Raw genomic sequence first — 57,671 nt, forward strand, 5'->3', positions numbered from 1 at the left:
GGGGCTGACCATGCGACTCTGGCATCAATTCAAGCCCTGGTTGAAAAAGTGGCGGGCCTGGCGTGCATCAGCTGTTACTGCATCCCCTCCGACACCGGCTTGTATCGACAAAGGCCCTGCGCCCACCGAAAAAACAATGGAGGGCAAACATGCCTCGCCAAGTCATAATCAACGCTGACGATTTCGGCCTCAGCCCGAGCGACAACGCAGTGATCCTCGGCGCCTTCCAGGCCGGAGTCATCAGCTCCGCCACCGCCATGGCCAACATGCCGGCGTTCGAGGAGGCCTGCGCCCTGGCCCGGCAGCCGTTTCTCCAGGGGCGAATCGGGTTGCATTTCAACCTCACCTTTGGCCGGCCATTGAGCCCGTCGATTCTCATGCGTTCAACGTTCTGTAACAGCCAGGGCATGTTCGACCTCGATCTGCCCCGCCACAGTCTCTGGCTCAACCGCCTGGATCGCGAAGCGGTGCTGGAGGAACTCGAAGCCCAATGGCAACGCTGCCTGGACAACGACCTGCATCCCAGCCACATCGACTCCCATCAGCACGTGCACAACATCTGGCCCATCGGCGAAATCGTCGCGCGTTTTGCCGCTCGCCAAGGGGTGCCCGTGCGACTGGCGCGCCATTTGGGAAATAACCTGAGTGTGCCCAAGCGGGTGTTCAAGACACTGTTCAATCATCGATTGAACCGTCTGGCCGGGGCGACTGCCAAGTACGTATGCACCCCGGTCGACCTGCGCAATGTGGCAATGCCGATTGACGGCTTGCTGGAAATCGTCGTCCACCCGACCCATCTCGGCGCCGATTTTGGCGATGTCTATTTAAACCCCGGAGAGTCTCTGGCTCACATCCTGGAGCAACGTCTTGCGGGCATTCCGAGAGTGTCCTATGCCGATGTGCCAACGACATTCAAAGAAGATCCGCAGTACTCGATTGAGCTGGACCCGTTGCAACCTTGAATTATCGCCATTGAAAACGTTCCCCACCCAACCCTGGCTTCAGCCACGGAGGACTTCATGAGCGCCATCGCCAAGCTTCGCGAACGAATCAAACAAAAAGGCCTGCTTCACACGCTCCAGACGCTCTGGAACCGCTATGTGTACTTGCACCGAGAGCTGCTGTGGTTGGGACGCGATCTGGTCACCCCAATAGCGCCGCACAAACTACGGCCTTACACGGGCTTGCGTCTGGTGCTCATTACCCAGGAAAACGCCACGGCGTTCACCAAGTATTACGGTAACCGCGTCAAAGCCATGGCCCAAATCGCCTCCGAGGGTCACACCGGGCACATGTACGTGGACGAGGCAGGTGATGCGATCGGATTCATTTGGGGCAGCCTCAGTGACTACTTTGACCAGCACTATTACGGCTGCTGGTTCCGGGTCAAACCCGGTGAGTTTTTTCAGTTCGGCGGTGAAATGATCCCTCTCTACTTCGGCTCCAGTCTGTCGGTGGACGCCCAGTACAATATCTGGGGTGCGATGCGGGACCAAGGTTGCAACAAGGTCATGGACGTCTGCGACGCCCGCAACATCCAGGGCATGAAAATGCACCTGCGCATGGACTACCAGGAACAGGGGCGCATCACCCACGTCTACGACCTGTTCGGCCGCTGGCGCTTCTTCCGCGAAACCTACTACAGCGGCTCGCGGCTGACCGAGCTGCGCAAACCGGCGCAGCCGGCAGTGACTGCGGCGCAGGCGTGATTTTGGTTGGTGGGAGCGATTGTCGTTGTTTGATTGAGGACTGTGTCGTCGCTATCGCGAGCAAGCTCGCTCCCACGTTTGACCGCATCTCCCTGTGGGAGCGGGCTTGCCCGCGATAGCGTCAGTCAGTGCAACTCACTTCTCAGATCCGAAACTCAGCGCTTCACCGCCACCAACGTGTAACACAATGGCAACTGCGCCTTTTGCTGTTGATACCGATCGTAGAGTTCTTCGCGGTTGGAATGCGGGTATTCCTTGAAGTGGCTGATCTGCAACCCCGCCCCAACGGCACCGGTGAAGATGGCGCCCAGGGTGTGGACGAACCAGTAAGACGCTGAGGCCTGCTGTTCTACTTTGCCTTCGTAGACGATCGGCTGGTTCTGGACAAAAGGTTCGCTGCAAAAATACGAGCTGTCCGGGCGATAGGGATCGGCTGACTCGGGGTCGAACATTTCCAGGAACGGATGGGTTTCGTACACCACAAGCGCACCGCCGGGCTTGAGGGTTTGCGCAGCATGGCGCAAGAATTCGGCGATGTCCGGCATCCAGTTCAATACACCGATGGTGATCAGTGCCACGTCGAAGCGCTGGTGCAGTTCAGTCGGTAGATGATGGATGTCAGCCTCGATGAATTCGGGCTCATAGGGCGAACGGGATGCCAGTTCCCGGGCCTGATCGAGAAAGGCCTCCGACTGGTCGACGCCCACGACACGGCGGGCCCCCAACGCAAACAGCGAAAGACTTTCGCGACCGTTGTTACAGCCCAGTTGCACCACGTCCTTGCCGTCGACGCCGACCTGTTGAAGCAACCCGGTGAGGGTGTCATCCAGGCAGGAAAAATCGCCATGGCTCACGGTACTCAAACAGGCCTGCCACTCAGGGGTGTCTTTGTGGTGTGGGGCGGAGTCATTCCATGCATCGCGATTGCTGGCGATGGCTTTATCTTTTGTCGGCATTTCCATTGCACGCTCCAGAGTTCGCGCCTTTGATTAGCCGGCACGAGTCTAGATCAGCATCAGGAAAAACCACATCAGGCGTTTGTTGTGATCTTGTAATCACCGGTGGTGCGAACCCTCTTCGCGTTGATTCAACCGCTCACGCAAGAATTCGATCAGCGCCTGCACCGGTCGCGAACTCTGGCGATGCTGCGGGTAAACTGCCGACAAAATCAGCGGTTCGGGGCGCAAATCATCCAGCACCGGCACTAGTCGGCCATCCTCCAGGGCCGAACCGACAATGAAGATCGGCAGGTAGGTGATTCCCATGCCGGCGATGGCCGCGTCTTTGAGCAATTCACCATTGTTGACCCGCATCCGTCCGGTGACGTTGACCGTTAGCGGCTTGCCCTGCCCGTCGAAACGCCATTGCACCTGACGACCGTGGCCGTAAGGCAAGCAATCGTGGGTGTGCAGATCCTCCGGTTTAAGCGGCGTGCCACGCTCGGCCAGATACGCCGGGCTCGCGCAGTACACCCGCTCGATGGAGGCGAGGCGTCGGGCGATCAGTGTCGAGTCTTCCAGCACGCCGATGCGCAATGCCAAATCGTAGCCTTCGCCAAGCAAGTCCACTGGCCGATCACTCAGGTCGACTTCCACCGTGACATCGCGATAACGCTGCAAAAACGCCGGTAACAGACACCCCAGATGCGCCACGGCAAACGACAACGGTGCGCTCAGGCGAATAGCGCCGCGAGGCTCGGTGGTCTGGCCGGCGATGCCCTGCTCAACTTGCTCGACTTCACTGAGCAAGCGCAGGGCCGATTCGTAATAACTCTGCCCCAGCGGCGTGACGTCCAGCCGCCGGGTCGAACGGTTGAGCAGGCGCACACCGAGGCGCTCTTCCAGTTGCATCAAACGGCGACTGACAAACTGCTTGGACAGCCCTAATTGATCGGCTGCCGCCGTGAAACTGCCAGAGTCCATGACCTGGCAAAAAATACGCATGTCTTCGAACGGGTTCATTGTCGCGCTCTGATTGACAGTCAAACGCTTTATAGCCGTTTTTTTCCTCTTCTGGCACGCCAAATCCAAAAGAACAAAAGATCGCAGCCTTCGCCAGCGCCTACGGAGTACAGCCGCTCAGTTGTGGGTATACACGGTCATGTAAGCGCTGGCGAAGCCTGCGATCTTTTAAGCTGCCGACCGAGACCGGCAGCCGTACCCCTTACTTCGCGGTGAACGTCGTGTAGCTGTTGATCAGGTTGCGGTAGTTCGGAATGCGCTGCGATAACAGGTTGGCCAGGCCTTCCATGTCGTTGCGCCAGTCGCCCTGCAGCTCGCAAGCCACCGAGAACCAGTTCATCAGTTGTGCGCCGGCCGCCGCCATGCGCGCCCAGGAGGCTTGTTGCACGGTGGTGTTGAAAGTGCCGGAAGCGTCGGTCACCACGAACACTTCAAAACCTTCAGCCAGTGCCGACAGCGTCGGGAATGCCACGCACACGTCAGTCACTACACCGGCGATGATCAGTTGCTTGCGGCCAGTGGCCTTGACGGCTTTGACGAAGTCTTCGTTGTCCCAGGCGTTGATCTGGCCCGGGCGCGCAATGAACGGAGCGTCCGGGAACTGCTCTTTAAGCTCCGGCACGATCGGGCCGTTCGGACCGCTGTCGAAACTGGTGGTGAGGATGGTCGGCAGGTTGAAGAATTTGGCGATGTCGCCCAAGGCCAACACGTTGTTCTTGAATTCGTTGGGCGAGAAGTCCTGCACCAACGAGATCAGGCCGGTCTGGTGATCGACCAACAATACAACTGCATCATCTTTGTTCAGACGTTTGTAAGGAACGTTGCTCATGTGAAACTCCTTGCAGGATTGACGTTGCTAGGGCGCCGACACGCCAGGCCGGCGCTTTTTTGTAATGATTAGAAGGCGAAACATGAGCAGCCAAACGCGCCCCAGAACCCCTGGAAATCGCTGACCGGCGCGTTCGACAAACGCGCCCGCTCATGGCTGTGGGAATGCACCGCGCACGGTCCGCTGCACTGGTGAACCTGCGCCTGCATCGGCGAAGTCGGACGCCAGTGACCTGGGACTTTCACCACCGGCGACCAATCCGGCAGCACCGGCACGCTGGCGGGCCCAAGTTTTTCGAAGTCACCGGCGCCATACACCACTTTGCCGCCGACCACGGTCAACACCGACTCAATCCATTTGATGGCTTCTTCCTCGACGCTGAAGAAGTCCGCGCTCAAGGCCGCCAGATCCGCCAATTGCCCGACCTTGATCTGGCCCTTCTTGCCCTGCTCCGACGAGAACCAGGCGCTGCCATGGGTGAACAGTTCCAGCGCGGTCTGCCGGGGCAAGCCTTCCTCGTACAGCGCCAGGCCACCGACGGTGCGGCCACTGACCATCCAGTACAGCGAGGTCCACGGGTTGTAGCTGGACACCCGGGTGGCGTCAGTGCCGGCGCCAACCGGTACACCTTCTGCCAACATGCGCTTGATCGGCGGCGTGGCTTCGGCCGCTTTGGCGCCATAGCGGTCAACGAAATATTCACCTTGGAACGCCATGCGGTCCTGAATCGCAATGCCACCACCCAACGCCCTCACCCGCTCGATGTTCTGCGGGGTGATGGTTTCAGCGTGATCGAAGAACCACGGCAAACCATTGAAGGGAATGTCGCGGTTGACCTTCTCGAACACGTCGAGCATGCGGCTGATGGATTCGTTGTAGGTCGCATGCAAGCGGAACGGCCAGCGCTGTTCGACGAGATGGCGGACCACCGGTTCCAGCTCGTCTTCCATGGTTTGCGGCAAGTCCGGACGCGGCTCAAGGAAGTCCTCGAAATCCGCCGCCGAGAACACCAGCATTTCCCCGGCACCGTTGTGCCGCAAAAAGTCGTCGCCCTGATGCAGCTTGACGCTGCCGGTCCAGTTCTGGAAATCGGTCAGTTCTTCCTTGGGCTTCTGGGTGAACAGGTTGTAGGCGATGCGAATCGTCAGTTGCTGATCCTTGGCCAACTGCTCGATGACCTGGTAATCGTCCGGGTAATTCTGGAAACCACCGCCGGCATCGATCGCACTGGTCAGGCCGAGGCGATTGAGTTCGCGCATGAACTGACGTGTCGAGTTGACTTGATACTCCAGCGGCAACTTCGGCCCCTTGGCCAGGGTCGAGTACAGAATCATCGCGTTCGGCCGCGCCACCAGCATGCCGGTCGGTTCACCATTGGCATCGCGTACGATCTCGCCACCCGGCGGGTTCGGTGTGTTGCGGGTGTAACCGGCAACGCGCAACGCGGCGCGGTTGAGCAGCGCACGGTCATACAAGTGCAGTACGAACACCGGGGTGTCCGGTGCCGCCTGATTGAGTTCTTCGAGGGTCGGCATGCGTTTTTCGGCAAACTGGAACTCGTTCCAGCCACCCACCACCCGTACCCACTGCGGCGTCGGTGTACGGTCGGCTTGGTCCTTAAGCATGCGCAACGCATCGGCCAGCGACGGCACGCCTTCCCAGCGCAGTTCGAGGTTGTAGTTCAAACCGCCACGGATCAGGTGCAGGTGAGAATCGTTGAGGCCGGGAATGACGCAACGGCCTTTGAGGTCGATGACTTGGGTGCCCGAACCGCGCAGGGCCATGGCTTCGGCATCGGTGCCGACTGCGACGAAGCGGCCGTCGCTGATCGCCACGGCACTGGCGAGGGGCTTTTCGCGGTCTACGGTATGAAATTGGCCATTGAACAGAATCAGATCGGCGTTCATCGCGTTTCCTTAAGGCTGTGTGGAATGGGGCTGGCCGGCTTCCAGCCACGGCGCGAACAGGCGCGTGGTCAGCGGCATAAAGACGTACACCACCGACAGCACAATGGTCAGGGTGATCAAGAAAGTGGCGACCACGTAATTGGAAAGAAAGGCATTGAGCTGCAGCAGCGGCCCCCAGAGCAGCGGCACCAGCAAGGTGTGCGGCAGGATCACCAGCAACGTCACCACAGACTGCTTCCAGCGTGGCGGTGGCGAACCGGCGTCCGCCAGCGGTGAAAACCAGAATTCATTGACCGGATTGACCTCGGTCTGGTCGCCGTCGGCCAGCATCGGCGCGGCTTCGTCGACCAGTGCCTGGCGTTGCGGCGAATCGAGCCAGCGCTGCATCGTCTCGGTCGAGCAAAACCGCAGCACGCAGGTGAACATATCCAGGCCACCGTTCTTGCCGCGGATCACGTCCACGCCCAGATGCCCTTCCGTGCGCCCTGCGACGCTGACGATATTGCGCAACCAAGCTTCATACGCGGCTTCGAAACCGGCCTTGACCCGGTGCTTGACGATCAGCGTCACGATCTCATCGGACCCCGGCGCTTTTTGAGTTCGGGCTTCATGCATAACGGAGCACTCCGGGCAAACGGAAATTGAGCGCCAGCCGTCCCGGCCCGGCGATAAACACACTGGTGAAGAGGATCAACAGCAGCCAGCCGAACTGCCCTTCGGCCACACTCCATTGCGGATGCACGACCAGCAGCGCCACCAGCAGCACAAATAGAATAGGCAAGCACGCCAGGCGTACCAGCACACCGGCAACGATCAGCAACGGACACAGCACTTCGGCGAAAATCGCCAGGATCAACGTGAGATTGGCTCCGAGGTGAAACGGGTCTTCGATGCGTTGCAGTTCGGCGCTGAAATCGAGCAATTTCGGCAAGCCGTGCACCCACAACAGAAACAGCCCGCCGCTGACCCGCAGAAACAGCAGCCCGAAATCTTGAGCCTGTTCATTCCATCGCGAAGCGTTCATGGCCCTACCCTTGATCGATCATTGGCCTTAATAGTGCTGCTGCGGGGTAGGGAAAAATTGAATGCACGTGCTCTCTTTGTACTGCGACAACGCCGTACACACAGACAACACAATCCCTGTGGCGAGGGGCTTGCCCCCGTTGGGCTGCGAAGCGGCCCCAAAACCTGCAATCACGGTTTGTCTGGCAAACCGCATGCACAGGGATTACGACTGCTGCGCAGCCGAGCGGGAGCAAGCTCCCTCGCCACAAGTTTGTTTCGTTACCGGGATGAATCAGCCTTCAGCTCCAGACTATCCAGCGCCCGACTCACTGCCAGCTCACCGAACATGATGAGCTGCGCGACGCCCAGTATCGTATTGCGCTGCGCACCCTCCAGAAACCCGGCGCAGTCACTGGCGATCACCTTGGCCGAGGCGAAGGACTCGCAGGCATTGGCCAGCAACTCTTCAATGTCGATGTCCGGGGCGACGGTGTAAATCGTGCTCGGTTTGCGCGGGGTCTTGGGATCGGACGGTTTGAGGTAGTGATCGAGGGCGCGCTCGGCGGCTTCGTTGAGTTTTTTGGGATCGAGGGGATCGTAGGGGGAAACGTCGTCGGTTTCTGGCGGGTTAGGTGTGACTTTGAACATGGTGAATCTCCGTTATACCTGATGGAACCACCAGTACCTGTCGCTAAACAAGTAAGGGTGGCGGCTGTACGCAGGTTAGCGAACCGAGAGGTATAAGACCCGGCAGACCCGAGGGTCTCCCGCGCACAGCCACCATATCGAAACTGCAGACATGGAATGCCTGCAGTATGACGGAGCGTTGTTGCGCTTATACCTGTTCAAGTCGCTAAACCCGATCGCTGATTGGCAGCGATGCGGAAACGATAAAGACCAGGCCCAAAGCGCACAAGCCGGCGGATTCTGGCGCAGTCGTAGGCAACGGCGCAAGAATCTGTAGCTTTCAAGAAGTAACGCTAAACACCATTAAACACAGCCCTCGAATCAACACACACTCCCCTAGGGGATCGGGTATATCCGCAAAATCGGGTCGGCTGTCAGGATCAAAAGATCGCAGCCTGCGGCAGCTCCTACGGCGCCGGTATGTTCAGGGGTTCAGACATAAACTGACTGATCCGCGATCTTAACCAGCGCTCCGCAGGATCATTGTCATGCACCCCGCTCCACGCCATCGACAATTGCGCGGCATCAATGGGAAACGGCGGATCTTCAGCGCGCAATGCGCATCCCTCGACCAAGGCGCAGGCCGCGTAATCCGGCACCGTGGCGATCATCTCGGTGCCGGCGAGCAACGCGCGTAACCCACTGAATTGCGGCACCCCAAGCACCACGCGCCGCGTACGCCCGACCTTGGCCAGATCCACATCGATGTTGCCGCTCAGGTCACCGGAAAACGACACCATCGCATGGGGCCGGGCGCAGTAATCATCCAGGGTCAGCGGTTCTGGACGGTTGTCGCCGCGCAGTACTTTGCAAGGAATGTCGCGCAGCTTCTTGCGTTTGGCGTTGGCCGGCAGATCGGTGGTGTAGCTGACGCCCACGGAGATTTCCCCGGAGGCCAGCAAGGCCGGCATCAACAGATAATTGGCGCGGCGTACCACGACCACGATCCCCGGCGCCTCTTCTTGCAGTTGTCGTAGCAACGGAGGAAACAGACCGAACTCGGCATCGTCCGACAGCCCGATGCGAAACACATCGCAGCTGGTCGTCGGGTCGAATTCCTTGGCGCGGCTGACCGCCCCCGAGATGGTGTCCATCGCCGGTTGCAGTTCCTTGAGAATCGCCAGCGCCCGTGCTGTCGGCTCCATCCCGCGACCGTTGCGCAGCAACAACGGATCGTCGAACAAATCACGCAACCGCCCCAGCGCGGCACTCACCGCTGGTTGGCCCATGAAGAGTTTTTCGGCGACCCGGGTCAGGTTCTTTTCGAACATCAGTGCTTCGAAAATCACCAGCAGGTTCATGTCGACGCGGCGCAGATCGTTACGGTTCATAAGCACAATCCCATTGTGTTTTCGGCTGGCACGAGGGTTGACGAGTGTGGCTGACTGTACTCGAGACTGCCCGCGCCGATCGAAGAATTAACAACGTTTAACTCGCAAGCCTAAGCCCCCGCGACCAAGAATGAAGCCCTCTGCGCAGACCTTTTTTAGAGGGAACGTGCTGACTCACCGTGCAGTGCACCCGCGCGCGCCCTTCGACACGGACATTGGCCATGGCTCATTTTCAGCAAAGCGCGATCAGCGCGTCCTCCACTCAAACGCGAAAAAAACCCACTGGCGGGCTCAGCCCCTGGCGTGAAAGTCTGGCCAGGCAGCTGATTCTCGACCACCTCGGCGACACCCTGGAAGTGACTGAGCTGGCACGGGCGTGCGCCCTGTCACGCAGCCATTTTTCCCGTGCGTTCAAGTGCAGCACCGGTCTCTCGCCGCAAGACTGGATTCGCCAGCAACGCATCGCCCGGGCCAAGCAGCTGATCCAGAACACGGACCTGACCCTGACGCAAATCAGTCTGGAATGCGGATTCTGCGATCAGGCGCATTTCTCCCATATCTTCACCCGCAGCGAAGGCGTTTCACCGTTTGCCTGGCGCTGCCGGACCGTACGTTCCCTTCCCTCTCTCAATAGCAAAAGACCGCAAGCTGCGCCCACAGTGGCTCAAATAACCCTGTAGGTGCTGGCGCAGCCTGCGATCTTTAGATTTTGATCAGCCCTTGATGAACGCCAGCAGATCTTCGTTGAGTTGATCCTTGTGGGTATCGGTCAGGCCGTGGGGGGCCCCCGGATAGACTTTCAACGTAGAACCCCCGACCAGTTTCGCCGCGGCGATGCCGGCGGCTTCGATCGGCACGACCTGGTCATCGTCGCCATGCACCACCAGGGTCGGCACGTCGAACTTCTTCAGGTCTTCGGTAAAGTCGGTTTCGGAGAACGCCTTGATACAGTCATAGGCGTTCTTGTGACCAGACATCATGCCCTGCAACCAGAACCAGTCGATCATGCCTTGGGACGGCTTGGCACCCGGGCGATTGAAGCCAAAGAACGGACCGCTGGCCAAATCCTTGTACAGCTGCGAACGGTCGACCAGGGACGCCTGACGAATACCATCGAATACCTCCAGCGGCAGGCCGCCAGGGTTGGCTTCGGTCTTGAGCATTAACGGTGGCACCGAGGAAATCAGCCCGGCTTTGGCCACGCGACCAGTGCCGTGGCGACCGATGTAACGCGCCACTTCGCCACCACCGGTGGAGAAGCCGAACAGCACGGCATTTTGCAGATCCAGATGCTCGATCAGCTGCGCCAAGTCATCGGCGTAGGTGTCCATGTCGTTGCCGAACCATGGCTGGCTCGAACGACCGTGACCACGGCGGTCATGGGCGATGACCCGGTAGCCTTGGGAGGCCAGGAAGATCATCTGCGATTCCCAGCTGTCAGCATTCAACGGCCAACCGTGGCTGAAGACGATCGGCTGACCGGTGCCCCAGTCCTTGTAGTAAATCTCGGTGCCGTCTCGGGTGGTAAAGGTGCTCATCAGGATGATTCCTCATGCAAGGATTTTACGGTGGTTAAAAAGCTCTGTGGGCCATGCGTTCGGCCAAGCGTGCGACCCGCTCGCCCAACTGTGCGGCGGTCTTCGGGTGGTGTGAACTTGAAGGATTGGATTTTTGAGCGTAGACCGGACGCAGGACGAGTTAAACGTTGTTAATTTTTAAGGGTGTGGCAACGGACCTGGCATCCCTCTCGCAAATGTCACACCCAATCAATACGGGCCAATGAACAAGGAGGAAAATGCCGCAGCCGATGCACACACCGTCGAGGCGCTCGACGCCCCGAAAAAACCTGAGGAATATGCCCGGATGCCGCGTGATAGATGGATGCAAGCAGGAGTGACCCGTTGACCCTTCCCCCCGAACAGGCCATTCATTTCGGCCCCTACCGGATTTACCCCGGACAACGTCTGATCATGGAGGCCGGCCAACCCCTGCGCCTTGGTCGGCGGGCCATGGACATTCTGTTGATCCTGCTGGAACACGCCGGGCATGTGGTGAGCAAGCAACAACTGATCGCCCTGGTCTGGCCCAAAAGTGTGGTGGAAGACATCAACCTGCGGGTGCACATGGCGGCCCTGCGCAAAGCCCTCGGTGACGGTCAAGCGGGTCAGCGTTACATCGTCACCGTCGCCCAGCGCGGGTACAGTTTTGTCGCGCCGTTTTCCCTTGAGCCCATCCAACAACACCCGAAAAACGACGCCAATGCGCCGGGTAGCCATAACTTGCCGATTCGCCGGACCCGCATGATCGGTCGCCAGGCTCTGGTCGACAGTCTGGTGACGCAACTGGCGCGGCAGCGCTTCATCACGCTCGTGGGCCCCGGCGGGATCGGCAAGACGACCGTGGCGCTGCGCGTTGCCGAGCAACTGATCGGTCACTATCGCGACGGCATTCGCCTGCTGGACCTCGCACCGATCAACGACCCTTTGATGATCACCACGCACTTGGCAACACTGCTGAATTTGTCCTTGCACGATGCCGAACCCATGAGTGGTCTCGCCACGTTCCTGCGCGAACGGCAGATGCTGCTGGTCATCGACAACTGCGAACACTTGATCGACGCCATTGCGTTGCTCAGCGAAAGCATCCTGCGCGCAGCGCCCCACGTGCACATTCTGGCCACCAGCCGCGAGAGCCTGCGGGCCGAAGGCGAATGCGTACAGCGCCTGGAATCGCTGGACTGCCCGCCGCCCATCGCCGTGCTCGACCGCGCTCAGGCCCTGGCGTTTTCGGCACTGCAATTGTTTGTCGAGCGGGCGATGGCCAGCCACGACAGTTTCGAACTGACCGACGATGAATTGCCACTGGCCATTGAAATCTGCCGGCGTCTGGACGGCATACCGCTGGCCATCGAACTGGCGGCAGCACAAGTGGGCAGTCTGGGATTGAATGGGTTGCTGTCGCAACTGCAAGGCAGCTTTCGCCTGCTCACCCAAGGTTGCCAAACGAACTTGGGCCGCCATCAGACTCTGCGTGCGACGCTGGACTGGAGCTTCGAACTGCTCAATGCCTGCGAACAAACCTGCCTGCGCCGATTGGGGGTGTTCCGTGGCGGTTTTACCCTGGAGTCAGCGGCCGCCGTGATCGTCGGCGAGCACCTCGAACCCGGCGTGGTGTTCGCCTCGATCACCCAATTGGTCGCCAAGTCGTTACTGAACGTGGAAGTCGGCGACGAAGAAGTGTTCTACCGTCTACTCGATACCACACGTGGCTATGCACTGGAAAAACTCGCCGAGGCCCAAGAGCTGCCGGACACCCGTGAACGCCACGCCGAACGCTGCCTGGCCTTGATGCAGCAAGCCCAGGACGACTGGGAGCATATCTCGAGCGATCGCTGGACCGAGCGTTACGCCCGCGGCCTGGAAGACATTCGCGCTGCGCTCGATTGGGGCTTGAATGCTCAAGGACTGCAGGCCTTGGCGATCCGCCTCGCTGCAGCCTCGACGCCGCTCTGGCAGGAACTGTCGCTGCTCAAGGAACACGGCGTGTACGTGCGCAAAGCCCTGGCATTGCTCGAAGCGACGCACCAGCCCTGTCCGCGTTTGATCATGACCCTCAAGCTTGCCCTCGGCAGTGCCTGTTACCACACCCTGGGCAGTAGCGCCGAAGCCGTCGAAGCGTTTGTCAGTGCCAAACACCTGGCCGAGCAGTGCAACGATGTGGCCAGCCAGCTCAAAGCGATTTCCGGGCGCTTGGCAGTTGATCTTAGTGGCGGCCACTACCAACAGGCCCTGGAGCAGAGCCGACAATTCGAGCGGGTGGGGCTGCACGGTAACGCGGTGTTGGCCCTCAGCACCCAACGCTTGCGGGTTCTGGCCCTGCACTTTGCCGGGGATCAGGCTCTGGCGCGGGAGAATGTCGAACAGGTCATTCAATGCCTGGCCCAGAACGGTCACCTCAACCGCTTCAGCTACTGCTTTGGCGTGCATTACGATCAGAGCGTCGCGGCCCTGACAATTCTGGCGCGCATTCTTTGGTTACAAGGGCACCCGGAAAAAGCCTGGCGCACCGCGCGGCAGGCGCTCGACATCGCGATTCAGATCAATCATGGCACATCCATCTGCTACACCCTGGCGCTGGCCGGTTGCCTGATCGCTCACTACAACGGCGACACTCCGGTTGCCCGCGAACTCCTGGGTCTGCTGCTTGAGCAAGCGCAGAAACACTCGGTGTCGCTGTTCCACACCTGGGCCAAACATTACGCGCAGGTGATCGATACGGCCGAGGCGCCTTCGTCGCCGCGACCGAATACCGGGTTGATCAAGGAAATCATGGTCACGCTGGACAGCCGCTTCATCGATGACGCGTTGCTGGAACGGGCCGAGAAAGGCGCGGCCGGCTGGAGCACCGCGGAAATTCTGCGAGCCCGGGCCGACGCGTTGCTGGCAGAGGATTGCCCGACCGGGGCCTGCGCGGCCGAGGCGGTGCTGCTCAAAGCTTTAGCCGTGGCAAAAACCCAGGGAGCGCTGGCCTGGGAACTGCGCAGCGCCACCTCACTGGCTCAGCTGTGGCAGCGTCAGGGTCTGTTCCGGCAGGCCCATGAGTTGCTGGCGCCGATTTACCAGCGTTTCACCGAAGGCTTTGCCACACCGGACCTGACGAAAGTCCGTCGGTTACTCGATGAGCTGCAGCGACACTTGCCCGCCTGATATCCAGCGTGCCTGGCTGATGTAGCGCTCATAACGCCGTTCATAGGCGCGCAAGTAGCCACTGTGGTCGAGTTTCTTCAGGGCATAAGTGCGGGTGGTATTGAGGAAACGGTAACGGGTTACGCCGCTGCCCTGCTCCACCGACAGCAGCGATTTGCGCGCCAGGCTTTCCACCCCTTTAACCAGGCTGGCAGGCAACAGCACTGCGCAACTGATCACGCCAATTGCCACGTCCAGCGTGAACGCCACTTTAAACACTGCCAGCCGCTGCAACACGGTTTGCTCCAAAGGGCTCAGCTGTTCATAGCTCCAGTCCAGTGCAGCTTTCAGACTCTGATGCCGTGGCAGAGCGGTGCGCCGGCCTTGAGTCAACAACTGTAAACAATTGCCGAGTTGCGCTTGCAACCCCACCAACGCCAACGCATCGATCTGCTCCGCCGCCAGTTCAATGGCCAGGGGCAGGCCATCCAGGCGCCGACAGATTTCGCGCACCGCGTTGAGATCCTGTTGGCGCAGGGTAAACCCTTGCTGACGGGCTCGGGCGCAACTGACCAATAGCTGCACCGCCGAATACCCCATGGCCTCGGCCACGTCATATATAGCGCAGGCTGGCGGCACTGCCAGGGCCGGTACAGGCAGCAGCGTTTCCCCCGCCGCTTGCAGGGGTTCGCGACTGGTGGCGAGGATCGACAGCCGTGGCGCCGAGGCCAGCAGATTGTCCACCACTGTCCGACAACGTTCGAGCAGGTGATCGCAATTGTCGAGCAGCACCAAGGCATGCCGTTGCACCAGCGCCGCCCCATCGACGTCCAGTTCCAGCATGCGCGATAGATGCTCGACGAATTGCGCCGGGTCATCGATGGCCGCCAGATCAACCCTCCAGACACCGTCCTGATAGTGCTGCAACAGCAACTCGGCCACGCGCAATGCCACGGTGGTTTTGCCGATACCGGCGGGACCAATCAGAGTCATGAGACGTCGAACCGGCAACTGCCGGACCACACTGCCGACGATCGAGTCGCGACCGGTCACCGGAGTGAGCCGCGCCGGCAGGTTGTGCAGAGGCTTGTGCACCGTTTCGACCGGCACCGGCATGCCTGTCCCGTCGCGTTGTACCGGGGCGATGAAGCTGTAGCCGTGCTGGGGAATATTGACGATGTAACGCTGCCCGTTCTGGCCATCGCCAAGTGCCCGGCGCAGGGCGGCGATGTGCACGCGCAGGTTGATTTCTTCGACCACTGAGGTCGGCCAGACATGGGTAATCAGCGCTTCCTTGCTCACCACTGAACCTGCGCGTTCGACCAGCACCTGCAAAATATCCAGGGCTCGCCCACCCATACGCAGCGGGCGATCCCCCTGAAGGATCAGTCGCTGACGCAGGTGAAACGCGTAGGGTCCGAACCGCAGCACCGCATCGCTATTTATATCTCTGAGGCTGTTCATGCACGTTCATGCGCTGAAAACCTGGCCCGGCTCAAGGTACTGCAACATCCATCGCACCGGTCCATCCAGGTTCCCGCACCTCCATGGTAAAGAGTTCACGGGTATCTTGGCAGGCATGAGTTACGGAACAACGGCCATGGGAGGAGCATCACGGCCATCGCGGTGCGCGTGACGGACAACGCCACCTAACTGAACTGTTCGCGGTATTGAGTGGGGGTCAGGCCGAGCTTTTCACTGAACAGAAAACGCATATGCCGCACGCTGCCAAAACCACTTTTATAGGCCACGGTCTTGAGCGGCAGGTCACTGGTTTCCAGCAGATTCCTGGCGCAGTCGATGCGCGCACTTTGCAGAAACTCCATTGGCGTCATGTTCACTTCCCGGGCGAAAACCCGGGCGAAGTGCCGCGCACTCATGTTCACCAGACTGGCCATGCGTTCAATGCTGAACGCTTCATCGAGGTGTTCGAGCACATGGTTCTGCACCCGGGTGATCGGCGTTTCTTGAGGTGCCACTGCTGCCATCAACGGACTGAACTGTGCCTGCCCGCCCTGACGCTTCATCACCACCAGCAACACTTTGGCAACGTCCTGGGCGACTTTCTTGCCGTGGTCCTCGGCAACCACTGCCAGCGCCAGGTCGATGCCTGCAGTGACACCGCCGGAAGTGATGAGATTGCGGTCCTGCACGTAAATCTGATCGGTCTCGACAGTTGCCTTGGGAAAGCCTTTGATCAGGCGTTCGGTGTAATGCCAATGCGTGGTCACGCGATAGCCGTCCAGCAGCCCGGCATGCCCGAGGACGAACGCACCGGTGCAGATCGAGCCATAACGGTTGGCCCGGCTGACAGCGCCCTGAAGCCAGCCCAGCAACGGTGGATGTTTTTCGTTGTAGGCTCCCGGCCCGCCCGGCACCAGTAACAAGTCATAGCGTTCGTTCGCCTGATCGATATGCAAATCGGCCTGAACATTGACGCCATTTGAGGCTCGTAGCGCACCCGGCTCGGTGCCAATGGTCGACAGCTCATAACGGTCGCCCGGTGCCAGATAACGATTGGCGATGGAAAACACCTCCATGGGACCGGCCATGTCGAGCAGGAGAAAGTCGGGGAACAGCACCATTGCCACGGTTTTCATGGATTGGACATCACTGATATCAGGGGAATAGAGAACATAGGCTCAGCACCGAGCATTATGGCCAAATGTAACAGCAAGGATACGTGAACTCGCGCCTAAAACTGTCAACTTGAAAGAGACAGTATTTCAATTTTCATCTACTTATTGCATTCAACGGTAAACATTAACCTTCTCCTCACTCGGACGAATTCACGTCCTGACAGGAGATTTCATCATGCTGACCCTTCGTAAAGCTTCGGATCGCGGCGCAGCCAATCACGGTTGGTTGAAGTCCTTCCATACTTTTTCCTTCGCCAATTACCGCAACCCGCGAGAGCAGGGTTTTTCTGACCTGCTGGTGATCAACGACGATCGCGTGGCGGCCGGCAAAGGTTTTGGTCAGCACCCTCACCGCGACATGGAGATTTTTTCCTATGTGCTCGAAGGCGCCCTGGAACACAAGGACACCTTGGGCACCGGTTCGGTGATCCGTCCCGGCGACGTGCAGTTAATGAGCGCCGGCAGCGGCGTCGCGCACAGCGAATACAATCACTCGGCGACACGCCCGGTGCACTTCCTGCAAATCTGGATCGTGCCGGATGTCAGCGGCGCCAAACCGCGTTACCAGCAAGAGCATTTCAGCACGCAGAAAAAACGCGGGCGCTTGCAACTGATCATCTCCCCTGACGGGGCCAACGGTTCGCTGAAAGTCCGGCAGGATGCGCGAGTGTATGCCGGACTGATCGACGGCAAGGAAAGCGCTACGCTGGAACTGGCCGCCGATCGCTATGCCTATGTGCATGTGGCGCGTGGCAGCGTCGAGTTGAATGGCGTGCAGTTGCAGGAAGGTGATGGTGTGCGGGTTCGGGAAGAACAGGTGCTGACCTTGAGTAATGGCGTGGATGCCGAGGTGCTGGTGTTTGATTTGCGGCCGCAAGAGTTGCCGGAAATGCCTTGACCCCTGTGATCTGACCCCAAATTTTGGGGGGGCAGATCACTGTGTAGGAGCGAGCTTGCTCGCGAAGGCGTCGGGTTGCCAACATCAATGTTGAATGACATACCGCCTTCGCGAGCAAGCTCGCTCCTACAGGGGGGTGAGGTGTCTTTTGGAGGCGCTACCGATAACCACGGGCCTGCACGCTGAACAGCTGCGCATAGCGCCCGCCCGCCGTGACCAGACTGTCGTGATCGCCTCGCTCAAGGATCGAACCCTGGTCCAGCACGATGATGTGGTCAGCATTGCGCACGCTGGAGAACCGGTGAGAAATCAACAACGTCATACGGCCTTCAGTGTGTTGACTGAAATGCTCGAACACTGCCGCTTCCGCCGCTGGGTCCAGGGCCGAGGTCGGCTCATCCAGAATCAGGATATCGGCATCGCGGCGCATGTAGGCGCGAGACAAGGCGATCTTTTGCCATTGCCCACCGGACAACTCCTGCCCACCGGCAAACCACCGTCCCAGTTGCGTGGCATAACCGCGATCCAGACGCTCTATAAAGGACGCGGCCATGCCCTCATCGGCTGCTTTCTGCCAACGCACTTGATCGTTGAACGCCAACGTATCGCCCACACCGATGTTCTCGCCCACGGAGAACTGATAGCGGATGTAATCCTGGAAGATCACGCCGATGCGCCGTCTCAGCGCCTCTTCGTCCCAGGACTGCAAATCGCTGCCGTCCAGCAAAATACGTCCCTGATCGGGGCGATACAGCCGAGTCAGCAACTTGATCAGCGTGGTTTTGCCTGAACCGTTTTCCCCCACCAGCGCAACGCTGTGTCCGGGCATCAGGTGCAGATCGATGCCCTGCAAAGCGGCGCGGCTCGCCCCCGGATAACGGAAACCGACGTTCTCGAAACGCAAACCATCGCCGGGCACCGCGCCCACGGTAAGGCTTCCGCTATCGGCAATGACCGGCTCGGCCAAATACTCGTAGAGGCTCGACAGGTAAAGGCCATCCTCATAGAGACCGCTGATTGCGCTCAAGCTGCTGCTTACGGCAGCTTGCCCCTGCTTGAACAGCACCAGGTACATGGTCATTTGCCCGAGGCTGATACTGCCGTGAACGGTATCGACCACAACCCAGGCATAGGCCAGATAAAACGCAGCGGTGCCCAGCAGTCCCAGTACAAAACCCCAGCCATCGCGACGCAGCGTCAGGCGCCGGTCTTCGGCATAGAGACGAGCGAACGTGTCCCGATAACGCTGCAACAGCAGCGGCGCGAAGCCGAACAGCTTCACCTCTTTAATGTAGCCTTCATGGGAAAGCAGCGTCTCGATGTAGTTCTGCTGCCGACTCTCCGGCGCCCGGCGCGTGAACAGCCGAAAGGCATCCCCGGAAAAGTGCGCCTCGGCAAAGAACACCGGCAACGCCCCAACCACCAGCAGCACCAGCGCCCACGGCGAAAAATGCACCAACAACACACCGAAGCTGATCAACACGATCAGGTTCTGGATCAGCCCCAGCGACTTCATCACCAGCGCCAGCGGCCGGGTCGATGCCTCGCGCCGCACTCGAACCAGCTTGTCGTAGAACTCGGAATTCTCGAACTGCACCAACGATAACGTCTGGGCCTTCTCCAGAATCATCGTGTTGACCTTCTGCCCCAACTGCACCCGCAACAGCGACTGCTGAACCGACAGTGCGCGCTGTGTCCCGGACAACAACGCAAGCACGCCCGCTTCAAACAGCACATACCGCACAACCGGCCATAGCGGTGCACTGCCCTGCTGGGTGTGCAACTGCATGGCGGCGACTACGGCGTCGACAATCCGCTGCCCCAGCCAGGCCGCCAGCGCCGGCAGCACACCGGCAATCAGCGTCGCCAGTACCAATCCCAGAAACAACCCACGGGACGTTTCCCAGACCAGCAACAAGGCACGTCTCGCCTGGTCGAACAAAGAGACGAAACGGGTCAGGATGGGCATTGGACAATGGTCTCGGTTGGCGGATGTCGCGGCAGGCTTTACAGTACGCAGGAACAAGCCATCGACTTCAGGGAATATGACGCGATAAGGCTGGCCTCACCCCTCATAAAAACATCTAAAAAAACACCGTCACTCGCCACGTTTTAGCGCTTTGCTATGGAGAGTTAATGCCCATCGGAACTTCCAGCCGATGCGCCCCTCTCTATAGGCAGGAGCAAAACATGAAAATCAATCCTTACCTGATCTTCAACGGCGACTGCAAGGCCGCTTTCACGTTCTACGCCAAAAGCCTGCCAGGCCAGATAGAAGTCATGATGACCTTCGGCGAAACCCCGGCGTGCGACCATGTGCCGACGAACTGCCATAACCTGATCATTCATACGCGTCTGTTGGTCGGCGATCAGGCAATCATGGGCTCCGATACCACACCTGATCGCCCTACCGCTGGCATGAGCGGTTGTTCGGTTTCGTTGAATGTCGACAGTGTGACTGAGGCAGAGCGGGTGTTTGCTGCATTGGCGGAAGGCGGCAGTATTCAAATGCCATTGGAAGCGACGTTCTGGGCGGCACGTTTCGGGATGCTGGTCGATCAGTTTGGCGTGTCATGGATGGTTAATTGCGAAAAGGATCAATGAGCGGCTTACCACCGGTTACCACTTAAAAATTTGCTGGCACTTTAGTGTCAATTCTGGGTTTTTTTTCAATAACCCAACAAAACAACTACACGTTCACAAATTCAGCCCTTGACATAAATATTACGACTGTAATGCAAAATAACTCAATTAATATAGCGCTCCGTTCCGTTCGCCCTAGAAAGAGGCGATCGTTGCACCCGACGCCTCCTCAACGTGCACCTAGAACACCGTGGAATATCCTTATAAATCAACTGCAATTTTCAAAAATGCGGACTGGTGCACAGTTCATACGCAAGACTTCTCGGTTGTGCTTCGTTCTGCAGCCAGATGGGCGATTTGCCATACCACAAAAACAACCGGGCTTAAGCCTCGGCACTTGCCTATGTCATTGAATCAGCTAAAACTACTGATGATGTGGGACGCGCGTTCTCGATGGAAAATGTTAGAAAACGTCAGATAGCGTCAGTATTTTGTGTATTAAGATTGCAGCGCCAGCACATATGAGTAATTTACGGATGAATACTGAGAGCAAAATCGAAGATAGCCAGAGAGACACTCTCGCTATTGGGTACACTTGGCGCTCGGCAGAGAAACTTCAACAGTTATTTGCACCAAACCTCACACATGTTTATACACTGGCTCATTCAAACTCGCCAAGTCCGGATATCGAAACGCAAACACTCGATACCGTACTGATCGACATTGAAAGCCCCTCCCTGCTTAATGACTGCCTGGCACTGATCAAGAAGCTACGTGCGAACCCGGAAGAGCTGGCCATTATCGTTGCAATCAATTATCGCTCTCCGCAAACTAAAATTGAATGCTACATGGCCGGCGCCGATCACTGCATCAATGTACCTAACGATCAGGATGAAAAAGCCAGGCTACTATCAGAGTTGCTCGAAACTCCTGAATGGCAATCCAGCGTCAAGTTGACCCTGGACCCAACATGCCTGCACTTATACAACAACGAATACAAACTGGATCTGGCCTATCAGGAAATGAAAGCCCTGGATGCGCTTATTAACGCAGAAGGCAATATCCTGCACCATGATTGCATGGCCGAATCAATGGGTTTGAATATAAAACTCTATGACTCACGTGTCCTGGAGAAATCCATTAGTCGGCTTCGAAATAAAATCAAAAAACACTTTGGCATTAACATCATCCACAGTGTTCGCGGTTATGGCTATCGATTGCTTCGAGGCGTCATATCAGCCAACTCGGTAAACTTTCACTCTTAAAGGGATTCAATGATGGAGCCAAGCAGGCAACCTATAGCGCACGAAAGCTTTGCATTGGCTTTCTTCAGGCAATCGATTCTGAAACGAAACGATGAACTGTTCGGCAGTGAAATCTATGCCAAGGCGACCCAACAAGAGACACCTCTGAACAAGGGGTATCAACTGTTGAACCTCGATCATCCGCTGGCGATTTATCGCGAAGTACTCATGCGGATCCAATTAAATGCCCTCTCACAGATCGAGACCCTACCCTCCCCATCGGCACATCTGCCCAACAAACTGTTCATGACCATGGACCAGTCCGCCTTGTTGGATAAAATGTTCATCAAGGAAATGAACGACGCTCAAGTGACACTCAGCAAGCATGAGCAACAGCTGATCCCCTGCATTAACAGCAGTTCGTTCCTGTCGTTCAACCTGAAAGAAAAACGAACCATTATCAACCACATCCATTTATTAAAAGACAATGGGATCGAGATCGCTTTTGACGGCTACGATTTAAGCGATGACAGCACTGCAAAACTGATCAGTCCAATGCTGTTCGATTACATAAAAGTGGACTTGACCAAATCCAATTTCGACATCATGGTCGACAACAATCAGGACTTTTTCAACAGGTCTTACGACCGCCTGAGCGGCATGATCCATGACAGCAAGATCAAATTCGTGGCGGACCGCGTGGAGCACAAAGCCCTACACACACTGGCTCGCAGCATGCCTTTCGACTTTTTCCAGGGGAGGTACTACTCGCCAACCGAGCTTATTTAAACCTTGAAAATTTCACCCCCACTAGGAAGGAACCTTATCGTGAGCACACCAAATAACAGCTTTCTGATTTTCACCCGAGACCAACTGGCACGACAAGCAATCGAATCGCTTCTCGCCCAACGCTTGTATAAATCGTTTGAAATCGAGTCAGGTAAACTCAGCAGCGAACGCATCCGAAAGAGTCGATTCACGCACATCCTGCTCGACCAGGCGGACATATCGCTGAGCGATGTCAGTTTCATCCGTAAAAATCAAAAAGATGCAGAAATCATCCTCATAACGCCCAACGCTGAACCTTCGGAACTTCATCACTTTTCGCACTTCGGTGTTGATGGCTTTCTCAAGAAGCCAGTGGCTGACGACGAATTCATCACGGCAGTTAGTCGGGTTAAAGAGTCCCAGGGCAATCCTGATATCTGGTGGTTTAACGCTGACGATCGAACATTGGTCAAAGAAGACATCACTATTCCATTGACCGGTACCGAATCGTTAATGCTCACCCAACTGGTCCTCAGCGACCGACGGGTAGTCAGCAAAAACGATCTTATTCAACGCATCGATAAAGACCCGGAAAACTATAGCGGCCTTGAGATGTGCCTGAGTCGGTTGCAGAAAAAGTTCAAGACGGCAGCCAATGGAGAACGGCTGATCCGCTCGGTCAGAAACCGCGGCTATTGCCTCGCACAAAGGATACGCATCGCTTACTGATCGAGTGATCGCAAAAAACAATAACAATAAATGCGACTCACTGCCCCACCTGATCCACCCACACCCATGATCTGCCTCCTTGCACTACACATCCTGATTATCGCCATCAACTCTTCCAGGTATGGCGCCCCGCTCCGCTTCATCCCTCGCCAACACGACAAGCGTTTATCGAATGCTGCAATTATATAGACGGCTGAGCGATATCCTCCAAACAAAAGAGCACGTCCTTTTATAACAAGGCCGCCAAAGGCATGGCCGTTATAATTCGTCTGAGACCCACAAAGATTTAGGTACTAGTATAAAAACTGGACACTGAGACAACCGTATCAGCTGACTTGAAAACAAAGCCTGGATGGCCAGCCATAAGCCCCGTTATTCCCTTCTAATAATAAAAACATTTCCTGACTGACGCGCTCGCTCAGCCTTTGTGCGTGGCTGCCATTTATTAACCGTCGACTGATACACAACGTGGCGCAGGCCCGAGGGACACCGCGATGGTACATAATCGTATTAATCGAAATAACATAACCAAAGGACTGACCTTCTGGGGGCAATGGATAATTGCCATCACTTCGGTCAATACATTGTTATTTGGTCTGGCGTTGTACCAGACAGGAGAAATCGACGCCCATTATCGTGTGCTTGCAGTACTCACGTTCCTCGGTTCGGTCCCTTCCTACTCCCTGCTGCTGGTCTATCACAAGCAGCATAGTTACCTCAGCGGCTTGGCGCGCCTGCTACTGGGATGGCTGCTGCTGCTGGCCGGACTGACCAGTATTGGTTTTTTCAGCAAGACCAGCGAATTGTTCTCCCGGGAAATCATCGTGGTCTGGGCCACGGCCGGTTATTGCATTCAGGCCTTGCTGTACCTGCCATTGCACAGTTTTTCCAAGCACTACCAGCGGCAATTGCACAGCCAGTACAACACCCTGATTATCGGCACCGATCAACTGGCGGTGAATCTGGCAGACAAACTGACCAAAACCGAGTATCCGCCGCTGGTGGGCCTGATCAGCTCAAATCCCAACGAGCTGTCGACCCAGGTCAATGCCCACCGGGTTCTGGGCCCATTGCAGGAACTGCGTGAGCTGATCCAGGTGCACGACGTTCGGCGGCTGTATATCGCGCTGCCCTTGAGCGAAGCCAAACAGGTCGAGGCGCTGTACATCGACCTGCTCGACGCCAATGTCGATGTGGTCTGGGTTCCTGACCTGGGCAGCATGACGTTGCTCAATCACTCCATCAGCGAACTGGACGGCCTGCCTGCCATCCACCTCAATGAAAGCCCGCTGACCAGTTACCCGACAGCGGCGCTGAGCAAGACCTTGCTGGACAGAAGTCTCGCCGCCCTCGCGCTGATCGGCTTCAGCCCGCTGCTTCTGGTGATCGCCGCCGCCGTGAAGATGTCTTCCCCGGGCCCGATCATCTTCAAACAGGAACGGCACGGCTGGAACGGCAAGATCATCAAAGTCTGGAAGTTCCGCTCCATGCGCGTGCACGATGACCACCAGGTCCGCCAGGCCGGTCGCGAAGACCCGCGCATTACGGCGGTCGGCCGCTTCATTCGACGCACCTCGATCGATGAACTGCCGCAGTTCTTCAACGTGCTGCAAGGCCATATGGCGCTGGTCGGGCCGCGACCACATGCGATCGCCCATAACGACTACTACACCGGCAAGATCCAGGCCTACATGGCCCGCCATCGAATCAAACCGGGCATCACCGGGCTGGCCCAGATCAGCGGCTGCCGTGGCGAAACCGAAACCCTGGACAAGATGCAGAAGCGTGTGGAGATCGACCTCAACTACATCAACAATTGGTCGTTGTGGCTTGATATCAAGATCCTGATCAAGACACCCTTTACGCTCTTTTCCAAGGATATCTATTAACTGCTGCGATTCCCTCCCCGCCCATTCTTCAGCTTGCGGCTAACAACGCTGCAGCCCGGGCAGTCAGATCTCTGACTGCCCGGAGCCCCTCCACCTCATCTCATTCGCACTCTCTTTTGTAGCCGCTGCCAAAGGCTGCGTTCTGACATCGAACGCGCTTATCGGGAAAGCTCACACACCATTACAACCATCCCAATTTCAGCCAGGTCAGTCTTGAAAGGGATTTCACCGATCTCTTGAAAACCGAAATCCTTATAGAAGCGCCGGGCATTTGAATTGGTCTTGAGTACGTCAAGCCAGAGCAAGCGTTCTCCGCGCTCTATCGCTCGATTGCAAATGAAACGCAGAAGCTGTTTCCCATACCCTCGTCCCGCTTCAGATTTGAGGAAGTAAATTTTTTGAAGCTCCGCGCCCATTGCGCCAGTCAGCGGCGCTGGCGTTGACCAGTTAACTTTGGAAAAACCTACGACCCTACCGCTTTCGTCTGAGGCTATAAGCCACAAATGGCTGGCCGATGATTCGAGTGACTGACTGAGCGTGCCGGGTGAGAAGTCTTGATTGAGAAAGCTCTGCATGCCGGCGAGAGACCAGATGGCCGAAAAATGCTCTCGGTAGGTCTCACAGCCGACTTCACATAGAACATCGAGGTCGGCTCTAGTTGCTTCACGAATGTTGATCATATTCCTCGCCGGTTTATTCGCATGAAGAGATGGAAGCTCCCTTCGACTTGGTTATTGTCGATGAGCACAGCCCCATCGCCCAGGTAGCGCTTCAGCGCTACTCAGTGTTTAAGGCTGTAATCCAGTAATTGCATGGCCTGTTCGGCCAAGGTGGAGAGCCAGATGACGTTGATGCGGATCTATTTTTTCATGGCATCCCCCGACTTGATGTCGAACATTTCGGGGCCAGATCAAAATATGCGGACACCATCGCGCTTAATGCTGTAGTTCGGAAGGTGTATTGGCTGGACGCTTACAAATAATCCGATAAACGTTATGGTTGACGAGCATAAGGAACCAACACACAAGAGTGGATACTTCGTCACCTCATTGCCCCTTCGATATAGCAAACAGCAGGGTAGGCTCGTACACTGTATAATCCTTCGAATCCAACTTAGCGCACGAAGCAAACGCGCCTCAAGCCTCCCCTCTAAAGCCTAACAAATCCACCACGTTATTATTTGTCAGCCATCATAACGCGCACTAACTCAAAATAAATGATAAAGAACCTTGTTCGGACTCACTCCATCCGCCCCTTAAGAGCATTGAAAATTATAAATCCTGACCACACACAAAACATAGAACACCACAAAGCCAAGACATTCCAGCCGGAACAATCACAGAAGGAGAAATAAAATGCTTATTGGAATTCACTACATGCGAGGATTAGCCGCATTAATGGTTGTGCTTTTTCACGCAATAAGCTTTATGGTTATTTACAAAAATTACAACTCTCCTTTCGCTCATTACATATTAGCGACAGGCGTGGATATTTTTTTTGTAATTAGCGGCTTCCTGATGGTAAAAACCACAGAAAAATACAAAGAAAGCAGGCTAGACTGGAAGTCCTTCCTCTATAAAAGACTAGTACGAATAACCCCAATGTACTGGACCATTACAATACTAATCGCCCTTGCGATTATGTACAAACCATCGCTATCTGAAAAGACCATTGATCTTGATTTTTTAATCAAGAGTCTTTTATTTCTTCCTACAAAAATCCCAAACAGCGATGTACAGTCCACCATCATTCCAGTCGGATGGACTTTAGTTTATGAAATGTTTTTCTATATTGTTTTCGCGGCCTTCACTGCCATTAACTACCGCAAGGGGCTCGCTGCAATCATCCTTATGTTTTGCATGCTATCACTTGCTCATAGCCAATTCGACAATTACTACTTAACGCTTTATACAAACCCTATCATATTAGAGTTTTGCTTAGGGATGATCATAGCCAAACTCTCCACCCCTTCTAGCAAACACGCCCTACTGCTGATGGGTTTTGGTTTTCTGGCCTTAACGACCGGCGCATATCTTGATGGCCCACATTTCAACACTCGATTTTTAAGTGCAGGATTTGGTGCTGCCCTCATTATTTATGGCGCCAGCGGACTAAAGCTGAAGAAAACATTAGTCATACCCAAACTCTTAGGTGACAGCTCTTACACCACCTACCTAATACATATGTATGTGATCAAAGCTGGCGCAAAATTTCTACCCCCAAGCTTTGTCTCATGCCTGATACTGACAGCTTTCTCAATCGTGGTCGGACACATAGTGTATTTATTAATTGAATCCCCTATACAAAAAACAATTTTTAACTTTAAAAACAAAAGCCGTCCAGAGTTACAAGTTAGAACCTAATCAGTAAATTTTTGGCTGCGCAGTAATCAGCCCTACCCTATCGATAGGCGCTCTAAAAATCAGCCATCTTTTTAGCTTCAGGACTAGCTGATGAGCTAAGTCAGATCCTCCGCTTCGATGCAATAGTATCTGGGAGGATCTGCCACAGCTTTTTACATCCTAGGGCTTAAGGTGTTTATCTTTAACTGCCTTAACTTGTGTACCATTTCGATAGCAGCGCCCCCTTCCATAAAGTATCTAGCTGATCTCTTATTGGCGGTTTTGATGCCTCTATTAGTCGCCTGACTCGGTATAATCCAGGGCATGAATCCATGCCCAAAGAACTTCCTGACGCCCCTGTTTTGATCAAGCAACTGCTTGAGCAAATGCTGAGTGAGTGCGAGTCGGAAAGTGCAAGATCAGGAGGAAAACGCGCTGCTGCGTCAGCGCCTTTTCGGGCGCAAGTCAGAGCAGACAGCCGATCCCGCGACCCGGCAAAATGGCCTTGTTCAACGAAGCTGAAAACGTGGCGGAGTCTGTCGACGAAACGGAAGAAGAGGTCGTAGCGCCGACCAAGCGACGGGGCAAACGCAAAACCTCTGCCGCCCCGACAAGCTGACCTGCGCCTGCGGTTGCCGTAAACACAGCATTGGCGAGGAAATCAGCGAGCAGCTCGAGATCGTGCCAATGCAAATCAGCGTCATCAAACATATGCACAAGCGAAGACGGCCCCAAGGCATACAGCGCCCATGAAAACGCGTTCGGCGGCAAGCCGGCTCCAACGGAGTTCGCGTCGTTCACGGTATCTGTAGGAGCTGGCTTGCCAGCGAAGACGGCCTACGTCATGCAGCGCCCGTGAAGCCGAACCCAGGCTCGGCTGCGGCTACAGGCATTTGATTGGATGAAGTGGCAAGAGAGGTGTTGCTGGAAGGGGATAGAGAGGATCTACGGTTGCAACACGCCGGCAGACTGCTTGGTATTTCGCGCCTTTCAGCGCACCCAGTACCTTGAAATCAACAACCCCATCAACACGCCGATAGTATTTGCCAGCATGTCGTAGGGCGAAGCCGTGCGCAGCGGCATCAACCCCTGCGCGGCCTCGATGAGTACGCCAGTGAGCAAACACCCCACGGCTATCCAGTGAAATTTCACAGAGGGAAAGGCCAGACGGCAGCTGCACGCAAATACCAGAAAGCCGATCCAGTGATGGAGCTTGTCCTCTTCGACGAACAGCTCCGGGACCGGCTGAGAACGCAGACCCGCGAACAGCAGAATCAGGGTCACTGCAATAAAAACCAGACCCCGAAGCCAGAATGGCAACTCGACCAGGCCTTTGAGCCACGTCATCATTCGGTAATTTTCTCGAAGTTGTTGTAGAACAGATCGCTGTCACGTCCATCGGTCATGGTCTGTAGCGAGTAGGCACGGCTCAGGCGTGCACCGCCATCGCGGGTCAGTGGCGCCCAGACGATGTTGGCCCGACGCATGGTGGAGGTACTCATCAACTCGTCGAACGGGATGGAAACATAGATCCCTTTGTCGAAGCTGCCCTCGCCATACTCCTCCTTCGACGCGCTGGTCAGGGTAACCCAGGCGCCAAATTTCACGCCGTTCTTGAACACCCGCGACAAGTCGACGGTGGTGCCCCAGTCCCGTGCCAGATATCGCCCGACGCTGACCGCTGCAAGCATGTCATTGGGCAACTCAGTATAGCTGGTGACATGGCCCGTCACGGTCTGGTAATCACGCAGGCCGAAGCCCTGATCGAAATCACGCTGGCGCACGAAGTTCAGATCCGCGCCCACCGACCAGCGTTTCCCCGTGGGTCGATACAGCACTTCGCTGCCGACGCCGGCGAACATGGATTCCAGGTAGCCGCCATAGACCATGCCGTACAAATCCCGATCCAGCTGTGTCGCATGGTTGAACTGGAACGTCGGCATCGTCACATCGGAAGTGGTCATGTATTGGCGCAAATCAGTGCGCACTCGCGGCAGCCCACTCGGCGCGTCGTAGGTGAAGTCGTCGTAGTTGTTCAGCAGGTTGACACTGAGCAAACCGCTCCACCAGGTATTGCGGGTGAAGCGGTACTCCGCGTCGGCATCGGCGGTGAACTGATAGAGCAATCCATCGGGACCGCCGATGTTCTGTTTGTAGCCCAGGCCCAAGCCATAGCTGAACGGTTCCAGCGCCTGGGTGTAGAGCGTGGTTTCCCGGTGCGCCATCGCCGGATTGACTTCGGTCGTACGGTGCAGATCCTTCATCGGCAGGTCGTTATTCACGACCGCACGGAAGGTTTCCCGCGGCACGCTGGTTTCCTCAATGGACATGTCATAACGCTGGTTCACCAAGGTGAACCAGTCGATGTCCTGATTGACGCTGTTATCGAGAATCCGACTGGCTCGCCCAACGGCCTTGGCCGAATAGAAATAGCGGGACTGTTCGCCATACACCATCAGCTCCGAACCGCGCTGGGTGATGCGCTTCACTTTATAGCCGGCATTTTGCTGCAGTCGATCGGAGACCTGAGCCCAGTTGACCTGATCAGCCGGGGTCGACGGTGCCTGCGCTGGCAATGGCTCGGCGGGAGGGTCATACGTCTTGACCGGTGCTTTGCGGCTGACAAAGTTGGTGTGCAAGGTGATGCCGAACATCGCCGTATTGCCACGCTCCCAGCCGGCACTCAGATCGATGCTGTCGGCCAGCTTGTAGACCACGCCAATGTTGATCGGCAGGTCTTGTTTGATCGAGTTGTCCAGCGGTTCATTCTTGTAATCATTGCCCTCGTACTCGAGCTTCAGGCTCAGCGGCGCCCACGGCGTTTGATAGGCAACCCCGCCAAACAACGAAGGATGGCCCCTGAAGTAAGCGTTGGCGTTCACGTCCCCTGCCCTGGCGACAGCCGCACTGCTCTCGGGCCGGTCGTTGAACTTGCTGCCGAAGACCGCCAGCGGGTTACTGAAATCCCCTCGATTACCCAGATAGCCCCAGGCAATGCCTAGGCTGAAATCCAGGTTTTCATAACGCTTGTTGGCGACAAAATATTCGCTGGAAAACAAGCCGGTACCGCCGATGTCCCGAGCGCCGATGGCGACTTGCGGCGCCCAGTGACTTTCTTCCCAAAGCCGCGCCTTGACGTCGATGGCCTTGTCTTTGAAGCTCTGATCACCGCTAAAATCCTCGGGACCGTAAGCGCGGTTGGTGATCGCCGTATAACGAAACGATCCCTCCAGCCAATCGAGCGGCTGCAAGGAAAAACTGTAGCGCGAGTAAGGATCGGTACGACTGGCGGTGACGCTCAATTCCCCTGCGGGAGCCATGCGCGCGGAGGGGGTCTGTAACAGACCGACGCCACCAAAATCACTCTGGGTGTAACGCGGCTCACCATGAGCCAATCCACAGGGCAGGAGCAATGCAGCAGCAAAACGTAACTTAAACGGGCACTTCAAGGAGCCACCTCAGCCAGGGGTTGGGTGGCGAGAAACTCGGCCAGTTGTTGATTGAGTTCAGGGGTCGGCGTCTCGAGGTCGTCGCTCCTGATCGGTACCAGAATCCTGCTGCCGGGAGCGGCCACGACGCCCTCCTCACGATTCCATGCCGCCACGCCCACGCGCCGCACCTGACCATCGGGCTGGATCAGCCACAGATAATCGCGCTCGGCGCCGTCGAGAATGGCGCAATCGCGCGCATAGGCACTTACTTCCTGCAGGGCACGGTAAGGCACCGGACAGGGCTGCACGACTGCCCCGAGAACTTCCACGGTCGAGGGTCGCATCGGGTAAATCAGACGGTCGCCGTCATCCAGCCGAGCATTGCGGGCGAACCCCACTTCCACGGCGATCGGGTCCAGTACCGCTATCTGGCGGCCGGTAACCGGAAGTCGCTCGATCTGTTCATACAGGCGCGCACTCAAATCCGCTCGCGCTTCCCTGCCATCGAGCAAGGCACCTCGTTGCACCAGCTTCAGATCGAACAGTACGCCGGCCTTTAGCCGGGCCTGCTGATCCTCCAATGAGCGATGCAGCCAGGCCGCCCCCAGCCAATAACTCTCGGCGTTGGGTTGGGCGTTGTGAATGGCATCCAGCAAACGTGCCCCGGGTTTGACATCGAATTCGCCCGGGCTTCGCACATCACCGCTGACCGTGACGCCAGCGTGCCCCACGCTCGGGCCGATCAAGAGCAAGCCAAGCAATAGAAGGTTCGGACACTTCACCGGCCAGCTCCCCGATCAGGGCGCAACTGCACGATTTTGAGGAACAGCTGCGGCGTCAGATGCTGCTCGCTGCGCAGGATGAAACCGTCCTGGGGGTCGACCCAGTAGCGGTTGGTGGCGCGGAAATTCAGGGTGGGTACATCCACCTGCTCGTCGATGCGCAGCAAGGCGTAATCCTTGTCCAAAATACTGATGGTCTCGATGCCGTGGGGGCTGAAACGGCTGTTGACCGCGATACCGACTCGATTGCCGTCGTAGATGTCGATCCAGCGTGTGCTGGTGTAACCGTCGGGTAACTGCTGAAGGCCGCGTTTGAACGGCGACTCATCATTGAAGCGAGTGCCGTCCAGAGAAACTCCCAGCCCGACGGTGCGCACCACCAAACCGTCACGCATCATCAACACTTGCTTGCCGGAAGCGACCCAGAACTGCAGGTCGCCCCGCCGGCGAGCCATGGCCATCACCCCCTCGCTGGAGGTGGTGGTGACCAGAATCTGCGGATACGGCACGGCGTCGACCTGAGCACGGGTCAAATTGATGGAGGCAGGCCCCACGACGGAAGCTTCAAGGGTATCCCAGGAAGCTTTCATCAACGGATTACACCCGCACAACAAGAGCGCCATCGTCAGACAGGCGCAGGTAGGCAAAATTTTCACGGCGGGATAGAGCCTTATCTGCTGTTGGCTTCGCTGAGATTGTTAACAGAGCTGGCGCCGGTCCCGAGGACTGCGGCCGTAGGCAGAAGCTGGCTGATCAAACGGTTCCAGCGCGTCACGCCGGCCGGGCCAACGTAGACGATGTCTTGCGGTTGCAAATCGAAACGGGTGGCCAGCACCAGGGCCGAAGGGGATTCGGCATCGAGCTGGAACACTTTGGCCGGTTCAGTTTCCAGGTTATCCGCGCCGCGAATCACGTACACCGCGTTGCCGTTGGAGGTGTTCTGGTTCAAGCCACCCACCGTGCCCAGAGCATCGGTCAGGTTGATCGATTTGCTCTTGAAGCTCAACGCGCGAGGCTGGTTGACCTCACCCATGACATAGATTCGCTTTTGGTCGTTATAAGGTAAGTACAACCGGTCGCCACCCTTGAGGTAGACGCCCTGGAGCTGTGAGTCCAGGCGATTGAGCGTGTCCAGATCCAGCTTGTATTCGCGCCCGTCACGAGTCAGCGTCAGGCCCGACAAATCTGCGTTCAACGGGTCCACACCGGCCGCGCCAACGGCCTCCACCACACTCAACGGGTTGGTGGTGATCGGTTGCTGGCCGGCTTTGAGCACCGCACCGGAAATCACCACAGTCTGGCTGGCGAAACGCAAAACGCTGACGTCAACCTGTGGGCTTTCGACAAATTGCGATAAACGCTCGGCGATAAAGGCTCGCAGCTCTTCAATGGTTTTACCGGCGGCCGGAATATTGCCAATGTAGGGATAAAACAGCGTGCCGTCCGGACGAACCAGTCGACCGTTGGCATCGATCTGCTGTTGCGGCCCAGAAGGCGCCGTCAATTCGGGGTGATCCCAGACCGTGATAAACAACAGGTCATTGGCACCCACGCGATAACCCCCCGGAACATAGGACGACAATGCCGAGGGGACCGATTCGCGAACTTGCGTGGCGGCATCCATGGCAATCAACTTAGGCGTGATCGGAATAAGCTCCACCCGGCTACTCTCCGGAGAGCCGTCACTGACCATTTGACTGGTGTCCATGTGTTGACCAGGCGAAAACATACAGCCGTGCAAGCTGATGCTTGCCAGCATAACAACAGATAATCTACGGATCATAAATGGCACTACGCTAGTCGAGGGCAGATCTAAAACAAGATCACTCAGAAAGTTCTGAGTGATCTTGAACAACACACTTCGCGGGGTATTAGTTGGCGGTACCGGTAGTACCGGTAGTACCGGTAGTACCAGTCGTTCCGCCATTGGAACTGCCACCGGAGTTTGAAGCGGCCACTGCAGCGCCAACGACAGCCGCGCCGATCAACACAGTTTCGGCGACAGTCACGTCCCCGACCAGCGGAGTGTTCAAGGACAGCGGCTCGCTCACTGCTTCGGTCGCCGGTTTATTGGTGGGTTCATCCGCTGCCAATGCCGCGGTGCTCATGACAGCCAGCAAGCCGGCCGTAAGTAGCTTCTTCATATCAGACTCCTTCTCGACATCAAACTTTCATTAGATTTGATACTAAGGGACCGGGAATGGAACAGCAGAACAAATAAACCGGCCCATTGAACCAGCCAGTTCATACCATCGCCTCTGCTGAAGGATGTCATTTATAGACATTACATGCCATATGCCAAACCTGGTCACCTCACGGGTAAAAGCATTTACAGAAGACAGTGACAATTGGAAATTGAGTGCATTTTCCAAGAATTTTCCAGCGAAACCATGATTTTTTCACGAAAAACCCCAGATGCAACTCATTCCTCTTTTGCGCCGATTGTTATTATTAGTCAGGATTTTCACGGCATCCAGTCCGCAAGATTTCAGTGCGCCAGGAGCGTCATTGTTAAATAACATCAGGTCATAAACAGTTAATGTTAATTATAGACAATGACGGGTCAGTCATTCCCCGTTCAACACCGCACGCAACCGTGGATTGCGTTGGTCTTTTTCCGAAAGTTGGGGCGATTCCAATGGCCAGGCAATGTCCAGCTCCGGATCATTCCAGAGCAACCCACCCTCGTCCTCGGGAAAATACAGGTCAGTGCATTTGTATTGAAAATCGGCGATATCGCTGAGCACGCAAAAGCCGTGGGCATAACCTGGCGGTACCCATAGCTGAAGATGGTTGTCGGCGGTCAACTTGACCCCCACATGTTCACCACATGTCGGGGATTCAGGATTGATGTCTACCACCACGTCGTACACTGCCCCTTGGGTGACCCGCACCAACTTGCCCTGGGGCCGAGTCCGCTGGAAATGCAAACCACGCAACACCCCATACTGCGAGCGTGAGTGATTGTCCTGGACGAAAGGCAAGTCGATGCCGGCGTCGCGATAACGCTGCTCATGATAGCTCTCGAGAAAGAACCCGCGAGCGTCGCCAAACACCTTGGGCTCGATAATCAATACGCCGGGCAACCGGGTGTTGATGACATTCATCTGGCAGGCTCCGTAGTCAGCACCCGTGCCAGATATTGGCCGTAGCCGGTTTTGTGTAACGCGGTGGCTTGTTTATCCAGTTCCGCGGCCGACAACCACCCCTGGTGATAAGCCACTTCTTCAAGGCATGCCACTTTCAAGCCCTGCCGCGCTTCAATGGTCTGAACGAAATGCCCGGCCTCCATCAACGAATCGTGGGTGCCGGTGTCCAGCCAGGCAAAACCACGCCCCAGCACACTGACGTGCAAATCTCCGCGCTGCAGATACGCGTTGTTCACGTCAGTGATTTCAAGCTCGCCGCGGATCGAAGGTTTGACTTGCTTGGCAATGCTCACCACATCGTTGTCGTAGAAATACAAGCCGGTGACGGCATGGTCGGACTTCGGATGTTTAGGCTTCTCTTCGATCGAGATCGCCTTGCCGTCGCTGTCGAACTCGACAACACCAAAACGGTCCGGATCGCTGACTCGATAACCGAAGACGGTGGCACCAGATTGTCGTTGTGATGCTTCGCGCAATAAGGCACTGAAGCCATAACCGTAGAAGATGTTGTCGCCCAGAATCAGCGCCACATTACTGTCGCCGATAAAATCCTCGCCGATCAGAAAGGCTTGAGCCAGACCATCAGGAGAAGGTTGTTCGGCATAACTGAGTTCAATGCCGAAAGAAGAGCCATCACCCAACAGGTTCTGGAAGTTGGGCAAATCCTGCGGCGTGGAAATAATCAATATCTCGCGAATGCCCGCCAGCATTAATACCGACAGCGGATAATAAATCATTGGCTTATCGTAGACCGGCAGCAGTTGCTTGGATACGCCACGGGTAATGGGATGCAAGCGAGTGCCAGAGCCGCCCGCCAGAATGATGCCTTTCATATGGAATTCCTTTCAAAGTTTAATAGAGGCAGGGTTTGAATGGTTTAACCGATATGGCCAAGACGCTCCGGGCGGTACTCACCGCTAAGGACTCGTTGCCACCAACCTTGATGCTCCAGATACCACTGAACCGTTTTGCGTATACCGCTTTCAAAGGTTTCCTGTGGTTGCCAGCCGAGTTCACGCTCGATTTTGCTCGCATCGATGGCGTAACGACGATCATGCCCGGGACGATCGGTGACGAAGGTGATCAGTTCCTTGTAAGAGCCCATCTCTCCATCACGGGGGCGCAGCTCATCGAGCAATTCGCAGATGGTTTCCACCACTTGCAGGTTGCGCTTCTCATTGTGCCCGCCGATGTTATAGGTTTCGCCCACGGTGCCGCGCGACACCACTTCGAACAACGCTCGGGCATGGTCTTCGACAAATAGCCAGTCGCGGATCTGCGAGCCATCGCCATACACCGGCAGCGGCTTGCCATGGATGGCATTGAGAATCACATGGGGGATCAGCTTCTCGGGGAAGTGGAAAGGCCCGTAGTTGTTCGAGCAGTTGGTGACCAGCACCGGCAGGCCATACGTGCGGTGCCAGGCGCGCACCAGGTGGTCGGAGCCGGCCTTGGATGCCGAGTACGGCGAGCTCGGCTCGTAGGGCGTGGTCTCGGTGAACAGGTCGTCGGTGCCTTCCAGGTCGCCATAGACTTCATCGGTGGAGATATGGTGGAAGCGAAAGCCCTGTTTCTGCTCCGCCGCCAGCCCCGACCAATAGCGGCGGCTAGCCTCCAACATGCTGTAAGTACCGACGATGTTGGTCTGGATGAAATCCGACGGGCTGTCGATGGAACGGTCCACATGGGACTCGGCCGCCAGGTGCATTACCGCATCGGGCTGGAAACGCGCGAACAGTTCGTGCAGCGCCTCGGTGTCGCAGATATCCACCTGCTGGAATTCATACCGGGGGCTGCCCGCCACCGACGCCAGGGACTCGGTATTGCCGGCGTAGGTGAGCTTGTCGATGTTGAGTACGCTCACATCGGTGTTGTCGATCAGATGGCGAACGACGGCAGAGCCGATAAAACCGGCACCGCCGGTGACGATAATACGTTGGGTCACTTGCTGTACTCCCTGGGGTACCACTGGATCAATAATTTTTCATACTGGGAAAGGATGTTTTCCCAAGTGAACTTTTCGTTGAAGCGGCGGGTGCTTTCAGCCTTCATCGCCGCGATCAAATGATTGTGGTCGTCGCGCAGGTACTTCTCGAACACATCGGCACAGTCATGCTCGTCATCGAAGTACACCGCCGCATCACCAGCGACCCAACGGTTGAAATGGTTGTTATGGGCAATCACCGAGCAACCGGCGCCCAATGCCTCCACCAGCGAAGGGTTGGTGCCCCCTACTCGATGGCCATGGATGTAAAAGCGGCTGAAAAACCGCAAGGCCCGGACCACCGCCGCCTCATAGATGGCGCCGGGGAAGATCACTTCCTCGCCGGCTGCGTCCATCACCCGCTTGTGGTACTCGTTCTTCTCTGGCGTGAAGTTGCCCAGCACAACCAACTTATGGTTACGGCGTTTGCTGCTGAAGGCCTTGACGACCTGCAGAAAGGAGTTCTCCGGCTCCGGCCGGGCGATAACCACGGAGAAACCATGGGGCTCCAGGCCGTAACCGGCCAAGGCGGCCGGGTCTGCCTCGTTCACCCGGTCCCCGCCATAGGGGATCATGGTGATCTTCGAATCGTTGACCCGGGTGGTCAGGTGATCCTTGATTTTCGGGTGGTCGGCCACCAAGTGGTTGCCGATCCAGCAACCCGCCCGCTCGTTCAGCCAGAACCAGGTTTTCGCTATTGGCCCCCACTTCTCCCGCCGCCATTCGATGCCATCCATATTGATGACATTAGTCTGGCCCTTGATCCGCTGCAGAATATTGAACGCCGCCGTGTTGTAGCCGAGAGTCAGAAACAGTCCCTTCTGGCCCAGCGCATGGACGGTGGCCTTCCAGTCGAAAAACACCGTACCCGCCACGCCGGTATTGGAGATCGGGATATGAATTCGATGAACACCCTGCCATTCACTGGTCGATATACCGCCGGAACCCTCTTCCTGGCAGTAGACAGTGACTTTCCAGCCCTGCTTAACCAGATAGAGGGAGAGCTTTTCGGCAAAGGTTTCAAAACCGCCGTGTTTGGCGGGGATGCCACGAATGCCGAGGATGTAGAGGTTCTTGGAAATCATACGCTCAGTTATTCCCTCTTAAGATTTTATTAATAAGTTGCAAGTACTCAGTACCGAACTTCTTGCTCGGCTCTATAACAGAGCCCTCGCCGTATTCGTTCCAACAGCAAATAACTATATTCCCAAGAGTTTTTTGTGGATTGTCCGTGACATATTTTTTTGCTGACTGTAACTGCTCTGAAAATTGCTGTGGTGTACTAGATGAATTATCGTGATCTGGTATTGAGCTTCCACCCCACGGACGCTTATCCCAACCTGAAGTCACAGGAATGAAGTAAGGAATATCACTATTATTAAGCACCCAATCCCATTTTTGCCGATACCCAACTGTTAGTTCTTTATAGTTCATGGACAGGCTTGTGTTCTTGATTTCCCCGCGAGACAAATCCTGATAGTTATAGGCTGATAATGCGTTATACCCAGAGTTTTCCAGATCCTTGGGTGAATGGCCTTTACTAGGATTTATACCTCCAATAAAATAGATACCCCCAAAACCGGCTTTTTCAGATGCATGATTAGCACGTTCCAGTAGCATTGACGTGCTATAGCCAAAGCGACGAGCATCGGAGGCGAAGCGCTCTGGCGAAAATATGAAGACGGCAGGTTTTCCATCAACCTTCTTATAATTGCGATGGGAGAAATAGTGTTTTACCCAGTAAGCCACTATTTCATCAAATTGATCTAGACTGGCCGGGGTATTTGTATGGTTAGCCCACATAACCATAAATTCCAGTTTATCTTGAGGCAATGCCATAAACGAATTTATGGCATGCGTTCTAGTAACACCATAAGTATTATCCCAATACCAATCATAGAGCACATAGTCTATTCCGTAGTCACTCATCCACTGCACATGCTGTGCTGTGACTTTTCGGGAGCTTTCTTTATACCACCCGAGCAAAGGCTCTCTATCCGGGTAAGGTTTGATTTTCGCCCATGGATCTGTGTGTGGTTGGTTCCAGCCTGGGTAATAAAATACGCCAACGTCGATTTTAGCTGCAGCATTAGAGCACATAGAGAATGTAATAAATAACAGAAGAAATATGGCTCTCAAGGCATCTAGTCCTTATTAGTTCTACCCAGCACAGTTTTGGCGATATTTTCGGCGTATTGGGTTAAGGAAAATTTTGCTCGATATGTTCTTAGAGCATCGACTGACAACGCCCGATAATGGGAACTACTCGGAGGCGGAAGGTTTTCCAGTACGTGGGATAACGCTTTGGAACTATTCGGTTCAAATACAAAACCATTCTTATCCTGGCATACAATTTCGACCAAACCACCGTGCCCTGCAGCTATGACGGGTAAACCCATAGAGAATGCTTCGATAGCCACCCTGCCAAATGGTTCAGGCTTAATAGATGGTACAACTACATAATCAGTCCACAGGTAGTGTTCAGTCGGATCGGCGGAAAATGGAATCAAACTAACAATTCCATTTAATTCAGAACCTTTGATTCTCTGATACAACTCAGCCTCAAGATACTCATAGCCTTCGAATGCGCTTCCAACTATGCGCACATCTAGATTAGACAGGAGCTCTGGCGCAAGAGAACTTAACGAATCCAGAAAGAATGCCTGTCCTTTCCAAGTATTTATTCGACCAATTAATAGAATTTTTGTTTTCCGCGTTGTTTGGGAGGCAATCGGAGGCGATGATATTTCTTCCACCCCGTTGTAAATCACATCTCCTTTAAGGTTAAAGGCATTTTTAGTCGCGTGAGAGTTAAAAATTAATTTTGCACCAGATAGTCTTAGCAGTACTTTGAAAATAAAAATTGATTTACTTCCCGGAATTTCTCTCACATGGCAAAAAAAAGTCTTTTTAGTTCCTCGATAAAGTGAGGCGGAGAGGAGTGCCGAAAACATTACGGTGGTATTTATATATACAATGTCATGCATTTTGTACGACTGATAGTAGTGCTTCACCGCAGATAACATTTCCCATAGATATCGCAAAGGGCGGCGGAAACTCTTCTTTCGCAATACACCGAATGGATAGTAGGAGACTGTAGATCCACTTTTCTCCAAGAGGGGTGCAAGATCTCCGGGAGAAGGAACTATAGAGTGAGTAGAAACATGGCGAGCCAATGCTTCAACAGCACTTAAAAAACTCCTATCCGACCCATAAAGCTCTGAACCTTGATGGAGACAAAGAATTTTGACAGTCATAATTAATTTGCCTTGGTCATGATTGATCGGATGGTTTTCAATAACAGAATGTAGTTCAAGTTTCTTGTTGTAATAATTCTTTTGGACACGAATGCAAGCACGTAAAGTGAAATTTTAATCCGATGAAATTTTACATCATCAAACACGTAAACCTTAGATAAGATCAGATTGGTCAGCCTTCTTTTCAAAGCGTTAAAGTCTGATAAATTATCGCGCAACGCTGACTCATGCTCCAACGTTGTATTAAGGATAAAAATAACATCATATATTTTTGAATATGACAGAAAAAACCTGGTGTCCACACCGTAGAAATTCAATCTCTCGTCGAACCTTAATTCTTCGACTATGCTTCTGGATAAAACAGTCCCACTCATCATTGCTACTAGGTTAGATGACTTTACAACCCCAACAGCTACGTCAGATTCGCTGAGGGCGTGTCCTCGAACCCCTGAGATTCGCCCTGGAGAAATTAAATCACCATTGTGCTTTATAAGTGGGACAGCTACTTTTACATTTGACTTGAAAAAAGGAAGCAAACTCAACAAATAGGAATCATCTATAACCGAATCATCGTCCAATATTATGTAGTAATCACAATTACAATTATCCTTAATGAGCTCATTGTATACAGCGGAAAGCTTTTTGTTTTCTCCAGTATGATAATAATTAACTGGACCCAACATTCTTTGGATCGAGCCTAAATCGAATCCGCTTAGCGAATTATCCTGAATACAGTAAGCAGCATCAATTCCATACTTAGCAAAATCTACATTACTCAATGATCGTAGAGTTTTGGAGCTTTCTGGCTCAGTAGAGTACAAAACCACTATGAAGTTTATTCTAGTATTCATTGATGGCGCACCTCATAGGAAGTTTGGTTTGACACCTTGAATGGCAGGTCATTCTTTAAATAATGTTCCTTACGCTCTGTGGACAAATGGTTATACGAGAGAAGAAACACAATTAAAAAATAGTACATAGAACCCGATATGTGTTGAAAACTGCACACAAACAAAAATAACGAAAACTGTAAAAGCGTGTAGATCCCAAAGCGTTTTTGCTCAAGACTAGGATTCTTCCGAGAAACACTCATTTTAAATAATGTGTAATACAAAAGTAAGGAGAAAATCCCCAGCTCCAAAATACTATATATATAAAAAGAATCGAATGATCTAGGGTAACTACCCAAGCCTCCCCCTAACAAAGTCAAATTAGAGAAGAAAGTGTTGTATTGATCTATCCGTCCAAGTGAGGACGCGTCTTTAACTCCGACATTAGAAGACAGAAAAACAAACAGCCCCGTTACCAGAGAGACAGATGCACCAATAGCCACCGCCTGTTTAGCTTTCCCTGACTTCACTAGTCTCAATGAGTATATAAATAGAAGTGCAATACCTACCATCAAGAAGCTGGTTCGCACTTGCGTTATATAGGAGAAAACAATGTACGCAACAAGAAGCATACCATCCAAGAAAACCCGTCTGGACTTCTTAAAAATAAGAATATTACAAATTAAATGTATCGCTATGAACCCATATATGTACGCAGCTATCAACGCAGAAACTAAAAAACCAGCGGCTCTTAGATTGTCATCTCGGACCATCTGGTAAGCAAGTTGAGCTTCATTGTAATCACTGTTCACCTCCATTTTTGAGCTAAGAAGAGATTGATATCTCCATATATTTTCGTAGCTTCCATTGAAGGTCACATACTCGTAGATGGAGTACACACCGTTAAATAACGTAAGAAGCACCAAAACCTTAAATACATGCTCGAACTTTACCTCCTTAATCCCCCCAGCCTCAATCAACACTACTGAAAAGATAATAGGAAGATAAGCACTTCTGAAATCAATATAAATACTCTTTAGATTGTATCCTTTGCTCAGACCAATGATTGCAGCAATCGAAACAAGTAAAGCACATGCAAGTAGAGGTTTGATTGCCTTTACTCTCAAACGACCATGAAGAAATATCTTAAGCAGTGCGGATAATAGAAAAAACTCCGTACCCAGCTTAAAAACAATAACGTCTGCTCCGAAGGCCAAACCCAAGTAGTAATTAATGTAGTCGTAGAAAAATATATAAGTAACGTAAAATGACAAAAATAGTTTCTTGTTTGCTGTTTTCTCTGAATGAATTAGCGCGGAGGCAGCAAAAAACATTAGCAGAAAAAAAAATTCTGCAGCAATGCTCATGAGGTCAGTTCCGATATAAACTCTGTCACCAGGTCTTTTTGTGGACGAGTGTGTTCCAATATAGATTGCTTTGTAATGCCTGATACTTTATCAAAGGCTACAGAGATGTCCCTTGCGTCATATTGAGTAGTTAGACCTGGAGCCCCCCACGTCTTAATATACTCTTCCAGCTTTTTGATTTGTTTATTGAAAGTTATATAGGGAACACCAAAACTCAATGAGGTAATCGTACCGTGCAGGCTTGTTCCGATATACATTGAGGACTTAGAAATCAGCATCATTATTTCATAAACATCTATAATCGGCTCGATCAGAATGATTCTAGCCCCATGCTTCCCAATTAATGCATTACGTATAGTCTTCAACGGCAACAGGTCTTCGTGACCTAATGCATGCCCGATTGGGCAAAGAACCAAATCAAAACTACTTTTTGACAAAACGGAATCTAAATTAGATATCACTTCGTCTAGATCGTCGGTCTTTTCACATCCCACTTGGAAAAATATATAGTCATTCTGAATAGATTTATAATGACTGAACGAGTGTTTTCTCTGTTCCATTTCGTCAGATAATAATCTTTCCATGAGAATGGCTGAGTCAGGAACCAATTTCAGTGAAGGTAAATCTCCCTTCTCCGATAGTATGCTAAATGTTTTACGATCTCTAACACCTATAGCTTTATGGTTCTGTATTTTCTTCTTCAGGAATCTCCGCTTAGTATCTGTCCACGATGCAATCGCAGCACCACCGACACAGTTCAAAGAGATGTCAATATTCATATTCAACTCTGAAGAGCTAAATGAGAACGGCAAATCGGTAGAACCACCGCACAGGTGCTTCGCTATTTTTGACACGAGCATGGTTCTTCTATCAACTGCTCTAACTAACTTATACTTGTAAACCTTATTAAACTTCGGACTCAAATACGAGTAAAGGTCCGCCCAACTAGTGCAGAGTGACTCCCCCCCAGCGATGATGACGTGATCACCGCTTTTAGTCTGTTGGTATAAGTCCTTAATTGACCTGGTCGGCTTTCCGCTATATTGGGATAGATCGCTATCAATTAAGCCGTAGTAATTTACTATGGATCCGGACTCAGACTGCAGCGCTTTTTCCAGAATAAGCGGAAACAAAAGGTCTCCATAGTTGTATCTGTCAAATGGTCCTACGATTTGATATTGTTTCATGGGCATCCTATTGAGTCTGCTTATTTATGAAAATTTTAAATGCTATGCTCGCGAGATAAAACAACAACACTGCGACAGCTACATTGATTGCATCAACCTGATATATACAATAAACCATTGCCAAGTAAAGAATACTTGCGGACAACCCAATACAGTTGGATAACAATATGACTCTATCAAGATTTTTACAGTAGAGAATATACTGATAGCCTAAGTTTATTGCGTTTGCTAGCAAGGCTGCTAACACCAATATCAATAACAGCGGATTTTGCTGTATATGGAATAGCTGTGACTTACTAAAAAATGAAGCGACTACAAGAAATGACGGTATAGCCAAGCAAAAAAAAGCCCCCATGAGAAGAGATATAAGCAAGAGCTTTTTGGATACGAGTTTAAATTGCGCCTTGTCATCCCCTTTATGAAGGGCTACCAGGACAGGATATATCCTGCTGGGTCCAAAGAACATATATAGAGCGCTCGCCGCCAAGCTTAGACTAGTATAAAAAACATAGATCCCTAGCGTTTCCTTGTCGGATGTAGCATTGATGATGACTCTGTCTAAAACCTGCATTAGCCTAAGGCTTAGTGTTGCCATGAGAAAGATTAAAGCGGTTTTTATCGCGGACACTGACCAATGATAATCAAGCTTGGGAGTAAAATACCAAGTATTGGTGTACTTTTTTGATATATATATGTATGTAGCGATGGTGCTGACAACACCAAATGCAAACCACATAGAAAATATATCTGTTAGTTCAATCCTGTATATTTCCAACTGAAATACAAGAACCGTTATTATTACCCAAGATGCCGCGCGAAAAAAAAGACTTACGCTGGCAGCCAATTGATCTCTTAGTGCAATTAATGTCCTGTAGGATTCTTGGCCGAAGTGCTCAACCAATGTAATCCCCAAGAAAAAATAAATGTATTTGAATTGTATGGCGTGCAGTTGGTTCAACAGCAGGGTTATCACAAGAAAGACTAATGATGTAAATAGGTATAGCCCAAGCTGGTTATTAATCAGGGATCGCCATTTATTAGAATCCTCTCCTATCCCTTTCCTATTTACATATGAGTGAGCCTCAAGTCCTATGAAATAAATTGAATAACTGGTCATAGCTGCAATTAGACCGTAGTCTCCAAGATCGGAAAGGCTTAACTTTCCACCTAGATAAATTACGAAAACGAGCTTGCAAACAAGAGTTGTCACTCTGAGCGCTGCTGAGACCAGTTGTGTATTTAGTACTTTTTTAAATAACCCCATCGTGACTTTTCGCTTTCTCTACGACAAATTAAAGTACAACCACCTTTTTTCTGAAAAAGCTTATATGACCTAGCTATTAGGTTGGCTACCTACCCAGAACTATGTCTGGGTTTCCTGAACCAGGTCAGACCAATGACACGCATCGTACAACGCCTATTAACAGGCGAGTCTTTTATAAGCGATTATCGCGACAATCAAAAGACTCTATAGCGTGTTAGACAGTAGTCGGATGAGCGAAAGGTAGCTACTTCATCTGCCGATTGAGTAGTACTCGATCCCAAGATCTTGCATCTTTTTCGGATTAAACAAGTTTCTTCCATCAAACACTACGGGATTGCGAAGCTTCTGTATTATATTATCGAAATCTGGAGCTTTAAATGCTTGCCATTCCGTTATAATTATGAGGGCATCGCTGTCTTTTAAAGTTTCCTCTTTGGTGCCACAGAGACTCAGATTTTCATGATTCCCATAAATTCGCTGAGTTTCTTCCATAGCTTCTGGATCAAATGCACGCACGTGGGCTCCATGTTTCCAGAGTTCTTCGATTAGAACTCGACTTGGAGCTTCACGCATATCATCCGTATTTGGTTTGAAACTTAATCCCCAAAGCGCGAAAACTTTACCTTCAATTTTTCCGTCGTAATGTTTTAGGATTTTTCTCGATAGAACAGATTTTTGCTCGTGATTTCGTGATTCGACAGATTTTAGAACTTTCGCATCGAAATCCAATTGCTCCGAAGCCTTAATAAGAGCCTGCACATCCTTTGGGAAGCAGGAGCCGCCGTATCCAGCCCCAGCATAAATGAAGTGGTAGCCTATTCGCGGGTCCGATCCGATACCTTTACGCACCATTTCAATGTCAGCTCCGAGCATCTCCGAGAGGTTGGATATCTCATTCATAAAGCTGATTTTTGTTGCAAGCATGCAGTTGGCGGCATATTTCGTCAGCTCAGCACTGCGAACATCCATGACAATTATTTTTTCATGATTACGATTAAATGGCGCATATAGATCACGTATGACTGCTTCGGTATTGGCTTGCTCGGTCCCGACAATTATCCGATCCGGACGCATGCAGTCAGATACTGCAGAACCTTCTTTTAAAAATTCTGGATTCGATGCAACATCAAATGAGAGATCAGTGCGGCCGCGCTGAGAAAGCACGCTCGCCACTCGGTCCTTCACTTTATCAGCTGTCCCAACAGGTACAGTAGATTTGTTAATGATAATACAATTGCTTTCAATGTTATTTGCTATCGTTTCGGCAACGGCCAGTACATATTTCAGGTCCGCAGATCCATCTTCATCAGGAGGTGTACCTACAGCAATGAATTGAACCTCTCCATGCTTCACTGCTGATGCAGAATCAGTAGTGAACTTCAATCTTCCAGCTGTGTAATTCTCTTTAACTAATACGTCAAGTCCAGGTTCATAGATTGGAATAATTCCCTGTTCCAGGTTTTTTACTTTTCGCTCATCTATGTCCACACAAATTACATCGTGGCCAATCTCGGCTAGCACTGCCCCTTGAACAAGACCTACGTAGCCAATTCCGAATACAGTGACTTTCATGATGATTACCTGTGATACAAACGTTGGTTTTTTGGCGCACGCCGTCCACTTGGAAGCCTAAGAGATCCTAGGCTCTTTGATAGCCTTAAAGTTCGGCAACAAGAATGAGCGATGAGGAAGGAGGCGGCATAAGACACGCTACCGCCCCAGGATTTTTCGTCATCTTCCTCAGGACGTAGTGCTTCCATGAAATATCGGTTTGATCATGCCTATTGGCTTATGATCCTGCGTAGCAATAACGATAAGCACTAAATAACAACAGTAACGACGTCAAAAATCTGAATTTATGACGCGTTCTTACTCAATACTTATCAACTTTTGTCAGAGGCATAGGCATAGTTGTAATAACCATAATCACTGTAGCCATATCTATTGGAGGCCTTTCTCTCCACGCCGTTAAAAATCGCACCTTTAATGACAACACCATTCTGAGAGAATCGACGGACCGTCAACTCGATTTCTTTCGCCGGGTTCAGGCCATAGCGCGTAACAATCAGATTGGTCCCGGACTGGCGTCCGACAATCGCCGCATCTGTCACCGCCAGTAGCGGCGGCGTGTCGAGAATCACCAGATCGTATTGCTTGCTCGCCTGCTCCAATAGTGCGCTGAAATTGGCATGCATCAGTAACTCGGAAGGATTGGGCGGGATTTGGCCTCGACTGACAAAATCAAAGTTGTCGATTGCGGTCTTATGGATAGCGGTGGCCACATCGCAGCGCCGGGCCAGGATATCGGAAAGCCCATTGTCTGCAGAAGTACCTAACACTTTGTGCAGGTAGCCTTTGCGCATGTCGACGTCGATCAACAATACCCGTAACCCGGTTTGTGCTATCACCACCGCGAGATTGACCGATACGAACGTTTTACCCACTTTAGGGCTAGGCCCGGAAATCATCAGGCGGTTATTGTCGGCCTCATGCATGGCGAAATGCAGACTGGTACGCAAACTGCGCAATGCCTCAATTGCCAGATCGGTAGGATGACTGATGGCCAGCAAAGTAGAACCTGCGGAACGCCCTCGTCCGCGGGAGACTTTGTCTTCTTCGGTTTTCTGCAAAATGCTGTAAGGAATCGACGCGTACACCGGCAACCCAAGTTGCTCGATGGCTTCCGGGCTTTCCAATCCCCGGTTCAGCGCCTTGCGCAGCAGCACCAGCGCCACCGCCAGGAAGCCGCCAAGAATTGTGGCGATCAGTACAATCAAGGCTTTTTTCGGTTTGACCGGTTTGAGGAAATTGACATCCGCGGTGTCGATCAGACGCACGTTACCGACCGTCCCTGCGCGCATCACATCCAGTTCCTGAGACTTGTTCAGCAGTTGGGTATAAATGGCCGTACCGACTTCTACATCCCGGGTAAGGTTCAGCAATTCTTGTTGGGTGGAGGGAAGGCCCTCCACCTTGCTCGCCAAACTTTTCTGCTTGCTGCTCAACTCACCGATCTGGGTCAATAATGCGCGATAGGCGGGATGTTGCCGGGTGAACTTGCGATCCATTTCGGCTTGTTGCAGCTTCAACTCGGAGATGCTGGTATCGAGCCCGACAATCTGATCGAGAATGGCTTTGGTTTCGAGCGTGATGTCCACGGACTTGCTGCGCGTCTGGTATTCATTCAAGGCATTCCCGGCTTTCTCCAGGTCCTTCTTGACCACCGGAAGTTGCTCTTTGAGAAACGCCAGGCTCTGTGCTGCCTCAGCGGAAGTGCGCTCTACGTTTTGCCGAACATAAATAGCGGCGATTTCATTGAGTGTTTTAATGGCCTGATTCGGATCTGTGCTTTCCAGAGCCAGCCCAATAATGCCCGACTCTTTTCCTCGCTCGGATACATCCAAATCCTCTTGGTAGTCGAGGATGCTGGTCAGACGAGAATTGCGGATGATTTTGAAACGGGTCCCCGGATTAGCGTGCATTTCCTCGATCTGAACCGCAACGCCATTTTGTTCGAAAAGTTGACCCGTTTGGCTGGCTGCCAATAGGTTGTCATCTTCGTCCACCAGGGTGTAATGCCCATTTTCACCCGTGGTCAGGGTCAAATTCTTGCCCAGTTGCGAGTCGGGAAGATCCAGTTTGAATATCTTCAGCGACTCCCCTCCCCAGGCGTAACTGTTCAACCCCAACAAGGAGTCGGCTATTACACCGGGATTACTATTCTTGAATCGACGCGCCAGGAACTCACCAACAACTGGGAAGTACATCGGCTGCATGACGATATCAAGTTTCAGGTTATCGACCGTCTTGCCAATCACCGCACGAGACTTGATCAACTCCATCTCGGTCGCCGAAGGCGACTCTTTTCCCAACATGCTGCTGACATCGGAGAAGCCCAACAAATCGTTCTTCTTCGCTTCAACCTGCAACAACGCATTCGCCTGGTATACCGGCGTCGCCAGCACCGCGACCGCTACACCAGTCACCATAAAGGCACCGGTAACCGCGGCAATCAGCCATTTATGGTCGATAAGTGTCCCAAACAAGCCGAGAAGATCGATCTCGTCATTGTCGTCGTCCCGCACGTTGACTACCGGTGCTTGCTGCATAAGTCGGATTCTTTGCCTGTATTACGATTCAAAAAGGAGTGGCCATCAGCGCGCCAGGCGCTGTGCCCATGCGAGTACGGCTTCTTCGATCAACGCATAAGCGTGCACAAAAGCAGGTTTGCCTTGACGGTAGGGGTCGCTGATTTCGCGATCGTCTTGCCACTTGCCCAGCAGCAACACTTTGCCTCGCGCTTCAGGGGCAATATTGAGTACCCCGCTGACATGCCGGCGCTCCATCACCAGAATCAAGTCCGCATCACTAACGGCTTGAGACGTGAGCTGAACGGCCCGGTGCTCGTGGGGCAGATGACCGTGCTCCGTGAGTACTGCGTGTGCCGTCGACTCGAAGGGTTTGCCCGTCAAGGCAGCTAGGCCAGCCGAACTGACCTCAATATCGGAATGAACGAGTGCCCCGCGCAGCAGATGCTCCGCGGTGGGACTGCGGCAAATATTGCCGACGCAGACAATCAAAACCCTTTTAAGCAAGATAACATTCCCCGTCTTGTCAACATTGGCGGTGACATAGCACTTGCCGAACATAAGAGCTTTAAACTACGAATGAATCCGGGTATTTATAACCCGGCGACTGCAGCTGAAATTTTCAAACAATCAGTGCGTATTTATTACCATGAGGTTTGAACACTCCCCAACTTTTTCTTCAGACAAAAAATAACATTTCGCCCGTTAATACCGAAAATAACAGTTCATGAATTTATCCAGACAATTTCTAACAATTGCCGCCTTCCCGCGACCGTTCAATCTAAATTACACCGAAATAGCGAATGGCTTATGTATAGCTGTTCCGCTAGTGTATTGCCAGTACGCGCCAAATATTTGGCTAGTCGTTGGCTAAGGGACGCGTTGGACAACAAAGTTATATATAGCCAGTTGAATCGCAAACCTGCCATGGAACAACCAGGCTTGCTCACCGGCGAACTGATCTGCAGATCTGCCCTCTGCCTGCGCCTTGTGCGAAACATGGCGTACAGACCTTTCGTTGCCCATGCAGGGTTACGAACATGCTTCTCGAGTAATCGGGCCATTTAGAGCCCGCACTCTCCAGCGATACCGGTTTCGACACGATGAGTCGAACCTTTCCTACTGCCATTAGCCATTCATCTGTCTACTTTCAAGGACGCTTTCATGATTCGTAAATGCCTATTCCCCGCTGCCGGCTATGGGACCCGTTTTTTGCCCGCTACCAAAGCCATGCCGAAGGAGATGCTGCCGATCGTCAACAAGCCGCTGATCCAGTACGCCGTCGAGGAAGCGCGCGACGCCGGTCTGCAACATATGGCCATCGTCACCGGCCGGGGCAAGCGAGCACTGGAGGATCATTTCGATGTCAGCTTCGAGCTGGAACACCAGATTCGTGGCACCGATAAAGAGCGGTACCTGGAAGGCACTCGAGAGCTGATCGATACCTGCACTTTTTCCTATACTCGCCAGGTAGAGATGAAGGGCCTGGGTCACGCGATTCTCAGCGGTCGTTCGTTGATCGGTGATGAACCATTCGCCGTGGTGTTGGCTGACGACCTGTGCCTGAACCTTGAGGGCGATGGCGTACTGGCGCAAATGATCAAGCTCTATCAGCAGTTCCGCTGCTCGATCGTGGCGATTCAGGAAGTGCCCCGTGAGCAGACTCAGAAGTACGGCGTAATTGCCGGCGAGCTGATTCGTGAGGGTATTTACCGGGTCAACAGCATGGTCGAAAAGCCCCGCCCGGAAGACGCCCCATCCAACCTGGCCATTATCGGCCGGTACATTCTGACGCCCGATATCTTCGATCTGATCGCTGACACCGAGCCTGGCAAGGGCGGTGAAATCCAGATCACCGACGCCTTGATGAAGCAGGCCCAAAATGGCTGCGTGCTGGCTTACAAGTTCCAGGGCCAACGCTTCGATTGCGGCGGCGCTGAAGGTTACATCGAAGCCACCAACTTCTGTTTCGAGAACCTGCATCAGAACACCTGGTGACGGCGCTGAACCCTGACAAACGTGTGCGTTATCGAATTGATTTTATGGTCTTTATTTCCCTATGGACGAAGCCTCTATGAAGACATTGAGCGGTTTCAAGGCAGGTGACAGTCGCCGCCCGTATGGCGCTGACCTTAAGAACAACCTCGCGTACCTCATCGTGCGCGCCTATGCGTCGGAGCTGATTTTTCCTCGCGTGCAGAAACCAGCGGTGCTGCTGGTGGAGCGCATCGGCGCCTTCCCCTCCTCCGGGGAAATCCGCCGTCAAGTCAAGGATGGTCCGGCGTTGCTGGCGAGCATCAGGCAGCGTTATGTCGCCGATGCCCTCGACATCGACGAGAGCGATGGGCTGAACCTGGTCTTTGCCGACTGGCGTCTCAGCTTGCGTCTTTTGGACGATGGCTGCGTGACTTGCCTGACCGTGGAAAGTCGCGGCGACAGCGTGCTCATGCAGCACAAAACCGCCGAACTGCTGGGGCAAATCGATGCAGGGAGGGAATTCGAATGAACGCGATTGCAGAACACGCCGACAAAGCCTGGTATCTGCTTCAGTGCAAACCCAAACAGGATGAGCGCGCCGAAGAACATCTACAGCGTCAGGGCTATGCCTGTTTTCGCTCGACCTACCGGCGTGAGCGCGTTTTGCGCGGGCAGCGTCGAGTGATCAGCGAGTCGCTGTTTCCGGGTTATCTGTTTATTCAATTGAGCCTTCAGGACAGTTGGGGCCCGCTGCGCTCGACCCGCGGCGTTTCGCGCGTCGTTGGGTTCGGCGGTCAGCCACTGCCGATCCGCGATGCGCTGATCGACGAGCTCCAGGAGCGAGACAGCCAGGCGATCGTGACAACGTTGTTGAGGCACGGGGATACGGTGCGCATTACTGAAGGCCCGTTTTCCGATCTCGAAGCGGTGTTCCTGGCCATGGACGGCGAGGAACGGGTGCTGCTGATGATGAATTTCCTGCAGCGTGAACAGCGCATCAGCTTGCCATTGGCGGGGGTTAACAAGCTTTAAATTTTGTAGGAGTGGGATTGCCCTAATGTAACCGCTTTTCGTAGGAGCCAGGCTTGCCGGCGAAGGCGATCTCAAGGACGCCTTCGCCGGCAAGCCTGGCTCCTACAAAACCTATGCCCCTTCCGAGAGATGATTCCAGTCGACCCAGCCCAAAAACCACGTCGCCAGAATCAGCAAACCGAACGCGATCCGGTACCAGGCAAACACCGCATAACTGTGGTTGGCGATGAACTTGAGCAAACCGCGCACGGCAATCATCGCAAAGACAAATGCAGCGACAAACCCCAAGGCAAACACCGGCAAGTCTGCGGACTGGAACAGGTCGCGGTACTTATAGCCCGAGTACACCGCGGCGCCCACCATCGTCGGCATTGCCAGGAAAAACGAAAACTCGGTTGCCGTCTTGCGTGACAGGCCAAACAGCAAGCCGCCGATAATCGTCGATCCCGAGCGCGAAGTGCCGGGGATCATCGCCAGGCACTGTGCGCAACCGACTTTCAAGGCATCGGTCCAGCGCATCTCGTCAACGTGATCGATCACCACCACATGCTCGCGTTGTTCGGCCCACAACATGATGACTCCGCCAATCACCAGCGCCACGGCCACGGTGATCGGGTTGAAAAGATACTCATGGATCTTGTCGGCGAACATCACACCCAGAACAACTGCCGGCAAGAAACCGATCAATAAATTCAGCGTGAAGCGCTGCGCATTACGCTGGGTCGGCAAACCGGTAGTGATCTCCAGAATCTTGCGACGAAACTCCCAGACGACCGCCAGAATGGCCCCCAACTGAATGATGATATTGAACGCCATCGCTCGCTCACCGCCGAAGTCGAGCAAGTCCGCGGCAATGATCTGATGCCCCGTGCTGGAGATGGGCAAAAACTCTGTGAGCCCTTCAACCAACCCTAGAATCGATACCTGTGTGGTGGTCCAGAAGTCCATTAATCCCCCGTTAAACCCTCTCGGCTGAAAGGTCTGCTAATGATGCCGAACATTTGATCCTGATCACGATTAAACCTGTCGGACCAGCAGAGGATTAAAGCGCACTCTCTGTCCGCTTTAGCTAAACGTTATAAAACGTCCATGTCGGAGCGCCGGGGCCGCTCTCCTGCAAATGGCCTGCGCTCCGAGGAGCGCCTGATAATGAAATTCTTTTGCAGAACTGGCACTTGTATATCGCGAATTCATGGATGCCACTCATCGTCGGATCGTTGACGTTTCGGCTTCGGGCGCGCGCAATGTTCTACCCAAAAATGATCGTCCAAGAGAAAACTCCATATGGCAAAGATCATAGTACTCGCCGGTGACTTCCCGCAGGGCGATGGGGAATATCACCTTGGAACCCTCACCCTCAAGACGTCCCTCAAACCCCGGCTTGGAGCAAGCTTCCCGGTCTCGGAGTTTAAAGATCTAACCGTTCAGAACACTGAATCCAACAAGAATATAAAGACCGCCATAGGCCTGGGTCTCGCGGGTGCCATGTTACTCGGTCCCGTCGGGGCCATCGCCGGCTATCTGCTTGCTGGCAAAAACACCGAGGTCACCTTTATGGCCACAATGAAGGACGGTGCAAAGCTGCTCGCGGCGACCGACAGTGACACCTACCGGGATATCTCGGCGCGCGCCCTGAAAAAATCCCGAGCCGGCCGCCGAGATCCCCTTTCCAGATCATTTAACAACGGATCCATTCATTGATCCGCTTGCCCGGCGACGGCGAGAATGTTGCAGGGCACCCGATACAGAACATGCTCCGTGGTACTGCCCACCCACTTGTCCAATCCCTTGCGATGCGTATTTCCCATGACGATCACGTCAGCCCGGTGATGCGCTGCAAAATCGGCCAGCGCTTTACCAGGCGGTCCTGCAACGAAGTGTTGCCGCTCGGTGGGTATGCTGTAGTGATCGGCCAATGCGATGAATGACTTGTGCAAGGACTTGCGCACGTCGCTGCTGAAGCCAGGCATTGTCACTGCACCCGCGCCCGCATCGGACATGTGCGTCTGCGCCAGATCGTAGGCATACAGCAGATGCATTTCTGCATTGCATTGCGTTGCCAATTCATTCGCAGCCTGGATGATCAGGTCGTTGATTCCAGTGATCTGAGTCTCTGGGTGCGACGGATCGACTGCCGCCACAATCACGCGCGGAAGTGGGCAGCCGACTTCGCTGACCAGATGGACGGGCACCGGACATTCGCGCAGCAGATGCCAATCCAGAGGGGTGATGAACACGCGTTTGAGCGCGGACTCATGCTGCACGTCCTTGATCACCAGGTCCGGCTGCAAGCTTGTCACGTGCTGAAGGATTTCTTTCAGCGCGTCGCGAGTGAAAAGTACCTCGGTGCTTAAGTTGATTCCGCGGCCGCGGATCAGATCGGCTTCATCCTTGAGCCATTTTTCGTTCTCTTGCTGACAAGCCTCACGAAACCGCGCACTGGCGTGTATCAAACCCAAGAGGTTGAAGTCTTCGATAACCACCATGATATGCAGCGCTGCACCGGTGGCTTCGGCAATGGCGACGGCCCGCTGCAGCGCCGGCGTATGACGCATGGTAGGACCGGCTATTAGAAGGAGTCGTTGATATTGGCTCATGTCACACCTCCAAACGTTCTGGGATATCTGCTAGCCCCCCAGCTTTTCGTCTGTCGCACCGTCAGCGATCTGCTATCGCCTTAATGATCTGGATCGACACAATCAATATACGCCTGGATTCAACTAATCAGCCACGATGGGTTCATCGTACCTACTACGATGAACCCCATCCCAACGGTCAATTGATTGACGACAATTCAACGTTACTTCTTCGCGTACTTCGCGCCGTGCGGATCGTTAAGTTTCACCTGCATCAACTCCCATTCACGCTGAATGATCGAGTAAGGGATAAAGACGCTGACTCTCTCAGCCCCCTTTAACCCAGGGTGAAAACTCACATTATTAAAAGAGGTGGAGAAAAAACCGACATTGATACCGACAATGCTACCGTCATTGGCGATGACGGGGCCACCCGACATTCCCTTTATTATCGGGGCATCATGAATGGCATAGCGTTCGCCGCTGCCTTCATTGCTATTGATGAAAGGCGCCTGGTACACCTTGCCTTGCCCGCTGACGGTGGTCATGTATGGGCTCGCCCCCACGGCAGTGATGTGTTCACCCACACGCGGTGCGCGCCATGACGGGTAACGCCCGTCGGCCTTGTGCTGAATGAAGACAAGGTCACAGCCAGTGCTGCAGCTGTATTTCACGTTGCGGATGAGGGGGGTGTGGCGAGTGGTGACGGCATAGTCTTCGTTCCATTGCACGGCCGAGGCCATGTACAGATAAGGCAAAGGAAAGCCCGAGAAGACTGAAAAGTATGAATCATTGGCAGGCCCCGACAAGTCGGGTTTTACCATACCGTTGCATCCTGCAAGAACAGCTCCTATAAAAAAGTAGGTCATGAATTTAATCATGATGATCACCGACTTATTAGGAGGATTTGATTTTTATTGTGGCGAATCTTTTAGTCGTCAGGTTCGTGCAGTTTTCCTCGCAGCCCGGCTTGGTTGGTTATTTATGGCTGAAGTTCTAATAAATGCGTATGAATAAATTGTGCTAAGACTAATTACTTTTCGATCCATATAAGAAACTTCAACTATTTGACGCCTGAAAAATGACACTCACACAATAAGCACACTAGACATTAAACTTTCTTACTTGATGTAAAGCCCATGAAACAGCGGCTTTCAGGGCAATTTAAATCGCTTTGGTATGTCTGAGTAACGCCCCAGAAATCAGCGCTGCGAAAATAACAAATGCTGGATATCCATAAACACGCCCCCAACCCGAAAGCCTGATAAATCCAGCCAGAGAGCACGGTGCCGACAGACGGCCCATGGCGTTGGACATGTAGTAAAAACTGCTGACCCAGATCAGCGCCAGGGCGCCTGCCATGATCAGCAGTGCTCCCTTGAAACCGATCAAGGCGAGCAGCCCCGCCGCTCCGCATGTTTGGGCCAACGGCAAATGTGTCGACCCTACACGCGAATGATATTTATTTACTTACAAAAGATAATCGTTATCATTAGCACCAATAACTAAAAAAGGAGCTCATGGTGGCTTTACCGCGCATTTACCCCGCCTCTCTCTCACTGCTGGGGCTTTTTGCAGTCCCTGATTTACAGGCAGAAACCCAATCGGCATTGGCCCTGCCTGCCACCGCTGTGACCAGCGATTACAGTGAGCAGAGCTACAAGCCGAATGACAGCCGCAGTGCGCTGAAAATCGACGCCCCGCTACGGGATATCCCGCAAACGGTGAACGTGATCCCCCAGAGCGTGATCAAGGATCAGGGCGCGCAGTCGATGGAAGACGTGTTGAAGAACGTCCCAGGCATCGGTCTTTCCAACGGCGATGGCCAGCGCGACCAGGTCACCATTCGCGGCTTCAGTGCCATCGGCGACATGTACGTCGATGGCGTTCGTGATGACGCGCTGTACTTCCGCGATCTGTCCAACGTCGAGCGCGTGGAAGTGATCAAGGGACCGGCAGCGGTGCTCTATGGCCGCGGCTCATCCGGTGGCCTGATCAATAGCATCAGCAAGAAACCCAACTTCACTCCCAAACAGGAAGTGGGTGTCAGCTTCGACAGCGAGGGTAAAAAGCGTACACAGTTCGATGCTGGCTGGGCCGATCAGCAGCAAAACGACAAGGCATTCCGGGTGACCGGTGCGCTGGAGAACAGCGACACCTTCCGCGATGACGGCTATATCGATCGTAAGGCCATTGCGCCTTCGGCCTACTTCAAACTCTCCGACGATCTTGAGTTGAACCTAGGGGCCACGTACCTCTACGACAAACGCTTGATCGACTTCGGCATTCCCGCGCGGGGCGATCGCCCGGTCGATGTCGATCGGGACAAGCGCTTCGGTTCCGCCGACCCGGATGACGATTACACCCGCAGCGAAGTGTTTTCGTTCACGGCTGGCGTCGACTACCGCATCAACGACGACTTCACCTTGAGCAACACCAGCCGCTACTACCACTACGATCTGGATCGCAACAACACACTCGCCGACTCTAGCCCGACACGTTTCGTCACCGCCCCCAACGGCGAGCTGCTGGTGAAACTGAACCGCGGCAATGTGCAGCGCAAGGAAGACGGCTGGTTCAACCAGACCGAACTGAAGCAACAGGCCACGCTTGTAGGGATGAACCATAACCTGCTCTATGGCGTGGAACTGGGGCGTCAGATCAAGGATCAATCCGTCTTCAGCCAAAGCAACGTAGCGCGGGTCCCGGTGTACCGCGATGGCCTGGTCGACGTGCGGTTCCAGGCCAACCGGCAAACTGCCAAGGGCACCACTACCCAGGACACGGCGGGTTTCTACGTCCAGGATCTGATTGAGCTGACCCCGCAGTGGAAAGCACTGCTGGGCGTGCGTTATGACGTGTTCGATCAGGAATACTCGGATGATCTGACGGGTGCCTCAATGTCCCGAACCGATAATACCTGGAGCCCGCGCGCAGGCCTGGTCTACCAGCCTGATCAGGTTCAGTCCTACTACATTTCGGTGAGTCGTTCTTACCAACCCTCCTCCGAAGTCTTCGCCCTGAGCACTACCAACCAGGACCTCGAGCCGGAGCAAACCACCAACTTCGAGATCGGCGGCAAGTGGGACCTGCTCGACAATCGCCTGGCGTTGACGGCGGCGCTGTTCCGTCTGGAACGCACCAACATGAAAACGACCGATCCGGCGAACCCGACCAAACTGGTCCTGTCGGGCGAGCAGCGCACCGACGGTCTTGAATTGACCGCCAGCGGGCAGTTGAGTGACAAGTGGCAGGTCTATGCCGGTTATGCCTATCTGGATGCCGAGATCATCAAGTCCAACAACCGAACCAATGGCGTCGCTAATGAAGGCCAGACACCCACCCTGACCCCGCGTCACAGTGCCAACCTCTGGCTGGTGCGCTCGCTGACCAACACCTGGCGCGTGGGCATGGGGGCAAACTATGTCGACGATCGTTACACCGCCCTGGATAACCAAGTGGTCATGCCCGCTTACACCACCGTGGACGCGGCGTTGCTCTATAACTTGCCGAAATGGGACATGGCACTGCGTTTGCGCAA

General features: G+C 53.8%; 53 protein-coding genes and 2 pseudogenes (2 of these 55 only partly in view). 19 read left to right on the forward strand and 36 right to left on the reverse strand.

Annotated features, from left to right (window positions below; genetic code table 11):
• The 3 genes in view from CKW20_RS14705 to CKW20_RS14715 are tightly spaced (at most 57 nt apart) and all read left to right on the forward strand, a layout consistent with a single transcriptional unit that may run on beyond the window.
• Positions 1–178: the final stretch of a GNAT family N-acetyltransferase gene (locus tag CKW20_RS14705; RefSeq protein ID WP_095053549.1), read on the forward strand. 1,037 nt of this gene lie to the left of the window's left edge; 178 of the gene's 1,215 nt are visible here — the last part of the coding sequence; the start codon falls outside the window, past its left edge; it ends in the stop codon at positions 176–178.
• Entirely contained in the window at positions 150–962 is an 813-nt protein-coding gene (locus CKW20_RS14710; RefSeq protein ID WP_095053659.1) for a ChbG/HpnK family deacetylase, read from the forward strand. The genes CKW20_RS14705 and CKW20_RS14710 overlap by 29 nt, the downstream gene beginning before the upstream one ends.
• A gap of 57 nt (positions 963–1,019) precedes the next feature.
• Positions 1,020–1,709: an N-acetyltransferase gene (locus CKW20_RS14715; RefSeq protein ID WP_095053550.1), complete on the forward strand. Its 690-nt coding sequence runs from the start codon at positions 1,020–1,022 to the stop codon at positions 1,707–1,709.
• 155 nt (positions 1,710–1,864) lie between these two features.
• On the opposite strand, the gene CKW20_RS14720 is transcribed toward CKW20_RS14715, so the two are convergent.
• The 8 genes from CKW20_RS14720 to CKW20_RS14760 form a co-directional block, all read right to left on the reverse strand.
• Positions 1,865–2,671 carry a class I SAM-dependent methyltransferase gene (locus CKW20_RS14720; protein WP_095053551.1) on the reverse strand — a complete coding sequence of 269 codons (807 nt, stop codon included), beginning with the start codon at positions 2,669–2,671 and terminating at the stop codon, positions 1,865–1,867.
• A 93-nt stretch (positions 2,672–2,764) separates the two neighbouring features.
• Positions 2,765–3,670, reverse strand: a complete 906-nt coding sequence (locus tag CKW20_RS14725; RefSeq protein ID WP_095053552.1) for a LysR family transcriptional regulator — start codon at positions 3,668–3,670, stop codon at positions 2,765–2,767.
• Positions 3,671–3,872: 202 nt separating this feature from the next.
• Positions 3,873–4,499 (reverse strand): isochorismate family cysteine hydrolase YcaC, encoded by a 627-nt coding sequence (ycaC, locus tag CKW20_RS14730; protein WP_030132092.1) that lies wholly within the window; start codon positions 4,497–4,499, stop codon positions 3,873–3,875.
• Positions 4,500–4,567: 68 nt separating this feature from the next.
• Positions 4,568–6,406, reverse strand: a complete 1,839-nt coding sequence (locus CKW20_RS14735; protein WP_095053553.1) for an amidohydrolase — start codon at positions 6,404–6,406, stop codon at positions 4,568–4,570.
• A 9-nt stretch (positions 6,407–6,415) separates the two neighbouring features.
• Positions 6,416–7,021 (reverse strand): antibiotic biosynthesis monooxygenase, encoded by a 606-nt coding sequence (locus CKW20_RS14740; RefSeq protein ID WP_095053554.1) that lies wholly within the window; start codon positions 7,019–7,021, stop codon positions 6,416–6,418.
• A complete protein-coding gene (locus tag CKW20_RS14745; RefSeq protein ID WP_095053555.1) occupies positions 7,014–7,430 on the reverse strand; it encodes a DoxX family protein in 417 nt (138 codons plus the stop codon). The genes CKW20_RS14740 and CKW20_RS14745 overlap by 8 nt, the downstream gene beginning before the upstream one ends.
• 260 nt (positions 7,431–7,690) lie before the next feature.
• Positions 7,691–8,059 carry a DUF6124 family protein gene (locus CKW20_RS14755; RefSeq protein WP_095053557.1) on the reverse strand — a complete coding sequence of 123 codons (369 nt, stop codon included), beginning with the start codon at positions 8,057–8,059 and terminating at the stop codon, positions 7,691–7,693.
• A gap of 446 nt (positions 8,060–8,505) precedes the next feature.
• Positions 8,506–9,429, reverse strand: a complete 924-nt coding sequence (locus CKW20_RS14760) for a LysR family transcriptional regulator (protein WP_095053558.1) — start codon at positions 9,427–9,429, stop codon at positions 8,506–8,508.
• Between the two features lie 221 nt (positions 9,430–9,650).
• On the opposite strand from CKW20_RS14760, the gene CKW20_RS14765 reads away from it, so the two are divergent.
• The gene (locus CKW20_RS14765; protein WP_095053559.1) at positions 9,651–10,109 is read left to right on the forward strand and encodes a helix-turn-helix domain-containing protein; all 459 of its coding nucleotides are present in this window, start codon (positions 9,651–9,653) and stop codon (positions 10,107–10,109) included.
• Between the two features lie 33 nt (positions 10,110–10,142).
• On the opposite strand, the gene CKW20_RS14770 is transcribed toward CKW20_RS14765, so the two are convergent.
• Positions 10,143–10,967 carry an alpha/beta fold hydrolase gene (locus CKW20_RS14770; protein WP_095053560.1) on the reverse strand — a complete coding sequence of 275 codons (825 nt, stop codon included), beginning with the start codon at positions 10,965–10,967 and terminating at the stop codon, positions 10,143–10,145.
• Between the two features lie 363 nt (positions 10,968–11,330).
• On the opposite strand from CKW20_RS14770, the gene CKW20_RS14775 reads away from it, so the two are divergent.
• Positions 11,331–14,135, forward strand: coding sequence for a winged helix-turn-helix domain-containing protein (locus tag CKW20_RS14775; RefSeq protein WP_095053561.1), 2,805 nt, complete (start codon positions 11,331–11,333; stop codon positions 14,133–14,135).
• Here the strand turns inward: CKW20_RS14775 and CKW20_RS14780 are convergent.
• Together CKW20_RS14780 and CKW20_RS14785 are read right to left on the reverse strand one after the other, a co-directional pair.
• Positions 14,100–15,578 (reverse strand): winged helix-turn-helix domain-containing protein, encoded by a 1,479-nt coding sequence (locus tag CKW20_RS14780; RefSeq protein ID WP_095053562.1) that lies wholly within the window; start codon positions 15,576–15,578, stop codon positions 14,100–14,102. The two genes, CKW20_RS14775 and CKW20_RS14780, sit on opposite strands and share 36 nt — an antisense overlap.
• A 185-nt stretch (positions 15,579–15,763) precedes the next feature.
• The gene (locus CKW20_RS14785) at positions 15,764–16,714 is read right to left on the reverse strand and encodes a GlxA family transcriptional regulator (RefSeq protein WP_095053563.1); all 951 of its coding nucleotides are present in this window, start codon (positions 16,712–16,714) and stop codon (positions 15,764–15,766) included.
• A gap of 214 nt (positions 16,715–16,928) precedes the next feature.
• Between CKW20_RS14785 and CKW20_RS14790 the strand changes: the two genes are divergently transcribed.
• Positions 16,929–17,651, forward strand: a complete 723-nt coding sequence (locus CKW20_RS14790) for a pirin family protein (RefSeq protein ID WP_095053564.1) — start codon at positions 16,929–16,931, stop codon at positions 17,649–17,651.
• A gap of 157 nt (positions 17,652–17,808) precedes the next feature.
• On the opposite strand, the gene CKW20_RS14795 is transcribed toward CKW20_RS14790, so the two are convergent.
• A complete protein-coding gene (locus CKW20_RS14795; protein ID WP_095053565.1) occupies positions 17,809–19,620 on the reverse strand; it encodes an ABC transporter ATP-binding protein in 1,812 nt (603 codons plus the stop codon).
• Positions 19,621–19,841: 221 nt separating this feature from the next.
• Here CKW20_RS14795 and CKW20_RS14800 point away from each other — a divergent pair, with 221 nt between their 5' ends.
• The 5 genes from CKW20_RS14800 (at position 19,842) to CKW20_RS14820 (ending at position 24,864) form a co-directional block, all read left to right on the forward strand.
• Positions 19,842–20,255, forward strand: coding sequence for a VOC family protein (locus CKW20_RS14800; RefSeq protein ID WP_095053566.1), 414 nt, complete (start codon positions 19,842–19,844; stop codon positions 20,253–20,255).
• Positions 20,256–20,770: 515 nt separating this feature from the next.
• On the forward strand, positions 20,771–21,499 hold the full coding sequence (locus tag CKW20_RS14805) for a winged helix-turn-helix domain-containing protein (protein ID WP_095053567.1): 729 nt from the start codon (positions 20,771–20,773) through the stop codon (positions 21,497–21,499).
• 9 nt (positions 21,500–21,508) lie between these two features.
• Positions 21,509–22,267, forward strand: coding sequence for an EAL domain-containing protein (locus CKW20_RS14810; protein ID WP_256585049.1), 759 nt, complete (start codon positions 21,509–21,511; stop codon positions 22,265–22,267).
• A 39-nt stretch (positions 22,268–22,306) separates the two neighbouring features.
• Positions 22,307–22,975 (forward strand): winged helix-turn-helix domain-containing protein, encoded by a 669-nt coding sequence (locus CKW20_RS29885; RefSeq protein ID WP_095053569.1) that lies wholly within the window; start codon positions 22,307–22,309, stop codon positions 22,973–22,975.
• A 494-nt stretch (positions 22,976–23,469) separates the two neighbouring features.
• On the forward strand, positions 23,470–24,864 hold the full coding sequence (locus CKW20_RS14820; RefSeq protein ID WP_030132075.1) for an undecaprenyl-phosphate glucose phosphotransferase: 1,395 nt from the start codon (positions 23,470–23,472) through the stop codon (positions 24,862–24,864).
• Positions 24,865–25,022: 158 nt separating this feature from the next.
• On the opposite strand, the gene CKW20_RS14825 is transcribed toward CKW20_RS14820, so the two are convergent.
• Positions 25,023–25,544: a GNAT family N-acetyltransferase gene (locus tag CKW20_RS14825; RefSeq protein ID WP_095053570.1), complete on the reverse strand. Its 522-nt coding sequence runs from the start codon at positions 25,542–25,544 to the stop codon at positions 25,023–25,025.
• A gap of 675 nt (positions 25,545–26,219) precedes the next feature.
• Here CKW20_RS14825 and CKW20_RS14830 point away from each other — a divergent pair.
• The gene (locus tag CKW20_RS14830; protein WP_095053571.1) at positions 26,220–27,227 is read left to right on the forward strand and encodes an acyltransferase; all 1,008 of its coding nucleotides are present in this window, start codon (positions 26,220–26,222) and stop codon (positions 27,225–27,227) included.
• A gap of 311 nt (positions 27,228–27,538) precedes the next feature.
• A pseudogene (locus CKW20_RS14835) lies at positions 27,539–27,926 on the forward strand (IS66 family transposase zinc-finger binding domain-containing protein); the annotation flags it as partial.
• 270 nt (positions 27,927–28,196) lie between these two features.
• Here the strand turns inward: CKW20_RS14835 and CKW20_RS14840 are convergent.
• From CKW20_RS14840 to CKW20_RS14930, 19 genes are all read right to left on the reverse strand, one after another.
• Positions 28,197–28,556, reverse strand: a complete 360-nt coding sequence (locus CKW20_RS14840) for a VanZ family protein (RefSeq protein WP_095053572.1) — start codon at positions 28,554–28,556, stop codon at positions 28,197–28,199.
• On the reverse strand, positions 28,553–30,655 hold the full coding sequence (locus tag CKW20_RS14845; protein ID WP_095053573.1) for a YjbH domain-containing protein: 2,103 nt from the start codon (positions 30,653–30,655) through the stop codon (positions 28,553–28,555). The genes CKW20_RS14840 and CKW20_RS14845 overlap by 4 nt, the downstream gene beginning before the upstream one ends.
• Complete coding sequence (locus tag CKW20_RS14850) at positions 30,652–31,419, reverse strand: capsule biosynthesis GfcC family protein (RefSeq protein ID WP_095053574.1); 768 nt, start codon at positions 31,417–31,419, stop codon at positions 30,652–30,654. Before CKW20_RS14850 ends, CKW20_RS14845 begins: the two co-directional genes overlap by 4 nt.
• Positions 31,416–32,075, reverse strand: coding sequence for a YjbF family lipoprotein (locus CKW20_RS14855; protein WP_095053575.1), 660 nt, complete (start codon positions 32,073–32,075; stop codon positions 31,416–31,418). Before CKW20_RS14855 ends, CKW20_RS14850 begins: the two co-directional genes overlap by 4 nt.
• A gap of 14 nt (positions 32,076–32,089) precedes the next feature.
• Positions 32,090–33,202 carry a polysaccharide biosynthesis/export family protein gene (locus CKW20_RS14860; protein WP_176466898.1) on the reverse strand — a complete coding sequence of 371 codons (1,113 nt, stop codon included), beginning with the start codon at positions 33,200–33,202 and terminating at the stop codon, positions 32,090–32,092.
• 88 nt (positions 33,203–33,290) lie between these two features.
• Entirely contained in the window at positions 33,291–33,563 is a 273-nt protein-coding gene (locus CKW20_RS14865; RefSeq protein WP_095053576.1) for a hypothetical protein, read from the reverse strand.
• A 423-nt stretch (positions 33,564–33,986) separates the two neighbouring features.
• Positions 33,987–34,526, reverse strand: coding sequence for a dTDP-4-dehydrorhamnose 3,5-epimerase (gene rfbC / locus CKW20_RS14870; protein ID WP_095053577.1), 540 nt, complete (start codon positions 34,524–34,526; stop codon positions 33,987–33,989).
• Positions 34,523–35,401 carry a glucose-1-phosphate thymidylyltransferase RfbA gene (gene rfbA / locus CKW20_RS14875; protein WP_095053578.1) on the reverse strand — a complete coding sequence of 293 codons (879 nt, stop codon included), beginning with the start codon at positions 35,399–35,401 and terminating at the stop codon, positions 34,523–34,525. The genes rfbC and rfbA overlap by 4 nt, the downstream gene beginning before the upstream one ends.
• A 44-nt stretch (positions 35,402–35,445) precedes the next feature.
• Entirely contained in the window at positions 35,446–36,513 is a 1,068-nt protein-coding gene (rfbB, locus tag CKW20_RS14880) for a dTDP-glucose 4,6-dehydratase (RefSeq protein WP_095053579.1), read from the reverse strand.
• The gene (locus CKW20_RS14885; RefSeq protein ID WP_176466899.1) at positions 36,510–37,637 is read right to left on the reverse strand and encodes a DUF1972 domain-containing protein; all 1,128 of its coding nucleotides are present in this window, start codon (positions 37,635–37,637) and stop codon (positions 36,510–36,512) included. The genes rfbB and CKW20_RS14885 overlap by 4 nt, the downstream gene beginning before the upstream one ends.
• A gap of 4 nt (positions 37,638–37,641) precedes the next feature.
• Positions 37,642–38,652: a glycoside hydrolase family 99-like domain-containing protein gene (locus CKW20_RS14890; RefSeq protein ID WP_095053580.1), complete on the reverse strand. Its 1,011-nt coding sequence runs from the start codon at positions 38,650–38,652 to the stop codon at positions 37,642–37,644.
• 44 nt (positions 38,653–38,696) lie between these two features.
• Complete coding sequence (locus CKW20_RS14895) at positions 38,697–39,809, reverse strand: glycosyltransferase family 4 protein (RefSeq protein ID WP_095053581.1); 1,113 nt, start codon at positions 39,807–39,809, stop codon at positions 38,697–38,699.
• Positions 39,810–39,811: 2 nt separating this feature from the next.
• A complete protein-coding gene (locus tag CKW20_RS14900; RefSeq protein ID WP_095053582.1) occupies positions 39,812–40,660 on the reverse strand; it encodes a glycosyltransferase in 849 nt (282 codons plus the stop codon).
• The gene (locus CKW20_RS14905; protein ID WP_095053583.1) at positions 40,657–42,006 is read right to left on the reverse strand and encodes a hypothetical protein; all 1,350 of its coding nucleotides are present in this window, start codon (positions 42,004–42,006) and stop codon (positions 40,657–40,659) included. Before CKW20_RS14905 ends, CKW20_RS14900 begins: the two co-directional genes overlap by 4 nt.
• Entirely contained in the window at positions 42,003–43,193 is a 1,191-nt protein-coding gene (locus CKW20_RS14910) for a polysaccharide pyruvyl transferase family protein (protein ID WP_176466900.1), read from the reverse strand. The genes CKW20_RS14905 and CKW20_RS14910 overlap by 4 nt, the downstream gene beginning before the upstream one ends.
• 7 nt (positions 43,194–43,200) lie before the next feature.
• Complete coding sequence (locus tag CKW20_RS14915; protein WP_095053585.1) at positions 43,201–44,457, reverse strand: hypothetical protein; 1,257 nt, start codon at positions 44,455–44,457, stop codon at positions 43,201–43,203.
• 249 nt (positions 44,458–44,706) lie between these two features.
• Positions 44,707–46,029, reverse strand: a complete 1,323-nt coding sequence (locus tag CKW20_RS14920; protein WP_095053586.1) for a UDP-glucose/GDP-mannose dehydrogenase family protein — start codon at positions 46,027–46,029, stop codon at positions 44,707–44,709.
• A 311-nt stretch (positions 46,030–46,340) separates the two neighbouring features.
• Positions 46,341–48,566, reverse strand: a complete 2,226-nt coding sequence (locus CKW20_RS14925) for a polysaccharide biosynthesis tyrosine autokinase (RefSeq protein ID WP_095053587.1) — start codon at positions 48,564–48,566, stop codon at positions 46,341–46,343.
• 45 nt (positions 48,567–48,611) lie between these two features.
• Positions 48,612–49,106, reverse strand: a complete 495-nt coding sequence (locus CKW20_RS14930) for a low molecular weight protein-tyrosine-phosphatase (protein ID WP_095053588.1) — start codon at positions 49,104–49,106, stop codon at positions 48,612–48,614.
• Positions 49,107–49,709: 603 nt separating this feature from the next.
• On the opposite strand from CKW20_RS14930, the gene galU reads away from it, so the two are divergent.
• The 3 genes from galU (at position 49,710) to rfaH (ending at position 51,554) form a co-directional block, all read left to right on the forward strand.
• Entirely contained in the window at positions 49,710–50,543 is an 834-nt protein-coding gene (galU, locus tag CKW20_RS14935) for a UTP--glucose-1-phosphate uridylyltransferase GalU (RefSeq protein ID WP_095053589.1), read from the forward strand.
• A gap of 76 nt (positions 50,544–50,619) precedes the next feature.
• Positions 50,620–51,051: a phosphomannomutase gene (locus tag CKW20_RS14940; RefSeq protein WP_095053590.1), complete on the forward strand. Its 432-nt coding sequence runs from the start codon at positions 50,620–50,622 to the stop codon at positions 51,049–51,051.
• A complete protein-coding gene (rfaH, locus tag CKW20_RS14945) occupies positions 51,048–51,554 on the forward strand; it encodes a transcription/translation regulatory transformer protein RfaH (protein ID WP_095053591.1) in 507 nt (168 codons plus the stop codon). Before CKW20_RS14940 ends, rfaH begins: the two co-directional genes overlap by 4 nt.
• A gap of 111 nt (positions 51,555–51,665) precedes the next feature.
• Here the strand turns inward: rfaH and CKW20_RS14950 are convergent, their stop codons facing one another.
• On the reverse strand, positions 51,666–52,502 hold the full coding sequence (locus CKW20_RS14950; RefSeq protein ID WP_095053592.1) for an undecaprenyl-diphosphate phosphatase: 837 nt from the start codon (positions 52,500–52,502) through the stop codon (positions 51,666–51,668).
• A 336-nt stretch (positions 52,503–52,838) separates the two neighbouring features.
• Here CKW20_RS14950 and CKW20_RS14955 point away from each other — a divergent pair, with 336 nt between their 5' ends.
• On the forward strand, positions 52,839–53,255 hold the full coding sequence (locus tag CKW20_RS14955) for a hypothetical protein (protein WP_095053593.1): 417 nt from the start codon (positions 52,839–52,841) through the stop codon (positions 53,253–53,255).
• Here CKW20_RS14955 and CKW20_RS14960 read toward each other — a convergent pair.
• Positions 53,249–54,151, reverse strand: a complete 903-nt coding sequence (locus tag CKW20_RS14960; RefSeq protein WP_095053594.1) for a universal stress protein — start codon at positions 54,149–54,151, stop codon at positions 53,249–53,251. The genes CKW20_RS14955 and CKW20_RS14960 overlap by 7 nt on opposite strands.
• A 203-nt stretch (positions 54,152–54,354) precedes the next feature.
• On the reverse strand, positions 54,355–54,954 hold the full coding sequence (locus CKW20_RS14965; RefSeq protein ID WP_095053595.1) for a trypsin-like peptidase domain-containing protein: 600 nt from the start codon (positions 54,952–54,954) through the stop codon (positions 54,355–54,357).
• Between the two features lie 55 nt (positions 54,955–55,009).
• On the opposite strand from CKW20_RS14965, the gene CKW20_RS29590 reads away from it, so the two are divergent.
• Positions 55,010–55,147, forward strand: coding sequence for a hypothetical protein (locus CKW20_RS29590; RefSeq protein ID WP_176466901.1), 138 nt, complete (start codon positions 55,010–55,012; stop codon positions 55,145–55,147).
• 147 nt (positions 55,148–55,294) lie between these two features.
• Here the strand turns inward: CKW20_RS29590 and CKW20_RS14970 are convergent.
• A pseudogene (locus CKW20_RS14970) lies at positions 55,295–55,456 on the reverse strand (MFS transporter); the annotation flags it as partial.
• Positions 55,457–55,650: 194 nt separating this feature from the next.
• Here CKW20_RS14970 and CKW20_RS14975 point away from each other — a divergent pair.
• On the forward strand, positions 55,651–57,671 hold the 5' portion of the coding sequence (locus CKW20_RS14975; protein ID WP_095053596.1) for a TonB-dependent siderophore receptor. Its footprint extends 103 nt past the window's final position; the window shows 2,021 of its 2,124 coding nt (coding positions 1–2,021); the start codon lies at positions 55,651–55,653; the stop codon falls past the right edge of the window.

The organism is Pseudomonas sp. Irchel s3b2, from assembly GCF_900187445.1.
Lineage (GTDB): Bacteria > Pseudomonadota > Gammaproteobacteria > Pseudomonadales > Pseudomonadaceae > Aquipseudomonas.

Bases quoted from the DNA above. Each gene is read 5' to 3' on its own strand.
- CKW20_RS14710 (WP_095053659.1), top strand. From the start codon at position 150: ATGCCTCGCCAAGTCATAATCAACGCTGACGATTTCGGCCTCAGCCCG.
- CKW20_RS14715 (WP_095053550.1), top strand. From the start codon at position 1,020: ATGAGCGCCATCGCCAAGCTTCGCGAACGAATCAAACAAAAAGGCCTG.
- CKW20_RS14720 (WP_095053551.1), bottom strand. From the start codon at position 2,671: ATGGAAATGCCGACAAAAGATAAAGCCATCGCCAGCAATCGCGATGCA.
- CKW20_RS14725 (WP_095053552.1), bottom strand. From the start codon at position 3,670: ATGAACCCGTTCGAAGACATGCGTATTTTTTGCCAGGTCATGGACTCT.
- ycaC (WP_030132092.1), bottom strand. From the start codon at position 4,499: ATGAGCAACGTTCCTTACAAACGTCTGAACAAAGATGATGCAGTTGTA.
- CKW20_RS14735 (WP_095053553.1), bottom strand. From the start codon at position 6,406: ATGAACGCCGATCTGATTCTGTTCAATGGCCAATTTCATACCGTAGAC.
- CKW20_RS14740 (WP_095053554.1), bottom strand. From the start codon at position 7,021: ATGCATGAAGCCCGAACTCAAAAAGCGCCGGGGTCCGATGAGATCGTG.
- CKW20_RS14745 (WP_095053555.1), bottom strand. From the start codon at position 7,430: ATGAACGCTTCGCGATGGAATGAACAGGCTCAAGATTTCGGGCTGCTG.
- CKW20_RS14755 (WP_095053557.1), bottom strand. From the start codon at position 8,059: ATGTTCAAAGTCACACCTAACCCGCCAGAAACCGACGACGTTTCCCCC.
- CKW20_RS14760 (WP_095053558.1), bottom strand. From the start codon at position 9,429: ATGAACCGTAACGATCTGCGCCGCGTCGACATGAACCTGCTGGTGATT.
- CKW20_RS14765 (WP_095053559.1), top strand. From the start codon at position 9,651: ATGGCTCATTTTCAGCAAAGCGCGATCAGCGCGTCCTCCACTCAAACG.
- CKW20_RS14770 (WP_095053560.1), bottom strand. From the start codon at position 10,967: ATGAGCACCTTTACCACCCGAGACGGCACCGAGATTTACTACAAGGAC.
- CKW20_RS14780 (WP_095053562.1), bottom strand. From the start codon at position 15,578: ATGAACAGCCTCAGAGATATAAATAGCGATGCGGTGCTGCGGTTCGGA.
- CKW20_RS14785 (WP_095053563.1), bottom strand. From the start codon at position 16,714: ATGAAAACCGTGGCAATGGTGCTGTTCCCCGACTTTCTCCTGCTCGAC.
- CKW20_RS14790 (WP_095053564.1), top strand. From the start codon at position 16,929: ATGCTGACCCTTCGTAAAGCTTCGGATCGCGGCGCAGCCAATCACGGT.
- CKW20_RS14795 (WP_095053565.1), bottom strand. From the start codon at position 19,620: ATGCCCATCCTGACCCGTTTCGTCTCTTTGTTCGACCAGGCGAGACGT.
- CKW20_RS14800 (WP_095053566.1), top strand. From the start codon at position 19,842: ATGAAAATCAATCCTTACCTGATCTTCAACGGCGACTGCAAGGCCGCT.
- CKW20_RS14805 (WP_095053567.1), top strand. From the start codon at position 20,771: ATGAATACTGAGAGCAAAATCGAAGATAGCCAGAGAGACACTCTCGCT.
- CKW20_RS14810 (WP_256585049.1), top strand. From the start codon at position 21,509: ATGATGGAGCCAAGCAGGCAACCTATAGCGCACGAAAGCTTTGCATTG.
- CKW20_RS14820 (WP_030132075.1), top strand. From the start codon at position 23,470: ATGGTACATAATCGTATTAATCGAAATAACATAACCAAAGGACTGACC.
- CKW20_RS14825 (WP_095053570.1), bottom strand. From the start codon at position 25,544: ATGATCAACATTCGTGAAGCAACTAGAGCCGACCTCGATGTTCTATGT.
- CKW20_RS14830 (WP_095053571.1), top strand. From the start codon at position 26,220: ATGCTTATTGGAATTCACTACATGCGAGGATTAGCCGCATTAATGGTT.
- CKW20_RS14840 (WP_095053572.1), bottom strand. From the start codon at position 28,556: ATGATGACGTGGCTCAAAGGCCTGGTCGAGTTGCCATTCTGGCTTCGG.
- CKW20_RS14860 (WP_176466898.1), bottom strand. From the start codon at position 33,202: ATGATCCGTAGATTATCTGTTGTTATGCTGGCAAGCATCAGCTTGCAC.
- CKW20_RS14865 (WP_095053576.1), bottom strand. From the start codon at position 33,563: ATGAAGAAGCTACTTACGGCCGGCTTGCTGGCTGTCATGAGCACCGCG.
- rfbC (WP_095053577.1), bottom strand. From the start codon at position 34,526: ATGAATGTCATCAACACCCGGTTGCCCGGCGTATTGATTATCGAGCCC.
- rfbA (WP_095053578.1), bottom strand. From the start codon at position 35,401: ATGAAAGGCATCATTCTGGCGGGCGGCTCTGGCACTCGCTTGCATCCC.
- CKW20_RS14885 (WP_176466899.1), bottom strand. From the start codon at position 37,637: ATGATTTCCAAGAACCTCTACATCCTCGGCATTCGTGGCATCCCCGCC.
- CKW20_RS14890 (WP_095053580.1), bottom strand. From the start codon at position 38,652: ATGTGCTCTAATGCTGCAGCTAAAATCGACGTTGGCGTATTTTATTAC.
- CKW20_RS14895 (WP_095053581.1), bottom strand. From the start codon at position 39,809: ATGACTGTCAAAATTCTTTGTCTCCATCAAGGTTCAGAGCTTTATGGG.
- CKW20_RS14900 (WP_095053582.1), bottom strand. From the start codon at position 40,660: ATGAATACTAGAATAAACTTCATAGTGGTTTTGTACTCTACTGAGCCA.
- CKW20_RS14905 (WP_095053583.1), bottom strand. From the start codon at position 42,006: ATGAGCATTGCTGCAGAATTTTTTTTTCTGCTAATGTTTTTTGCTGCC.
- CKW20_RS14910 (WP_176466900.1), bottom strand. From the start codon at position 43,193: ATGAAACAATATCAAATCGTAGGACCATTTGACAGATACAACTATGGA.
- CKW20_RS14915 (WP_095053585.1), bottom strand. From the start codon at position 44,457: ATGGGGTTATTTAAAAAAGTACTAAATACACAACTGGTCTCAGCAGCG.
- CKW20_RS14920 (WP_095053586.1), bottom strand. From the start codon at position 46,029: ATGAAAGTCACTGTATTCGGAATTGGCTACGTAGGTCTTGTTCAAGGG.
- CKW20_RS14925 (WP_095053587.1), bottom strand. From the start codon at position 48,566: ATGCAGCAAGCACCGGTAGTCAACGTGCGGGACGACGACAATGACGAG.
- CKW20_RS14930 (WP_095053588.1), bottom strand. From the start codon at position 49,106: ATGTTCGGCAAGTGCTATGTCACCGCCAATGTTGACAAGACGGGGAAT.
- galU (WP_095053589.1), top strand. From the start codon at position 49,710: ATGATTCGTAAATGCCTATTCCCCGCTGCCGGCTATGGGACCCGTTTT.
- CKW20_RS14940 (WP_095053590.1), top strand. From the start codon at position 50,620: ATGAAGACATTGAGCGGTTTCAAGGCAGGTGACAGTCGCCGCCCGTAT.
- rfaH (WP_095053591.1), top strand. From the start codon at position 51,048: ATGAACGCGATTGCAGAACACGCCGACAAAGCCTGGTATCTGCTTCAG.
- CKW20_RS14950 (WP_095053592.1), bottom strand. From the start codon at position 52,502: ATGGACTTCTGGACCACCACACAGGTATCGATTCTAGGGTTGGTTGAA.
- CKW20_RS14955 (WP_095053593.1), top strand. From the start codon at position 52,839: ATGGCAAAGATCATAGTACTCGCCGGTGACTTCCCGCAGGGCGATGGG.
- CKW20_RS14960 (WP_095053594.1), bottom strand. From the start codon at position 54,151: ATGAGCCAATATCAACGACTCCTTCTAATAGCCGGTCCTACCATGCGT.
- CKW20_RS14965 (WP_095053595.1), bottom strand. From the start codon at position 54,954: ATGGTAAAACCCGACTTGTCGGGGCCTGCCAATGATTCATACTTTTCA.
- CKW20_RS29590 (WP_176466901.1), top strand. From the start codon at position 55,010: ATGATGATCACCGACTTATTAGGAGGATTTGATTTTTATTGTGGCGAA.